Below are 57335 nucleotides of genomic sequence, written 5' to 3' on the forward strand. Positions count from 1 at the left end.
CCGGCGAACATTGATCCTCCTGGATGGCGATCATGTTTGATCAGTTTCAGATCGTGACCGATCCCGTTGGGGACTCCGTCGCGGTTTCCGCGATCTTCGCGGTGCTGCCCCTGCTCACCCTGTTCGTGCTGCTCGGCGCCGTACGCATGCGGGCCTGGCTGGCCGGGGTGATCTCCCTGATCGTGGCCCTCGTCGTCGCCGTGGCCGTCTATGCGATGCCGGTCGGCCAGGCCCTGCTGTCGGCCTCCGAGGGTGCCGCGTTCGGCTTCTTCCCGATCCTGTGGATCGTCATCAACGCGATCTGGGTCTACAACCTGACCGTCGTCAGCGGCCACTTCGACGTGCTGCGCCGCTCGATGGAACGCGTCAGCCCGGACATGCGCATCCAGGCCGTGATCGTGGCCTTCTGCTTCGGCGCCCTGCTCGAGGCCCTGGCCGGTTTCGGCACGCCGGTCGCCGTGACCGTGGTGATGCTGATGGCGCTGGGCTTCCGGCCCATCCAGGCCGCCGCCGTGGCGCTGATCGCCAACACCGCCCCGGTCGCGTTCGGCGCGCTGGCCACCCCGATCACCACGCTGGGCACGGTGACCTCGGGCGCGGCCGACGACCCGCGGCTGAACGCGGACACGCTGGGCGCGATGGTCGGGCGGCAGACCCCGGTGCTGGCCGTCGTCGTGCCGCTCGTGCTGGTGGCGGTGATCGACGGCAAACGCGGCGTGCGGCAGACCTGGCCGGTCGCGCTGGTGGCCGGCGTCGTCTTCGCGGGCGCGCAGTTCGTCGCGTCCAACTTCATCTCGGTGCCGCTGACCGACATCATCGCGGCCCTGCTGGCCGCCGCGGCCGTCATGCTGCTGCTCCGCTTCTGGCGCCCGGCCGAGTCGCCCGATTTGTCCGCGCGCGAAGAACGCGACCGGCACGCGCGAGAAGAACCGGCTCCGGGGTCGCCCAGCCAGGGAATGTCCGCGGTCCGCGTGGCCGAGGCTCCCCGGGACACCGCGGCCGACGTGGCCCGGGCCTACGCGCCCTACCTGATCATCATCGTGATCTTCTCGATCGCCAACCTCGGCCCGATCAAGTCGGCGCTGGCCCGGGAACCGTGGACGACCGCGTTTGCCTGGCCCGGCCTCGACATCCTCGGCGCCAGTGGCAAGCCCCTGGCCTCCACCACCTTCACGCTCGGCTGGCTGCCCGCCGCCGGCACCCTGATGATCCTGGCCGGCCTCCTCACCGCCGTGATCCTGCGGGTCGGCCCGGCCCAGGCGATCAGAGCCTACGGCCGGACGTACGTCGAACTGCGCCACGCGATCGTCACGGTGATGGCCGTCCTGGCCCTCGCGTACGTGCTCAACCAGTCGGGCCAGACCAACACGCTGGGCGAGTTCCTGGCCCAGGCCGGCGGCTTCTTCGTGTTCCTCTCCTCGATCCTGGGCTGGATCGGGGTGGCCGTGACCGGCTCCGACACGTCGGCCAACGCGCTCTTCGGCGCCCTGCAGGTGCAGACCGCGGCCGACGCCGGGCTCGACCCCGTGCTGCTGGCCGCGGCCAACTCCTCGGGCGGGGTGCTCGGCAAGATGATCAGCCCGCAGAACCTGGCCATCGCGGCCTCGGCGGTGGGCATGGCCGGCAAGGAGGGCGACATCTTCCGCCGGGTGGTCGGCTGGAGCGTCGCCTTGCTGCTGGTCATGTGCGTTCTGGTGACGCTGCAGGGGACCCCGGTGCTCGACTGGATGGTCCCGACAACGCCCTGAGCCGTTCCAGCAGCCGCGCCGCGTCGGCGGTCAGATCGCCGCCGGAGCCCGGGAAGTAGCCGTGCCCGGTCGTCCACCAGCGCAGGTAGCGGCCGAACTGGCGGATCGTGGAGTCGACCGGGAACGGGTCGTCGGCCGGCCACTGCGCCCGCGTGCGCACCACCAGCTCGGCCAGCTGTTCCTCGGCCTCGTCGAGGGTCCGGGTGCGACCGGCGAACGGCGCCAGCAGCAGCAGTTCGGCCAGCGATCCGGGCGCCCAGGCGTCGTCGTCGGCCTCGGCCGCCTCGCGGGCGGCGTACCACTGGCCGACCCGCTCGATGCGGCCGGTCAGTGCCGCCTCCAGCGACAGTGCCTGCACGCCGTGCCAGTGCTGGGACAGGTTGCCGGTGAAGCCCTGCAGATACCACCGCCGGGCCTCGGCCAGCCCTTGGCGGGCCACGACCTCCCAGCCGCCGGTCTCGCCCAGCCGGGCCCGCTGGAACGCCAGCTCGGCGAACCTCTTTTGCGCGCTGCCGAGGATGCCGAGATTTTCCAGCCGGGCCGCCTCGGCCGGCGCGGCCACCGTGCCCTCGACGTAGCCCTGCAGCGACGCGATGCGCGAGCCCAGCTGCTCGGCGACCGTGTCGTACGCCGCCGGATCGGTGATGCCCTCGTTGACCAGGCGGTCCGACCACAATTGAGCCGTACGCAACGACGCCATCCCGGCTTGCATGGCGACCTCGTAGAGCCGGTCCTGATAGTCCTCGGGCAGTTGCACGTACGCCACCAGGCCGGCCCAGTCGTGCGCGGTGTCGCCGCCCTCGCGATGCAGCCGGACGCGCGCCTCGTGCAGCGCCTGGCGCACGTCGGCCCCGCTCAGCAGCAGGTCGTAGAAGCTGCGCGCGAAGGTGTTGGACCCGGCGAAGGTCAGCGGGAACTGCGAGGCCAGCACGACCGGCACACCCGAGACGTGCAGCGCGTGGGCGAGGCTGCCGCCGCCGGTGACGCTGTTCGACTCGTTGCCGCCGTCGCAGACCGCGAGCGTCACGACGACCGGGCCCGGCTCGACCGACTGCAGGACGTCGCGCAGCATGTCCGGCGTGACCTGCGCCATCGTACGGTCGTCGTCGTCGAACAGCGCGACGCCGAACGCGGGCTCGAAGCGGTCCCCGACGTCGCAGCCGTGGGCGAGGACGTGCAGGTGGGTGTAGGGCCGTCCCTCGGCCGCGGCGGCCCGGGCGGTGTCCCGGATGCGGCTCAGACTGGCCCGGTCGATCGTGGTGAGCATGCGGCGGCTGTCGCGCACCGCGTCGGCCAGCCCGGGGATCGGCAGCGGCTCGCTCCACGGTTTGAGCGCGTCGCGCAGGGCCGCCCGGTGCGCCTCGAGCGGCACCGGCCGGCCCGCGCCGACCGGGGAGGCGGCGGCGAGCAGCACCCGGGGCTTCGACCACCAGATCGGGCGTTCGCCGTGGATGCCGGTGCGCACCCGGCGGGTCAGCACGAGCGGCGGGTCCGAGGTGGCGAAGACGGGCCGGCCGTGCCCGTCCACGGCCAGCTCGAACGGCAGCGCGCTCAGCTCGGCCGCGTTGGTGACCAGGTCGATCTGCACCGGCTCGTCGCCGGCCTCGCAGCGGCCCAGCACCTCGCTGACCGCGCGGGACAGCTCCTTCAATGCTTCGTCGCGGCGGCCCTCGTCGTGTTCGACGGCGTAGCGCAGGTGGTCGAGCCGGCGCAGGAACTCGCCGTGGCCGATCGGGATGCGCACCTCGGTGACCGGCTCGTTGCCCCGGGCCCGCAGGAACCGGTCGCCCCGGCGCAGCATGCCCGAGTCCTGGTCGTCGAAGCGGAAGAACTCGATCAGCTCGGAGCGCATCTCAGACGTCGTCCTCCAGCTCGTCGCCGGTCTCGAACTCCACCTGCTCGTCCGCGTCGCCCGCACGCAGCACGTCGGTGCCGCCGGTGAACATCCGTAGCTTGAACAGCCGCAGCCCGACCACCCCGGACGCGCCGATCACCTCGAGTCCGGCCGCCCGCTCGCCCGAGAGCGTGATGCCGCCCTGTGCCTGGCCCAGCTCGAGCAGGTGCAGCACGTCGGCCGTGGCGCTCAGCTCGAACGCGGAGTTCGCCTCGCGCGACGAGATGATCGTGCAGCCCTGAGCGGCGTACGTCGAGAACACCACCCGGTATTTACGGCGCCAACCCTCGGCATTTCGAAGCGCCGCACCGACTTTGGCAACGTCCTCGATGGACTTGACGGCCAGCACGGGCGCGTCGATGTAGAACGAGTCCTTTGTGGAGAACTCGATGCGGATCGACGCCTCGAGGTCGACCATCGGGATGTTCGGCACCTCGGCGCCGGCCACGAATCGAGTGACGCGCGTGCCGTCGGAACGGAAGCGCAGCTTGGCCGGCGCCCCCGCCGCGGGCACGAACGAGACACCGTATTCGGCGATGTTGCCCATCTTGACGAAGACGCCGTCGCTGACCGCGCCGTAGTCGCCCAGCGCAAAGGTGTTGGTCACCGGCATCCAGGCCGCGTGCACGTCGAGCTCGGAGTGCAGGACCTTGCTGAACTTCCGGGCCGTGCCCATGATCGCGCTCCCCGCCTCGGCCGATGGAAGGGTCCATCGTGGCCCGTCCGGCCCGGCCGCACAACAGACCGTAGGTATGACCCCAATGTTATTGATTGACATCAATTTTTAGCGGTGCGAGGGTACGGGCGTCGTCAGGTACCAGAAGGGACAACCCCATGCGCGTACGACGGTTCCTCGTCACCGCCGCCGCCGCGATCGCCGGCATCACCGGCCTCGTGGCAGCACCGGCCCAGGCGGTCGCCGCCACCACCCTCGCCAACACCATCGCGCTGAGCAACTGCTCGGCCTCGCTGGTGCGCTACCCGTCCTCGGTGAGCAGCGATCGAGCCATGATGCTGACCAACGGCCACTGCTACGAGGGCGGCTTCCTGAGCGCCGGGCAGGTGCTGCAGAACCGCACCTCGTCCCGCTCGGGCACGCTGCTCAACAGCACCGGCGGGTCGCTCGGAACCGTCCGCGCCGACCGCGTGCTCTACGCCACGATGACCGGCACGGACGTCGCGCTCTACCGCCTGACCAGCACCTTTGCCACGCTGCAGAGCCGGTACGGCGCGACCGCGCTGACCATCGCGAGCAGCCGCCCGGCCGCCGGCGCCGCCATCGCGATCCCGTCGAGCTACTGGAAGCGGATCTGGAACTGCAAGATCGACGCCTTCGTCCCGCAGCTGCGTGAGGGGGAGTGGACCTGGCGCGACTCGATCCGGTACGACACCGCCTGCGACACCATCCACGGCACGTCGGGCTCGCCCATCGTCAGCGCCTCGAGCGGTCAGATCGTCGGGATCAACAACACCGGCAACGACGACGGCGAGCGCTGCACGGTCAACAACCCCTGTGAGGTGGCCGCTGACGGCACAATCACGGTTTCCCAGGGGCAGAGCTACGGCGAGCAGACCTATTGGTTCACAACGTGTCTGAGCGCCACCCGCACGATCGACCTGAACAAGTCGGGCTGCCTGCTCACCCGGCCCTGACCCCGGGCGGCCTCAGGCGACGCAGAACTCGTTGCCCTCGGGGTCGAGCATGAGCACGTGTCCCAGCTGGTCGCCGTAGTGCTCGGTGCGGATCTCGCTCGCGCCCGCGGCGACCAGCTCGGCCACCTTGGCGCGGATCAGGCGGGCGCGGTCGCCGGCATCCCACGGAGGCTCGCCGGCCACCCGGATGTCGATGTGCACCCGATTCTTCGTGGTCTTGACCTCGGGCACCCGCAGGAAACTGATCGCCGGGCCGCGGCCCTCGGGGTCGACGATCGAGGCGCCGTCGGGCTCGTCGTAACCCTCCTCGGGCACGTAGCCCAGGGCCTGCGCCCAGAAGGCGGCCAGCCGATGCGGATCGGAGGCGTCCCCGCCGAGCGTCCAGTGCGTGGCCATAAGCGGCACCCTAGTGCCAGATCGCCGCCACCGCTGGCTCGCTCGCGGCCGCGGTGATCGACATGCGCGCCGGCACCTGGCGGCGCAGCTCGGCGGCCCGGCCGGCCGCGATCCAGGACTCCTGCCGCAGGCTGTCGCTGGTCCGGCGGGCCAGCGTGGCGTCGTGCCGGGCGGTGGCCTCGGCCGCGACGGCCCGCTCGTAGCGGTCCCGCAGGTGGCCGGCCGCGGCCCGGAAGACCACCAGCTCCTGCTCCAGCGGGTGCAGCCGGGCGTCCCACCCGGCCCGGCCGGCCAGCGCGTCGGCGACCGCGGCGGCCGGCAGCCAGCCGTTGTCGGCCGCGGTGCGCACCGCCTTGTGCAGGAAGCGCTCGCGGGCCGCGTACTCGGTCGGGGTCTGCGCGCTCCACGGCGTGCCGAAGACCGCCGCCGCCCGCCGCACCCGCAGCCGGGCGTCCGCGTCGAGCCAGGCCTGCCAGGCCTCGGTCACCTCGTCGGTGGCCGTCTCCCACCGCTCGTGCCACCGCTCGGCGGCCAGCGCGGCCCGGTCGGCGGCGACCCGCACCTCCTCGGCGAACTGGGTGGCGGCCAGCGCCTCGAGGGCGGTCTCGCGGATCCGCTCGCCCCGGCCGCCCGGCAGCCGCAGGAACCGGGCCAGCGACCGCAGCGCCTGGCCCGGGTTGCGCATCGCCTCGGGGCTGGCCAGCACCAGCACGGCGGGCAGGGTGAGGATCCACAGGGTGGCCCAGATGGCGGCCGGGGCCGGGGTGGTCAGCAGCATTTCCGCAACAACGTTCATCGCCAGGTCGTCCTGTCCGCGTCGAAATGAAGGTGCGCGCGGTCCATCTCAGCGGGACGGCGCGAGCGGCGACCACGGGCGGCCGGACGGCCGTCAGCGCGTGATCAGGCGAGAACGAACGGCGGGGCGCGGGAGCCGGTGACTCCGGCGGCGCGCTGCGCGGTGAGGGCCCGGGTGCGGTCGGCGACGGCGCCCGGCGTACGGGAAACGGCCGGCTCGGCCTCTTCGACGTGAGTGTCGGCTGTGGAATCCGGTGTGGCGGAGGCGCTGTGGCCCACGCCCGCGGACGAAAGCACCTGTGATGTCGTCTGCGGCGCGGTCAGGCCCAGCGTCAGCAGCAGGAGCAGAGGCAACGCCCGCAGCAGAACGCCGCGGAGTGAGTTCGTTGCCATGTCGTTAATGTACGGATTTGGGGGCAAAAACCCGATTCGCCACTCCGAAGATCATTGCGGAACCTTCTTGAGCAGCTCCCGGCATTCGTCGGTGGTGAGACAGCCGACGACGGCGTCCTGGACGCCCGGCAGGTTCTTGATGTTGGCCATGTCGGTGCCGTCGCGCACCGCGCGCACCGCGTCGACCGAGCGCATGTGCACCCGATACGACTCGGGCAGCGAATCCTCGGTCACCGACTCGACGAACTCCGGGTCGTCGGACCAGAGATCCAGGAAGCGCTTGTACGCCTCGGCGCGGGTCTCGAACTGCAGTTCCTTGAGGTCCGCCAGCCCGCCCAGGTAGCTCTCGATGTTCGTCTTCTGCGCGGCGGTGACGTCGTGGCGGAGGAACACCGAGAACACCGGGTCCTCGCCCAGCAGCTTCTCGATCTTCTTGTCCTTCTTGTCCTCCTCGCCGTCGAACAGGCCGCAGCCGGTCAGGCCGAGCAGCGCGAAAACGGCGAGGAAGGTGATCAGCAGGCGGCGCACGGGCCGGACTCTAACAAGCAGAAGTCCGGCCCGGCGCATCGACTGACGTCAGGCCGTACGGCAGGAAAGCGACGGCCACGTCCAGTTGCCGCCGTGCTGGATGGTGAGACCGAACGTGTTGCCGCTGCCGTTGGGTCGCGCGGTCATCACCAGGCCGGTGCTGTCGTAGCTCACCGACGCGTTCCAGGTCGCGATGACGCGCTGCGGCGAGCGCAGGGTGACGGTGACGACCCAGTTGCTCGCGCCGCTCACCGCGATCGAGCCGTTGAAGCGGTCCGACCACTGCTGCCCGGCGGTGTACGTGGTGGTGCAGGACCCGCCACCGGTCGGCGGGGGAGTGGTCGGCGGGGGTGTGGTCGGGCCGGAACCGCCCGAGGGCGCGACGGCCCGGCCGGTGGACGACGAGATCATGCCGGCGCACAGGCCGCGCTGGGCCAGGCCGGACGCGATCTGCGGGATCGCCGCGATGGTGGTCGCGTAGTTGTCGTGCATCAGGATCAGCTGCCCGTTGGTCAGCCTCGACGCCGCCTGCACGATCTGCGCGGTGCTGGCGCCGTTCCAGTCCTGCGAATCGACGTCCCAGGTCACCGTGCGCAGCCCGAGCGCCGAGGCGGCCGACTGCAGGGTCCCGTTGGTTTCCCCGTACGGAGGCCGGAAGATCGTCGGGGTGCCGCCGCCCCCGTTGCGGATCGCCGTCTGGGTGCGCGACAGCTCGGAGGACATGTCGGCCTGGCTCAGATTGAGCATGTGCGGGTGGGTGTAGCTGTGGTTGCCGACCCACATGCCCGCCGAGACCTGGGCCGCGACGAGGCCGGGATTGGCCGCCGCGTTCTGCCCGGTGTTGAACATCGTGGCCCGCAATCCGTTGCTGCGCAACGTGTTCAGCAGCTGCGTGGTGGTGCTCGGATTGGGCCCGTCGTCGTAGGTCAGGCCGACGTAGCCGTTCTGGCAACTGGCCGCCTGGGCCGGCGGGGCGGCCAAAGCGACCGCGCCCACGCCGGCCAGCAGCGCGGCCGCGGTGGTGAGGAGCAGGGATCGAGGACGGATCCATCTGGTCACGGGGATTCACCTTCGTCGTGGTCGGGGGAGCGCGGCGCCGGTGGCGGCACTACGCGATCGACGTACGTCGTTGTGACCCCCATTCTTGGGAGCACGTCCAGGGTGAGTCAACCGTGTACTTCCGGAAAGTTTCGCCTTATCAGAAGGCATTTGAAGAATGCATCGCCCGTAACTTTCGGTCATCTAACGGAAAGTACCGCGGTCAAGTTGTCGGCCCGGGCCCGGCCCAGCAGCGAGCCGGACGCCGTGTCGAGCCAGACCACCTCGTCGTCGCCGCCGGCGTAGAGCCGGGCCCCGTCCCGGCTCAGGCGCAGACCGCGGGCCGCGGCCGGCAGGGTCCACGAGCCCACCGGACGGTCGCCCTCGAGCACCCGCACGGTCGCGCCGTCGGCCGCGAAGAGCCGGGCCCCGAAGGCCAGGCTCGCCGCGCCCCGGCCTGCCGGGATCCGGGCGACCCGGTCGATGGCCAGCGTCTCGGCGCCGGCCAGCGCGATCGACCCGGAAGCGGTGTCCAGCACGGCGATCCGCTGCGCGTCGACGGCCAGCGCGTGCCCCTCGGCCGGCCCCCGCCCGAACGGATCGGGCAGATCCAGGCAGTACGCCCACCGCTCGGCGAGCTGCAGCACGTGGACGAACGCGTGCACGTGGCTGCGGGTGCCGTTGAGCAGGTTGCGGGTGTGCTGGTGCCCGGGCTGGTGGGTGTAGAGCGTGTAGAGCGTCTGCCGGGCGGCCGAATACACCGCCTGCCGGCCCCGGCCGCGCATCTGCTCCTCGGCGCCCTCGGGAACGGGCCGCTTGTCCCGCGTGAGCAGCGGACCGACCCGGCCGTCGTGAAGGTCCAGCAGCCGTACGCGGTAGTGGTCGGGCTTCGCGGCCGGAAGCCAGTCGAGCACGAAGAGACCCTGGCCGTCGGTCGTGAAGGCGTCCGGCTCGACACAGCCGGGCAGGGTGAACTTTCGCGGCCCGCCCGGATCGACGACCAGCAGCGGTGACGTCGCGCGGCCGGCGGGCGGGTCGGCCGAGGCGGTGGGGGCCAGCACACACGCGTTGCCGGACTCGGCGACCACCCGGGGCACCCATCCACCCCCGATCGACTCCTTTTGGAGGGGTGCCCCGGTCGCCGCGTCCACCCGGGTCAGGCCGGCGCCGTCGGCGACGTAGGCGATCGCGCCGTCCCGGCTCAGCACCGACCGGGCGCCGAGAGGCCGCATCTCCGCGCCCGCAAGCCGCAGGATGCCGTTGCGGCTTCCGGCCAGCAGCACGTCCGGGACCGTCGAGGTCACGGCGGCGGCGGCCCGGGGCTCGCGGCAACCGGCCAGGGCCGAGGCGGCGAGCACGCCACCGGACAGGGTGAGGAACGAGCGGCGTGTGGTCATGCCTGGGAGACACCACGAATCCGCGACAGGTTCCGGGAACCCTTTTCCCGCGGCCGGTGTCAGTGCAGTGTCGGTGCGACCACAGGAGCTCAGGCTGAGAGACACCATCGAAATCGACGACGCCACGGCGGTGAGCCGGGCACGGGCAGGCGATCTGGGGGCGTACGAGGTCCTCGTCGCCCGCTACACCGTGGCCGCGCACCGGGCCGCGGTGCTGCTCGGCGCGGGCGACGACGCCGACGATGTGGTGCAGGAGGCGCTGGTGAAGGCGTACCGGCAGTTGTCGCGCTACCGCGGCGAATCCGGCTTCCGCCCGTGGCTGCTGGCCATCGTGGCCAACGAGACCCGCAACCTGCACCGGTCGCGCCGCCGCCGGGACGGGCTGGCCCTGCGCGCGGCCACCGCCTCCGAGCCGCGGCCCGACGAGCCCGACCCGGCCGACACCGTGATGGCCCGCGAGCGCCGCGAACGCCTCGTCGACCGGCTTCGGCTGCTCGGCCCGCGCGACCGCGACGTGCTGGTCTGCCGCTACCTGCTCGACCTCAGCGAACAGGAGACGGCGGCGGCGCTGGGCGTGCCCAAGGGAACCGTGAAGTCGCGTACCGCGCGGGCCCTGACCCGGCTGCGCGAGCACCTGCGCGAGGAGGTGCCCGGTGCCTGACCACCACGACGACCTGATCGCCGAACTGCGCGACCTCGACCCCTTCCTGGCCGTGCCCGAGGCGGCCGACCAGCGCGCCGCCGTGCGTTCCCGGCTCTCCGTTCCCGTACGCGGACGGCGGTGGCGGATCTATCTGGCCTCGGCGCTGGCCGCCCTGGCCGTGACCGTGACCGCCGTCGAACCCGCGCGCGCCGCGGTCGTCGACGCGGTCGTCCAGGTGCTCCAGGTGGCCGGCATCGAGGTGCGCCGCTCGGCCCAGCCCGCGCCGCCCGCCCCGGCGCCGAGCCCGTTGCCCTCGTCCGGCGCGGTCACGCTGGAGCAGGCCCGGCAGCGGGCGCCGTTCACCGTCAAGTTGCCGTCCGCGCTCGGCCCGCCCGAACGCGTCGAACTGGCCGACCCCGACGACAACGGCGTGCCCCGGGTGGTCAGCGCCGTCTATCGGGGCGGCGCCGTGCGCTTCGACCAGTTCGCGGGCTCGGCCGGCGTGTTCTTCAAGCAGGCGCCGCAGGCCGAGTGGACCGACGTGAACGGGGACATGGCCATCTGGCTGGCCCAGCCGCACACGCTGACCTACGTCGACCGGACCGGCACGGACCGCACCGCCACCGCCCGGCTCGCCACGCCCACGCTGATCTGGGAGAAGGAACTGGTGACGTACCGGCTGGAGGGCTTCACCACGCTCGAGGAGGCGAAGGCAACAGCCCGGACACTCGGCTGAAATCGACGGCTGTCCACATCGCGCCATGTCGCCTCTGCGGCACGGCGAACATCTCCCGGCCGCACATCGACCGACTTCAGAATGCGTTCACCGCGAACGTGAGGGAGTCGGCCTTGAGACCATCGAAACGCCTGACCGGGGCTCTGGCGGCCGGACTCCTGATCGGAGCCGGCAGCGTCGCCGTGACCCCGCCAGGTCCCGCCGCCGCGGCCACCCCGGCCGCACCGAAGACCGCCCAGGCGATCACGCTGATCACCGGCGATGTCGTCCAGCTCGTGCCTTCGGGCGACGGGCGGGTGGCGGCGTCGGTGCGGCCGGGACCCGGACGCGAGCGCATGTCGTTCTCGACCGTCGAAACCAAGGACGGCGTACGGGTCGTGCCGGCCGACGCCGTGCCGCTGCTGGCCGCCGGGCGCGTCGACGCCGAGCTCTTCGACGTCCAGCGGCTGATCGACCAGGGCTACGGCGATGCCGCCCGCGACACGCTTCCGCTGATCGTCAAGTCGGCTCAGGGCAACACCGCGGCCCGTACGCTCGGCGCCTCGTCCGGCACCGCGCTGCCCAGCCTCGGGGCCGTGGCCGTGCGTGCCGGCAAGGATTCGCTCGCGGGCTTCTGGCGTACGCAAGCCGCGGCGGGAAGCGGAGCACGGACCGCGACCACCGACCGGATCTGGCTCGACGGCCGGGTCAAGCCGGCGCTCGACCGCAGCACCGCGCAGATCGGCGCGCCCGCGGCCTGGAAGGCTGGGCTGGACGGCCGCGGCGTGACGGTGGCCGTGCTCGACACCGGCGCCGACCAGAACCACCCCGACCTGGCCGGGCGCATCGCCGAGGCCCGCGACTTCAGCGGCAGCCCCGACACCGCCGACCACTTCGGGCACGGCACCCACGTGGCGGCCACGGTCGCCGGCTCGGGCGCGGGTTCGAACGGCACCCGCAAGGGCGTCGCCCCGGGCGCGAAACTGCTGATCGGCAAGGTGCTCGACGACAGCGGCTCCGGCTACGAGTCCGGGATCATCTCGGGCATGGAGTGGGCCACGAGCTCCGGGGCCAAGGTCGTCAACATGAGCCTGGGCGGCGGCGCGACCGACGGCACCGACCCGATGAGCGCCGCGGTCGACGAGCTCAGCGCCTCCACCGGCGCGCTGTTCGTGGTGGCCGCGGGCAACGAGGGCGCCGACTACAGCGTGGGCACGCCCGGCGCGGCCCCGAGCGCCCTGACCGTCGGCGCGGTCGACCGCGACAATCGGATGGCCGACTTCTCCAGCCGCGGCCCGCGCCTCGGCGACGAGGGGCTCAAACCCGAGATCACCGCGCCCGGCGTCGGCATCGTGGCCGCCCGGGCCGCCGGCACCACGATGGGCGATCCGGTCGACGAGCTCTACACCGCCGCGTCCGGCACCTCGATGGCCACGCCGCACGTGGCCGGGGCGGCCGCGATCGTGGCCCAGCAGCACCCGGGCTGGACCGGCTCCCAGATCAAGGACGAGCTGGTCAGCACGGCCGTGACGACGGCGAACACGCCGGTCTATGCGCAGGGCGCGGGCCGGGTCGACCTCGCGCGGGCCGTCGGGTCGGACCTCTCGGGCACGGGGGTGGCCGACTTCGGGCTGCACGCGCTCGGCGATCCGGCCGTGACCCGCACGGTGACCTACACCAACACGGGCCCGGCGCCGGTGACGCTGACCCTGCGGTCCTCGCTGCCGCAGATCACCGCCTCGGCCGCGACGCTGACCGTGCCCGCCGGTGGCCGCGCCGGCGTCACCCTCACCTGGGATCTGCCGCACGTCGAACCCGGACAGCTCAGCGGCTGGCTGACCGCGACCGGGCCCGGCGGGGTGCTGGTGACGACCGCGCTCGGCGGCACGCTCGACCGCGAGCGGCACCTCGTGACGTTCAAGGCCGTCGACCGGTCCGGCCGGCCCGCGAGCGTGCCCGCGCTGCAGGTGTTCGGCGACGACCGCCGGTTCGACGTGCTCGACTTCCTGATGACCGGCGAGACCAAGACGTTCCAGCTGGCCGAGGGCGACTATCTGGTCGACGCCACGATCCCGGACGGCGCGCCCCTGGACGAGCAGGACACCCTGGTCACCATCCCCGAGCTGAAGGTCGACCGGGACCTGACCGTGCTGCTCGACGCCCGCACGGCCCGGCCGATCCGGATCGAGACGCCCAGGCCGGCCGAGCAGCGGACGGTGGAGAGCTACTACGTGCACCGGGTCACCGGCAGCGGCCGGGGGATCATCAACGGCTTCATGAACTTCAGCGCGGTCCAGAAGATCAACGTGACGCCGACCGCGAAGCTGCGCAAGGGCCGCTACGAGTTCTCCTCGCGCTGGCAGCTCGTGGCCCCGCTGGTGCAGGCGGACATCCCGGGCGTGACCGGCGAGCTCGACATCAATCTGGTCGTCAACTCGCCGGCGTACGAGGGAACTCGCCGTTTTGATCTGGTCAGGGGCCTCGGCGGGAAGGTGCGCGGCAAGGCGGTGCTGATCGAGTCGGACAACCCGGACGAGGCTTCGCAGGCGGCGGCCGCGGCCGGAGCGGCGGTGGCCCTGGTCGTGCTGCCCGCCGACCGCAGTGCCTGGCAGCCCTGGGACCCGAGCAGCGAGGCGCGCACGCCGATTCCGACAGCGCTGGTGGCCTACGACGACGGGCAGCGGATCCTGACCCGCGCGGCCCGGCCCGGTGCGAGCATCTCGCTCACGCTGACGACCAACAGCCCCTACCTGTACGACGTCTTCCAGGTCTCCAAGGACCGGGTGCCGAGCGGGATCGTGCACAGGGTGACGGCGGCCAACTCGTACCGGATCAGCTCGCGGTACGCGGACAACGGCGGCTTCGACTGGATCCGCGAGCAGCGCTTCGGGTGGCGGCCGTATCAGGAGTACTCGTGGAACGACACGCAGCGCGACGTGCGTACGCCGACGGTCCGTGAGGAGTGGGTGTCGACCGGTGACACGGTGTGGCAGCACCAGGTTCACCACCAGTTCCCGTGGAGCAACCTGGGTGGCAGCTTGCAGGGTGGCATCGCCGAGGATCCGATCTCGTACGCCCGGGCCGGCTCGTCATCGGAGACCTGGTACGCGCCGGTCGTGCGGCCGGCCACGCCGTCGGGGCACGCCGGCACCCGCACCGGCAATACTCTGAAGCTGCGGATGGCCTCCTTCGTGGACAGCAGCGACCGGCACTATCTCGTCACGGACTCCGGGGCCCGGCTGTTCCGCAACGGCACGCTCGTGACCGAACTGCCGAACGGCTGGCAGGACGTGACAGTGCCGGCCGGCCCGGCCACCTATCGCCTCGACATGGCCACCACCCGCGGCGGCGACGACTGGCTCTACGGCACGTCGACGTCGACCTCGTGGACCTTCACGTCGCGCGCCGACGGGACGCTTCCGCTGCTCCAGGCCTCGTACGGGCTGGGACCGCTCCTGACCGTCAAGGTGCCCGGCGCCCGGCGGATCTCGGTCGCCACCTCGGCCGACGACGGGGTCACCTGGAAACCGGCCGCCATGATCGGCTCGACGGTCCTCGTGCCGCCCGGGCGCGGTCCGGTGTCGTTGCGGGTGACCGCCTCCGACAAGTCCGGCAACTCGGTCGAGCAGACCGTGATCCGGGCCTACGGCCGATCATGAGGCCGCTGACCGAAGACCGCTGGCCCGCCTACAGCCAGCCTCGTCGTCCCGCCTGGAACGCCAGACCGGCCCGGGTGTCGACGCCGGCCGCCTCCATCAGCCGGTCGAGGCGGCGCTGGACGGTCCGGCGGCTCACCCCGAGCTGGGTCGCGATGGACTTGTCGGGCAGCCCGGCGACGAACAGCGACAGCAGCAGCTTGTCGGGCTCCTCCTCGCTGCCGTCGGGCAGCAGCGGGGTGGCGCGTTCCCAATAGCTCTCGAACAGGGCGACCAGGGCGTCGAGGAGCTCGCTGGGGCGGATCAGCGCCGCGGTGGGCTCCCCGACGCCGCGGGCCGCGTCGGGGACGAGCGGGCAGATCGCCAGGTTCCGATCGGCGACGGCCAGGCGTACGGGAAGGACCGGAAGCGTGCGGGAGAGCTCCCCGAGCTTCATCGCGTCGACGATGCTGTCCAGCTCCCCGGGCTTCTCGAGCAGCTCTCGCTCGTAGATCGCGCGGTAATGCACGCCGCGTTCGAGGGCCGAGGACTCCTCGGTGTTCTCCGGGCCCTGCATCGCGATCGGATTGGCCCGGCAGAACCAGAGGATCTCCTCGCGGGCCGAGTCCTGCATCTCCCGCAGCCGGTCGCGCAGGGCGGATGCGCCGACCACGATCTCGACCAGGTGGTCGGGGCTGCGGCGGCGGGTGTTGGTGCGGTAGTCCTCGCTCAGCGACGCGACCAGCCGGCGGGCCGACTCGAGAGACTGCTGCTCGCGCAGCAGGGCGTCGCCCAGCGCGACGTCGGCCGGCAGGGCGTGAAAGGTCGGGCCGGCCGTGGCCAGCCCCTTGCGGTGCAACGCCTCGAGCAGGGCGCCGGCCTCGTCGGCGGGCAGGCCGGCCTGCTCGGCGAGATCGGCCGGGGCGGCGCCGGTCATGCGGACGAGCAGGCGGTAGGCGTGCTGCTCCGAGGCGGAGAGCATGTCGAACACGGCGCCAACAGTAATGATGTTGGCAAATCTTTCGTTCCGTCGTCCTTCTTGTCACAGTCGGATAACCACGGAAAGCATCGACGGAAGTACGCTGTGTGCAACCGCAAGCCCGTCACTCTTATCGCAAGCCCGTCACGCTCATCGAGCCCGTCACGCTCACCGAGATCGTTGCCCCGTCACCGATGAGGACACGAAGCCATGACAGTGACCGCAGATGCACAACAGTTCCTGCAGGCCGGCCTGGATCAGACCCCCTGCCTGGTGATCGACATCGACGTCGCCCGCACGCAGTACGAACAGATCGCCACCGCGTTCGCCGGAGCCGGCATCCACTACGCCGTGAAGGCCAATCCCGAACTGCCGCTACTCAGAGCGCTGGTCGCTGCGGGATGCAAGTTCGACGTGGCCAGCCGGGCCGAGATCGACCTCTGCCTCGCGGCGGGCGCGTCCCCCGGCGACCTGAGTTACGGGCATCCGATCAAGAAGAGCGAGGACATCGCGTACGCGTACGCCCGTGGGGTTCGCCTCTTCACCTTCGACAGCGAGGGCGAACTCGACAAGATCGTTACGCATGCGCCGGGGTCCTCGGTGCTGTGCCGGGTCCTCGCGTCGAGCGACGGCGCCCGGTGGCCACTCTCCCGCAAGTTCGGATGCGTGCCCGAGATGGCGGCCGAGCTGATGAAGGTGGCCGCGCTGCGCGGGCTCGACCCGGCGGGCGTCGCCTTCCACGTGGGTTCCCAGCAGCTGCATCCGGACCGGTGGGAGCCGTCGATCGCCACCGCGGCCTGGATCTTCAAGGTGCTCGAGCAGTCGGGCATCACGCTGCGGATCCTGAACGCGGGCGGGGGCTTCCCGGTCGCGTACCGCACCCCGGTCGCGCCGATCGGCGCCTTCGCCTCCTCGATCGAGACCGCGATCCGCCGGCACTTCGGCCACCGGGCGCCGTCGCTCATGATCGAGCCGGGCCGCTACATCGCGGCGCCCGCCGGTGTGCTGCACACCCAGGTCGTGCTGGTGGCCCGCAAGTCCTACGACGACGAGCCGCGCTGGGTCTACCTCGACGTGGGCCGGTTCGGCGGCCTGGCCGAAACCGAGGACGAGGCCATCCAGTACGAACTGGCCACCGCGCGCGGCGGCCCGAGCGGCCCGGTGATCCTGGCCGGCCCCACCTGCGACAGCGTCGACATCCTCTATCAGCACGCGCCCTACGATCTCCCGCTGGACCTGGCGGCCGGCGAGGTGATCCGGATTCTCGGAACAGGCGCGTACACGGCAACCTATTCGGCGGTCGGCTTCAACGGCCTGCCCCCGCTACGAACCATCGTTTCTCCTTGAGTAGGCCCTGACCCGGCCGATTGCCGGTGCATGCGTCTGCTTTCCGTCGCGGCCCTGGCCGTCGCCGTGCTCCTGCCCGGCACGGCCCAGGCCGCGACGCCCGCACGGGCCGGGTCGTCGGTGACCCGCGCCTATGCCGCGTCCTCGGAGGTCATCGCCAACCCGGGACGGGGCTTCTTCACCTACAGCGAGACCCATCTCGGCCCGTCCTTCGAGCCCCTGAACGCGGCCGATCTCGCCCGGGCCCGCACCGGCTCGGCGCGAAGCCTCGTCTACCGGCACTACTACCTCGACCGTTTCACTTCGGTTGATCGACTCCCGTCGGCCGATCTGACCCTGATCGCCGCCGACTTCACCGCCGTACGGGCCGCCGGCGTCAAGCTCGTCCTCCGCTTCTCGTACAGCGAATCCTCCCCGGCCGACGCCCCAGTGGCCCGCGTCCTCGGGCACATCGCCCAGCTCGGCCCGCTGCTCAAGGCCAACGCCGACGTGATCGCGGCCTTGCAGGCAGGCTTCATCGGCCAGTGGGGCGAGTGGTACTACAGCGACAACTTCTCGCAGTCCCCGGGCGTGCTGACCGACCGGAACCGGGCCGACCGCCGGTCCGTGCTGTCCGCCCTGCTCGCCGCGACCGCCTCCACCACCCAGATCCAGGTGCGCACCCCCGCCTACAAACGCACCCTGTTCCCCGCGACCGCCCGCCTCGGCATTCACAACGACTGTTTCCTGGCCGGCCACGACGACTACGGAACGTTCACCGCCCCCGACGACCAAGCGTGGCTGTCCTCGTCGACGACCACTCTCGTGGGCGGCGAGACGTGTGACGTGTCGTCACGATCGTCGTGGCCCAACGCCGGCGCGGAGATGGCCCGCTTTCACTGGACGTACCTGAACCCGTCCTTCAACCTCTCGGTGCTCGACTCGTGGGGCGATTCCGGCCGCGCGGAAGCCGCCCGCCGCCTGGGCTACCGCCTGCGCCTGGTCAAGGCCTCACTTCCGGCCACCGCGCGCCGGGCCGCCACACTCACCGCTCAGCTGACCCTGACCAACGACGGCTACGCCGCCCCCATCGGCAACCGCCCGCTCAACCTGCTCCTGACCACGGGCGCCAAGACATCCGCGATCCGCATCCCGGCCGACCTGCGTTCCGTGCTCCCCGGCAAAGCAGTGACCGTGCGCGTGACCTTCCCGGCCCCTGCCGCCGGCTCCTACCGCCTGTCCCTGTCCCTGCCCGACCCCTCCCCACGCCTGGCCACCACCCCCGCGTACGCGATCCGCCTGGCCAACCCGGGCATGTGGGACACCATCACCGGCCGCAACAACCTCGGGGTCACCCTCAAGGTCAGCTGAGCGGCCGGGGCGTCGACTTGTTGATCGGCCTGGGCGGGCGGTAGAGAAGGCTGGTGTCTTCCGTCGGTGAGCTGACCCTGCTGGTGCGCGAATTCGCCCGGGCCCGCGAGTGGGAGCGGTTTCACACGCCCAAGAACCTGGCCATGGCGCTGGCCGGGGAGGTAGGGGAGTTGCTGGCCGAACTGCAGTGGCTCACCCCGGAGCAGTCCGGCGCGGTGATGAGTGATCCCGAGATCGGGCCCCGGGTGCGGGCCGAGATCGGGGACGTGACGATCTATCTCGTCCGGCTGGCCGACGTGCTCGGCATCGATCTGATCGACGCGGCCGTCGACAAGCTCGAGGAGGCCGGGCGGCGGTACACGGTGGAGGCGGCTCGCGGCTCGGCCGGAAAGATCGCGGCCGGCGACGACGTGGTTGCGGACTGAGGCAGGCGGGCCTGCTGCCCTGCCATCGGGCCGTCACGTGGGGGACGGCATCTCGTCCCCGCGGCGACACCCTTCATTGAAAGGGTGCTGCCGTGCTCAGAGATCACGCCGTGCCGGCGCGCGTCACGGGGTTCGCCGGATCCTGTCTGGTCGCGCTCGGTGGGTTCGGCGCCGGGGCGCTGCCGGTCGGGATTCCGTTCTTCGCCGGGCTCAAGCATGCGCGGATCGGGCTGGTCGGCGTCTACAGCGGTCTCGCGCTGCTGCTGCTCGCCTGGTGGTGGTACGGCCGGGTCACCCGCAACGACGGCGAGGCGGACCGCGGCACCTGGCGGACCCTCGCCCTGTGGGCCGGTCCGCTGCTGGTCGCGCCGCCGATGTTCAGCCGGGACGTGTACAGCTACATCGCCCAGGGCGTGATGCTCGGTGACGGCTACGACGTCTATCGGTCCGGGCCGTCGGCGCTCGGGGGTTTCCTGGCCGAGCAGGTGCCCGCGATCTGGCAGCACACCCCCAGCCCGTACGGGCCGGTCTTCCTCTTTCTGGCCGATCGGCTGACCGCCCCGATCGGCGAACACCTGCTCACCGGCGTGATCCTGATGCGGCTCCTGGCCGTGGCCGGTCTGGCGCTCCTCGCGTACGTGCTGCCGATCCTGGCCCGGCAGGCGGGGATCAGGCCTGCGTCGGCGCTGTGGCTGGCCGTGCTCAACCCGCTCGTGCTGATCCACTTCGTCGGGGGTGCGCACAACGACGCCCTGATGGTCGGGCTGCTCGCCGCCGGGCTGGCCGCGGCGGTCCGCCACCGGCCGATCGTCGCCACCGTGCTCGTCGTGGCGGCGGCGCTGGTCAAGGCGCCGGCCGCGCTCGGGCTGGTGGCGGTCGCGGTGATCTGGGCTTCGCATCGGCCCGGCCGGCTGGCCCGGCTGCGCGCCTCGGCCGCGGTCGGTGCGACGGCGACCGCCGCGACCGCGGTGTTCACGCTGATCGCGGGCACCGGGTACGGCTGGATCTCGGCCCTCGACACCCCGATCTCGCCCGGGAACCTGTCGCTGACCGGCGTGCTCGGCCGATGGACGGCGGACATCCTGCGCGACGACGGCGTCGGCGACGACTTCGTCATGAACCTGTGGCGCTGGCTGGGCGTGCTCGCCACCCTGATCGTCGCCGGTCTCGTGTGGACCGGCCTGGGGCGGCTCGGCCCGCTCTACGGCCTCGGGATCGTGCTGGTCGCGGTGGTCGCGTTCGGCCCGGCGCTGCGCCCCTGGTACGTGATCTGGGGTCTGGTGCCGCTGGCCGCCGCGGCCGGGCACCGCTGGGTCCGCCACCTGCTGGCCGGCGCGTGCGCGGTGCTGGTGCTGGTGGTGCTGCCCGACGGGTTCGCCGCCGACGCCGAACGGTTCCTGCTGGCGACGCTGGGTGCGCTCCTGGGCCTTGCCGCCTTCGCCGGGGTACGCCTGGCCACCTCGCCCGCCGTCTATCGGCCGGCCGCACGATGAGGCGACCCCTGGGCCCGTACGGGCAAGCCTTGATCGTGGTTGTCGCGGCGATCGCCGTCGGCGTGTTCCTGGTGACGGTGCCGACGTTCCGCGAGTTCTTCGACCTGGGCGTCTATCGCGGGGCGGTGCGCTACTGGCTGCTCGACGGCGGCGACCTCTACGACTTCCTCTACAACGACACCGAGTACGGCTTCACCTATCCGCCGTTCGCCGCGCTCGTCTTCAGCCCGCTCGCGCTGACCAACTGGCCGGTCGCCGTCGCCTGCAGCCTCGTCGTCAACGCCGCCGCCGTGATCCTGCTGCTGCGCTGGTTCGTGGCCCCGGTGGTGCGCCGCCAGGTCTGGCCGCTGTGGATGACCTGCTCGCTGGCGTTCCTGGCGGTGCTCGTCTTCGAACCCGCCCGCGACACATTCAGCTTCGGCCAGGTCAACCTGGCGCTGCTCCTGCTCGTCGTCCTCGACCTGCGCGCGCTCACCGAGGGCCGGCGCTGGGCCGGCGTCTTCATCGGCGTGGCCTCCGCGATCAAGCTGACGCCGGCCGTGTTCATCGGCTACCTGATCGTCACCCGCCAGTTCCGGGCCGCGGCGGTCGCCTCCGGCACCGCGGCCGCCGCCACCCTGCTGGCCGTCCTGATCGCCCCGACGACGTCGGCCCAGTTCTGGCTCGGCGCCCTATGGGACACCGGCCGCGTCGGCCGCCTCGAATACGTCTCGAACCAGTCGCTGCGCGGCGTCATGGCCCGCCTCGAACTGCCTTCGGTGTGGTGGCTGGCCGCGGTCGCACTGGTGCTGGCCATCTGGTTCCTCCGCGTCCAGAGGATCGACCACGGGGCCGGTTTCGCGGTCACCGGCATCGTCGCCTGCCTGATCAGCCCGGTCACCTGGGTGCACCACCTGGTGTGGCTGCTGCCGGCCCTGTTCCTGCTGACCGACGACGCCCTCCGCGCCGGCTCCCGTCGCCGCTTGGCCGCCCTGGCCACTGTCTACGTCGTCCTGAGCAGCAGCGTGGTGTGGCTCTGGTGGGCGGGCGCAACCGGCTTCGCGGCGGCGATCGGAAGCAACGCGTACGTCTGGATCAGCCTGGGCCTGCTGCTGGCCGTCCCGTTCGGGACCCGGGAGCGCGAACTCACCACGAGTAGCCCGTCATCCTGAAGGCCCCCCACGACCACACGCCGTACGCGCGCTGGCCCTGCACATGTCGGCGCCACCGCGGATATTCGCGGTCGAGCAGCTCGGCCGCGCCGGCCACGGCGGGATCGTCGGCCGGCAGCGTGCCGCGCAGCAGGTCACACGCCTGCCGATAGGCCCGGGCCGGGCCGGCGCCCGCGGCCAGCGCCGAGTGGAGGGCCGTCGCGAACACCATGGCGATGACGTCGTTGACCTCCCACAGCGTGGAGATCACGACCCGGGCGCCCCGGGCCAGCAGGGCGGCGTCGAAACCGCGCGGAGTCTGAACGAGCGGACCGCGCGCACGGTGCGCGCCGCTGTGGCAGGCGTTCAGCACCGCCACCTCGACCCCGCGCAGGTCTCCCTCGGCGAGCACGTCGGCCACCGTGAGCACCTCGGAGCCGGCCAGCGCGATGCCGTTGGCCCACCGGTCGTCCGCGACGTAGCCGTGACACGCGATGTGCAGGACACTCGCCCGCCGGCCGTCCGTCATGACCGCGGCCGCGGTCGCCTTCGCGCCCTCCAGAGTGCGCGCCTGCGGATAGACCTGCCGGAGCAGCCGCATCTCGGCCTGGGCGGCCGGGAGTTCCGCATCGCCGGGCATCACCAGCAGCGGGACGGAGTGTCCGGTCCGGCGTAGCCGGGTCGCGGCGGCGACCACGCGAAGCGACGGCGCATAGAGCACTTCGTCGAAGACATCAGCCAGGGCCGGAGAACCGGGTGAGGTGCCGGTCGGGGCGGCGTGCAGCGGCGCGAGATCCAGCGGCGGAACGGGGCTGACGATCAGCCGCCGCACCCCCAACGGCTCGAACGTCTGCCGTAGCGGGCGGGCTATGTCGGCCAGAGCTTCGCAGAGCGCGGACACCAGCGCGGTCCGGTCCCCGGGGGAGCGGTCCGAGGCGCCGAGCTCGCGGATGATCTGTTCCATCTCCCGCGTCCTGATCTTGCCCAGGTCGATCCGCCCGCTCCGCAATCCGTCCGAGGTGCGGGCGAACCAGACGGCGGCCAGCATTCCGGGGGCGGCCTCGGCGGTGCCCAGCGCCGGATAGATGTGAACGAAGGCGGTGTCCTCCGGCAGCGCATCCGTCTCCGGTCCGGCCGAGCGCTGCTCTGGACCCCGGGCCCGGCTGCGGGCCGCCGCGACCCGATCCCGGGCCGCCTCCAGTTCGGCCGGTCCGGCCGCCCGGGCCCGCAGCCGGGCCAGGTCACGGCCGGCCTCCTGGAAATCGCGCCACTTGTCGACCGGGACGCCGGCCGGGGCTCGGCATGCATCTCGTCCAGCAATTCCTCGCCCCGCGCGGTCTCGCAGGCCATAAAGATCGAGGAGGTCATCTCGTCCGGGCCGGAAACGAAGAGCCAGGGCAGGCGGTCGACGTCGGGCCCAACCCGGGCGCGGAGCACCGCCATCGCGACGTCGGACAGCATCTCCTTCAGCTCTTCCGGCAGCCGCACCGTAGCCACGCCCGATACAACCAGATCCTCGCGGTCGCGGAGGCGCACCACGATCAGACGCAGCACACCGGTGGTCGCCAGCAGAAGCAGATTCCAGGCGTTGATGATGTGGCGCAGATCGAACAGGAACGGCGCAACGAGAGCGTCCGACTTGTCGCCGAACCACAGATCGACGTGCTGCCGGTCGTCGTCGCCGTGCACACCGAAGCGGCCGCCGCCGGCCAGATCACTCAGGATCAGACGCTCCTCCTCGTCGGTCCGCGCGGTCGCCAGCCACACCACCTGCGGCCCGGTCCGGCCGTGCCAGAAGTCGCCGCCGCCATCGACGAGCTGCTCGTTGATCCAGCCCGGGACCGGTGTGCCGGACGGCGTCTCCAGGTCGGGCAGCGCGTCCCGTCCCCAGATGTCATAGGTGTGGTGCCGGCGGCCTGCTTCGAGGCACCGATCGCGATAGTCCAGGTTGTCGGTCCGGCCGAGCAGCAGTTCGGTCTCCCAGCCGGTGAGGCCGCCGATGAAACCTGAGAATCCCCGCTTCCATACGGCGACGTCGCGGGCGAGGTCGTCGGCCAGTCCCGCGGCCGCCTGGTCGCCGGTGCGGCCCCGCAGCTGGGTGATCCACTGGTCTATCCGGCGAACCTGAGAGACCCGGCGGCGCACCTCGGTCAGGTCGGGTCGCCCGGCGTCGACCGGCGGATCTTCCCGGTTCCGGAGCAGCGCGGTGGCTTTCCCGGTGGCCGACGCCTCGTCGAGGGCGGCCGGAAGAACCGAGTACGGCGTCGAGGACCATGTCGAGATGTTCGCCGCTTGCCCCGGGCCACAGGCGTGACATCTCCCGGCGTACGGCAGCGGGGTCGCTCTCGCTGAGTCGGTGGGCCACCCAGAACTCGATGACCATCGTGCTCCACCCGGCGACGTCCCACCAGCGGGGCTCCGGCATTCCCGTCGATCGCGCCGTGGCGACGACCGGCTCGACGAGCCGCTTCACGACGTCGTCGATCGACGCGTCGGCCACCAGCCCGGCCGACCGGAGTTCACGGGCGATCATCGGGGCCGACAGGCTGTCCAGATCGGACGCCGCGGTGTACGTCGCCGTCAGGGCGCGGCGCAAATCGGTGAGCTCACCCGCGTCGGCCACGACGACGTCGGCGCCGGGCGGCCACAGATGGTTCACCACCCGGCCGACCATGTCGTCGATCCACCCCTGGCGGACGAGGGCAAGCTCTTCGGTCCGCATGGGAGAACGGTATGCCGTACGGCTACAGCGTTGTCACCCGCTGCGCCCGGGCCGGGGGCGGGTTCAGCCACTCGTGGGCGGCCAGCTGGACCAGCGTGGGCAGCAGGTCGGTCGAGCGGCGCAGCAGCCGGCCCGGCGGGCGAATAACGGCCTACGGTCGCGGGCTACCGTCGCCGCATGACTCTTGGTGACTTCTGGACCCGGCTGCCGACGAAGCTGGTCGGCGCGGGCGCGCTCCTCACCGACGACGCCGGCCGGTTCCTGGTCGTCGAGCCCACCTACAAGGACGAGTGGGAGATCCCCGGCGGCGTGGTCGAGGCCGGTGAGTCCCCGCGTACGGGCGTTCGGCGCGAGCTGCTGGAGGAACTGGGTCTCGCGCTGACCGTCAACGAACTGCTGGTGATCGACTGGGTTTCGCCGCGCCCCGACCAGCCGGGTCGGCCCGACGGTCTGATGCTGGTGTTCGACGGCGGTGACCTGACCGCCGGCCAGATCGATCGGATCGTGCTGCGGGCCGACGAGTTGCGCAGCTACCGCTGGTGCACCGAGGAGCAGGCGGCCGGCCTGTTGAGCCCGCACCTGGCCCGCCGCATGTCGGCCGCCGTCAAGGCGAGGGCGGCCGGGATGCCCCGCTATTTGGAGGACGGTTTGTAGGCGACCGGCCGGTTCCACCACAGGCTCAGACCCACCGCGGTGACGACAAGCAGCGAGGCGGCCAGCACGAACCAGAACGTGATCTCGACGTCCTGCTTGCGCAGGTTGAACTCGCGGGGCAGGTCGGTCAGGACCTCCACCAGCTGGTCGGCGTCCTCGGCCCGGAAGTAGCGCCCGCCGGTCGTGTCGGCCACCTGGGTCAGCGCCTGCTCGTCGATCTCCTGGTTGCGCCCGCCGCCGCGTCCGCCGCCCCAGCCGCGGCCGCCGAACGGGGAGTCGCCGCCGATCTGGTCGGCCGTGCAGACCATCGGCGCCGGCTCGGTGGTGCCGAAACCGATTGTGTAGACCCGTATCCGCCGGGCCGCCGCCTGCTCGGCCGCGGTCACCGGGTCGACGCCCGTGGTGTTGGAGCCGTCGGTGAGCACGACGATCGTGTCGGGTTCGTAGTCGCCCAGCTGCCCGGGCGTGCCCAGGTCGACTCCGGTCTTGGCCACCCTCGGGTTGCTCTCCGCGATCGCGTCGATCGACGTGAGGATCGCCTGCCCGATGGCCGTACCGCGGGCGGTCCGGAGAGTGTCGATCGCGTCGAGCAGCGAGTCCTTGTCGGTCGTCGGGGCGACCAGCAGGCCGGCGATGCCGGAGAACGCGACCAGCCCGATCCGGGTCCCGTCCTGCTGCTCGCGGACGAACTTGCGGGCGGCGTCGGTGGCGACGGTGAACCGGTTGGGCTGCACGTCGGTCGAGCACATCGAGCCCGACACGTCGATCGCCAGCAGCACCGACGTGCTGTTCGACGGCATCGACACCGAGGCCTGGGGCCGGGCCGGCGCGAACCCGAGCGACAGCAGCCCGGCCAGGAACAGGAAGACCGGGATGCGCCGGCGCCACGACGTGCGCCCGGGCAGCGCGGCCCGGATCAGGGCGACGCTCGACACCGTGATCGCCGAACGCTTGCGGCGCCGGTTGAGCCACCAGCGGATCGCCAGCAGCAGCGGCACCGCGAGCAGGGCGGTCAGGGCCCACGGCCAGCTGAACGACATCAGACGATCCTTCCGTGCCAGCGGGTGCCGAGCACGGCACCGAGCATGAGCAGCAGCAGGGCGGCGCCGGCGAACGGCGCGGTCAGTTCGAGCGGCTCCTTCTTGGCGGTCAGCCGCAGGTCGATCGACTTGGTGGTGTCGTTCAACGTGTCGGCGTCCCCGGCCGGCAGATACTCCCCGCCGGTCGTCTTCGCGACCGCCGTCAGCAGCGACTCGTCGAGCGCCGTGCCCAGCTGGAACCCGTCCACCTCGACGGTTCCGCCGCGCTCGGTTCCCACCCCCACGGCCTGGATCCGTACGCCCGCGGCCGCGGCCAGCTCGGCGGCGGCCTCGACGTCGGGCCCGCCCGTCTCCTGCCCGTCCGAAAAGATCACGATCGTTGCCGACGGCCAGTAGCCGAGATCGGGTGCGGGCACGCCGTCCTCGGGCAGCGTGACCGGCTTGCCGGTGATCGTGCCCAGCCCGACCAGGATGGCCTGCCCGAGCGAGGTGCCGCCGCTGGCCGACAGCCGGCTGATCGCGGCCAGCGCGGCGGCGTGGTCGTCGGTCGGGGCCTGAGTGAGCAGCGCCTGGTCACCGAAGACGAGCACGCCCACATCGACCGTCGCGGGCTGCTCCTCGACGAACTGCTTGGCCGCCGTCTGGGCCGCGGCCAGCCGGGACGGGGTCACGTCCTCGGCGCGCATGCTGTTCGACACGTCGAACGCGAGCAGCACGGTCCCCGACACCCGCGGCACGCTGACCTCCGCCTGCGGCCGGGCCAGACCGACGAGCAGGATCGGAAGGGCGAGCAGGATCAGCCCGTACGGGAGATGCCGCCTGATCGTCGCTGTCCGGCTCGGCGCGGGCGCGAACCCGGCCGCGGTGAGCGCGGCCGTCCGTCGTTTCTGCAGTTTCCCGTACGCCGCCACGGCCGCGACCGTGACGAGCGCGGCCACCGCCAGCAGGGCCGGATAGAGGAAGCTCACTCATCGCCTCCGGCCCGAGCGGCCGACCAGGTCGACCAGCGCCGCCAGCAGATCCTGATCGGTGGTGACGCGCTGGGCGCTGACCCCGGCCCGGCGCATGCCGGCGGCCAGCTCGTCCTCGCGGGCCCCGGCCTGTTCGGCCAGCCGGCCGCGCAGCAGCGGATCACTGGTGTCGACCAGCAGCTGCTCGCCGGTCTCGGCGTCCTCGACCAGGATCACGCCGAGGTCGGGCAGCTCGACCTCGGCCGGGTCGACCACGCGGATCACCACGACCTCGTGCCGGTGGGTGAGCCGGGCCAGCGGCCGGTCCCAGCCCGGGTCGCCGATGAAGTCGCTCATCACGAAGACCAGGCTGCGCCGTCTGCTCGTGGTGGCCGCGGCCAGTCGCAGCATCGCACTGAGGTCCGTCGTCCGGCCCGGTTTACCCCTGGCGGCGGGCCGCAGCAGCTCGCGGGTGATCCGCAGAACCTGGTCGCGGCCGCCGCGGGGCGGGATCACCTGGTGGCTGAGGTTGTCGAAGAGGATCGCCCCGACCCGGTTGCCGCCCCGCGAGATCAGCCGCGCGATGCTGACCGCGAGCTCGGTCGCCGTGGACTCCTTGCCGGCGCCCTGGCCGAACCGCATCGACGCCGACCGGTCGATCACCAGCCACGCGGTGAGCTCACGGTCCTCGGTGTACTGACGCACGTACGGCTCGTCAAGCCGCGCGGTGACGTTCCAGTCGATGTGCCGGACGTCGTCCTCGGCCGAATACAGCCGCAGGTCGGTGAAGTCGATACCGGCGCCGTGCCACACCGTGCGGTAGTTGCCCTGCAGCCGCCCGTCGAGGCGCCGGCCGAGCCGCCATTCCAGGCGTCGCAGCAGCCGGTCGGAAGCCGAGGCCATGTCAACGGCCCCGGCCGGCCGGCTCCGGGATCGACACGTTGGCCAGAACTTTCTGCAGGATGACGTCGGCGGTCACGTCGTCCGAGAGCGCCTCGTACGACAGCACCAGCCGATGCCGCATCACATCGAGCACCAGATCGGTCAAATCTTCCGGTACGACGTATTCGCGCCCCCGGATGAACGCGAGCGCCCGGGCCGCGAGCACGAGGCTGATCGACGACCGGGGGCTGGCCCCGAAGGTCACGTACCGGGCCAGGTCGCTGAGGCCGAGGCGGGCCGGATCGCGGGTGGCGTGCGCGAGCTGCACCGCGAACTCGATCAGCGACGGGTCGACGTACACCCGATCGGCCTGTTGTTGCAGCCCGACCAGCGTCTCCGGGTCGATGATGCGCTGGATGACCGCGGCCGGGGCGAGCGCCCGCTCGACGACGACGAACTCCTCGGTGACGCTCGGATAGCCGACGATCACCTTCATCATGAACCGGTCGGTCTGCGCCTCGGGCAGCGGATAGGTGCCCTCGGTCTCGATCGGGTTCTGGGTGGCCATCACGAGGAACGGGTTGGGCACCTTGTGGGTCTCGCGCCCGATCGTGACCTGCCGTTCCTGCATCACCTCGAGCAGCGCCGACTGCACCTTGGCCGGGGCCCGGTTGATCTCGTCGGCCAGCAGCAGGTTGGTGAAGACCGGGCCGAGCTGCACCTGGAACTCGCCGGTCGGCTGGTGATAGACGCGGGTGCCGACGATGTCGGCCGGCACCAGGTCGGGCGTGAACTGCACGCGGTGGAAGTCGCCGCCGATCGCCTCGGCCAGCGACTTCACGGCCAGGGTCTTGGCCAGGCCGGGCACGCCCTCGACCAGGATGTGCCCGCGGGCGAGCAGCGCCACGAGTAGCCGCTCGAGCAGCATGTCCTGGCCCACGATGGTTTTCTTGACCTCGTAGAGCACCTTTTCGATCGGACCGGCTGAGGCCGGCGGGGCGTCGGTCCAGTTGTAGGCGCCGCGTGCCGGCATGTTCATGCGTCCCGTCCCTCTGTGCTCTCGGTGCCCGTTACAGCGGTGGGTTGCGGCCGTCGCCCTCACCGGCGCCGAGCGCGGCCCCGATCGGGACGGCGAAGCCGATGCCGATGAAGGTGCCGGCGTCGGTCGGGTTGGCCAGCGCGACCACGACCCCGATCACCTGGCCCTGGTCGTTGATGAGCGGCCCGCCGGAACTGCCCGGGTTGACCGCCGCGTCGAACTGGATGAGCCCCGTGATGTCGCCGCCCTTGTCGCGGCTCAGTGTCCGTTCGAGCCCCGAGACGACACCGCTGGTGGTGGTCGCGGTCAGCCCGAGCGGGTTCCCGATGGCCACCACGTCGTCGCCGATCCCGGCGCCGCCACCGAGCACCGCGGGCACCAGCGTCTCGGGCAGCTTCTCGGGGGTCAGGGTGGCGATGTCCCGCGCCGCGCTCTGCGACGCGACCGCCGCCGGCGACTCGGTGCCGTCGGCGTACGAGATGGTGATCGTCTTGGCCCCCTCGACGACGTGGAAGGCCGTGAGAATGGTGCCGTCGGCATTGACGACCACACCCGTGCCGGTGTCGGCACCCTGACCGCTGCCGGTCGCCTTGATGAGCACCACCGAGGGCCGCAGCGCCTGATAGACCTGCGGCACCGTGAGCGGCGCGTCCGACGAGGCAGCGGCGGAGGGTAGCGCCCGGGGCGGCGTCCCGGCCTCGCCCCCGTCACGGAGCAGCACCACGGCCGTGATCGCCACGGCCCACACCGCAACCGCGCCGACGAGAAGCTTGCGGCGCAGATCAGCCTTTTTCCACCACTTCGGCGGGGGCTCCTCGGCCCTGGGTGGTGCCTGCTCCCGGCCCGCGGGCCGGAGCACCTCCATCTCCATCCATCGACTGTAGGAGCGTTTCCTCAAAACTCCATCAACGAGTGCGCTTTGTGCCCGTCTGCGAAGCCCGTTTCACGTGGCCGCCGACGGGCATTTGTCAGAGATGAACCAAGCCACGCTGCACCTGGGTTCGCCGCCGCGTCGTCATCGCTGGCTCGCGCTGGCCGGGTTCGGCGTCGCGGTGTTCGTGGCGGCCGCGATCGGCGGGCTCGGGGTGGCCGGCACCAGCGCTGAATACAACGGGCTCGAGCAGCCCGCCTGGGCGCCGCCCTCGTGGCTGTTCGGCCCGGTCTGGACCGTGCTCTACGTGATGATCGCCTTTGCCGGGTGGCTCGCCTGGCAGCGCGCGGGCTTCACGTTGCCGCTCTGGCTCTTCTCGGCCCAGCTCGTGCTCAACGCGATCTGGACGCCGCTGTTCTTCGGCGCCGGGCAGTACGGCCTGGCCTTCGCCGACATCGTGGTGCTCTGGCTGCTGATCGGGGCCACGGTCGTCTCGTTCTGGCGGGTTCGCCGGGCCGCCGCCCTGCTCCTGCTGCCGTACTGGGCCTGGGTCAGCTATGCCACGGCGCTCAACCTGGCGATTTGGCAGCTCAACAACTGAAGATGCCAAATTCGTTCCGCGTCTTCCCTTGAGGACACTCGTCACCGCATGATGATCGCGGGGACACTATGAGTGAAACTGGGCTACCGCAGAGCGTGTTGACCGAGATCGGCAGTCCGATCCGGGAGTCCCGGCTGGCCGGGGTCGAAGGGCTGGCCCGGCTGACCTGGGGCGCCGATCTGGCCATGGCCGCTGCCGCACGGCAGGCCCTGCAGCAGATGACCGACGACGACAGCCGCGCGGTGTCGGCCGCGGCCGCTGCCGCGCTGGAGCGCAGCGCCGTCCGCCTCGATCCCGAACGCCTCGACTTCGGCACGGTCGCCGCCGAGACGCCGCGCCTGGTCGCCGACGTGCGGGTCGAGGGGCCGCCGCTCGCCGTCGCCGGCGCCACCGTCACCGTTTCCGGTCCGGGGCTGCGCGCGATGCTCAACGACCGGACGCTGCGGATCATGTGGCTGCCCCGCTCCGACTGGCTGGACGGCTCGGTGACCGTACGCGGCCCGGCCGGCTGGGCCGACGTACGGGTGACCGGTCAGGTCGGCGGGGCCGGTGCGCCGTTCGCGGCCGTGAGCGCGCCGCCCGCCCGGGGAGCCGTCGACTACGGCACCTCCCGCGGCGGCGAACCCGAGGGCCTGCGGACGTACGACGGAGGGATGGTCGCCGGCGGCTACGGCCCGGCCCGCGTCACCGTCCTGCCCGCGCCGCCCGCACCGGCCCGGCGCCAGATCGGCACCACGGTTCTGGTCGCGATCCTCACCACGCTGGTCGTGCTGGGCGGGGCCGGGGTCGCGATGACCCTGCTCGACGACCGCCGCCCCGCGGACACCCCGCTCGTGGCCGCGCCGCAGGCCAGCGCCCAGGTAAAGGCCGAGATCGAGGAGACACCGGCGCCCGCGCTCACGAAGGTGCCGCTGGCCGCCGCCCGGGTCCGGAGCGTGGCCAAGCCCCTGGTGATCGGCACGATCCGGGTCGGCACCGAGCCCGAGGGCGTGGTCGTCTCGCCCGACGGCCGGACGATCTACGTCGCCAACCAGAACAGCCGGATCCTGTCGATCGTGGACGCCGCCACCCGCAAGGTCGCCCCGGTGGTGTTGCGCAACAAACCGCGCTTCGTCGCCGTGTCCCGCGACGGCCGCACGGTGTTCGTCTCGATGTACGAGGACGACAAGCACACCGGCAGCGGCGTGGCGGTCGTCGACGCGGGCAGCCGCAAGGTCATCCGCTATCTCGACACCGGGCACATGCCGTACACGCTCTCCGTGGCCCCCGACAACAAGCTCTGGGTGCCGATCCACAGCGACGGCCGGCTCGAGATCTTCAGCCCGGGCACGCTGCGCATGGAGTCGGAACTGCCGGTGCGGCCCAACCCGCACGCGGTCGGGTTCTCCGGCGACCAGATGCGCGCGTTCACGGCCAACCACGAGTCCAACGCGGTCTCGGTGATCGACATGCGGACCAACACGGTGATCCGCAACATCGGGGTGTCGCGGGCGCCGCACAGCATCGCGGTCGCGCCGGACGGGCGGATGGCGCTGGTCGCCGGGTACGAGGCGGACACCGCCGACCTGATCGACACGGTAACCCTCAAGCGCACCGGCCCGTTCAAGGTGGGCCGGGATCCGCAGAACGTCGCGTTCTCGGCCGACAGCCGGTACGGCTACGTGGTGAACGAGTTCGACGGCACGGTGTCGGTGATCAACGGCCGTACGGGCACGGTCACGGCGACGATCAAGGTGGGCAAGAGCCCGCGCACGATCGGGGTGTCGCCCGACGGCCGCCTGGCCTACGTGTCCAACGGCGGCGACAACACGATCTCCGTCCTGCGGGTGGGGGAGTGAGCCGACGCGACCGGACCGCCGGTGAGGTGCTCGTCCGGCGGCTCTTCGCCGAGCACGGTGCGGCCCTGGTGGCGTACGCGACCCGGCTGAGCGGCGACCGCGCACGGGCCGAGCGGATCGTGCGCGAGACCCTGCTGCGCGCCTGGTCGTCCCCCGCCGCCCTGAGCGAGGACCGGGGTGCCGTACGGGCGCATCTCTTCCCGATCCTGTGTGCCGTGGCGGCCGAGCAGGGCGTGCCCGCGGCGCCGGCCGGGCCGATGGAGATGCTCACCGCCGTGGGCACGCTTCCGCCCGAGCAGCGGGAGGTATTGAACCAGTTGTACTTCCAGGGGCGTGACGTCAAAGAGGCGGCGGCGTCGCTCGGTCTTCCGGCCGAGACGGTGAAGTCCCGCAGCTACGAGGCGTTGCGCCGGTTGCGGGAGGCGCTGCGGGCCGCCCAACCGACGGGAGTTCCATGAACGGCCACCAGAACGAGCAGCTCGGGGCGTACGCCCTGGGTGTTCTCGACGACGACGAGTGGGCGGCCGTGCACGCCCACGTCGAGGACTGCCCGCAGTGCCGGCGCGAGGTGGGCGACCTGCGCGAGATGGAGGAGCGGCTCGGCGAGATCCCGCCCGAGGCGTTCCTGGAGGGCCCGCCCCTCGACGGCGACCTGCTTCTGCACAAGACCCTGCGGCAGGTACGCGACGAGGGCCGTGGCCACGACCGGCGGCGCGGGGCATTGTGGACGCTGGCCGGGGTCGCCGCCGCCGTGATCGCGCTGGCCGGCGGCCTGTACGCGGGCCGTTCCACCGCGCCCGCGGCCGACGACGCGCAGATCGTGGCGGCGGCGAGCGCGGCCGCGCCCCGGGTGCTGACCGCGCTCGACCGGACGACCGGCACGGCGGTGAACGTGACCATGACCCCGGCCGCGGGCTGGGTGCGGCTGAGCGCCACGGTGGCCGGGGTGCCGGCCGGCTCACAGTGCCGCCTGTTCGTGGTGGCGAACGACGGCCGTCGCGAGTTCGCCGGAAGCTGGCTGGTCAGCGAGTCCGGCGCGAGCGAAGGCACCAAGGTCGACGGCAGCGCGCTGGTGGCGCCGGCCGACGTGGCGGCGGTCCAGGTGGAGACGTACGCGGGGCAGGTTCTGGCCACGGCCACTATCTAGAACCCGCCCACGCGCATATCATCAGATCGTGGTTGCTCGATCGACTCAGCGTCACGAGATCTGGTCCCGGCAATGACCGGCGCCGGATGGGTCGCGTTGTCGATCGTCATCTTCGGCTCGCTCTGTTACGCGACCGCCTCGATCCTGCAGGCCCTCGGCGCCCGTCGCAGCCGCGGCACGGCCCAGACCATGGCCCACCCGCTCTATCTGGCCGGCATCTTCTTCGACATCCTGGCCTGGGTCGGCGCCATCGTCGCCCTGCAACAGCTCGCGGTCTACGTCGTCGAGTCCATTCTGGCCGGCTCGCTCGCCCTGACCGTGCTCGGCGCGCGCGTCTGGCTCGGTTCCCGGCTGCGGCGCCGCGACTCGGCGGCCATCCTCGTCACGATCGTCTCGCTGACCTTCCTGGCCTTCTCGGCCGCCCCGCAGCACGAGGTGCACACGCCCGGCGAGCTGCGTTTCGCGCTGTGCGGCGCGGCGGCCGCCATGGTGCTGGTCGGCTATGGCGCGGTCAAGGTCGACGCGCCCGGCGGGGTCATCGCCGCCTCCGCCGGCCTTTCGCTCGGTGGCGCGGCCCTGGTCGGCCGCTCGCTGCCGGTGCCCGAGGGCGCGGGCGCCGGCGAGACCGCGATGGCCCTGCTCACCGACCCCCTCACGGCCGCCCTGCTGGTCTTCGCGGGCACCGGCATGACCCTGTACGCCCACGCGTTGCAGCACGGCGATGTCGGCCCGGTCACCGCGATCCACTGGACGGCCGAGGTGATGGCGCCGTCCGTCGTGGCCGTCGTCTTCCTCGGCGACACGGTCCGCGACGGCTGGCTGCTTCCGGCCGGCATCGCCTGCGCCCTCACCGTCGGCGCGGCGATCGTGCTGGCCACCGCCCCCGCCACGCACGCCACCCACGTCGAGGCGGCCCCCACCGAGGAACCCGTTCCGGCCCTGCCGCCGCAGGCGCCCCGCCACGCGCTGGCCGCACCCCCGCTGCCGGTGCTGGCTCAGCCGACCGGCGAACGCGTCATCTGGTGGGGCCCGCCCCCGATCTGGCGCCCGCCGGACCGGGGCCGCCCGGTCGAACCGACGTACCGCGCCCTGGCCCTGCCGGCCGCCGCGCCCCGGTTCGTCTGGGCCGCCCCGCCCCGCCGCCGCTAGACCGTCAGCACTTCCACACCCGCGGCTGGGACGACCCGTTGCCGTCCGGCGTCTGGATGTTGCCGACGATCAGGCCCGTGTTCGACACACTTCGCGCGAAGGCGACCCGGTCCTTCGGCGCGGCAAGCTCGATCGGTTTGCCGTCGCGGAAAGCCTGGCCCGACGCCACCACCCACGCGTCGCGGTTGACCGACTCGCCCGGCCCGTCGCCCTCGAGCTGGGTGAGCGCGCCGGTCCGCAGGTTCCACAGCGCCGGCTTCCCGTCCCCGTCGCCGGGCCACAGGCCGCCGGTGGCCCAGTCGCCCTCCACCGCGTGCGCGATCGCCCTGGTGTCCTTGGGGGCGGCCAGCTTGCGGCCCTTGCCGGTGCGGTCCCAGGCGTACGCGTCCTCGCCCTGCCCGTTCACGAAGGTGCCGCCGACAATGGTGCCGTCGTCGGCGATGTCGTAGACGTTGGCTTCGGTGGGCAGCGGCAGCTTGACCGCCGTGGACGAGCCCGCCGCCCAGAACAGCGCGATGCTGTCCTTGCCCTCGATGTTCCCCTTGGGCTCCGCGTTGATGACGATGTCGCCGGTCGCGTTCATCAGCGGCCACGGATAGAGCGTCCACCGGCCGGCCGGGGTCTTCATGCGGACGTAGCGGCCGTTCTCGTAACGGAAGACGTAGTCCTCGTTGCCCTCGGTCGCCAGGCCGGCCACCACCCCCCGCGCGTTCACGGTGGTCAGCTGCACCGACTCCTCGATCTGAGGCAGCCGCCGCGGCACGCCGTCCGTCCACAGGATCGGCCGGAAGTCCTGGCCCCCGACGTCGTGACCGAGGACGTAGCGTCCCGAGACGTCGACGACCTCGGCCGTGGCCCCCTTCGAGTCCTTGGGCAGCCGCAACACGCTGCCCTGGCATTTCTCCGGGGCGGCGGCCACGACCGGAGCCGGCCGAACCGGCGGCGGCGTGCCGGGGTCCTTCATGACGGTGGGCACTGCCACCACGACCCCGGTCGCGAGCGCCACCCCGCCCGCCGCCTGCCACGATCGGCGGCGAAAAGTCCGGCGCCGGCCCGCCTCGAGCAGCGTCTCCGCCTCGAGACGACTGGGCGGCGCTGTCAGGGCCTCGAGTTGGTCCCGCAATTGCTGTTCGTCGTCGTTCACGACCGCTCCCTTTCGGCCACCCGGGCCATGGTTCCGCGGAGAGTGGCCAGCCCGCGCGCGCACTGGCTCTTGACGTTGCCCGTCGAACACCCCAGCGCCTCGGCCGTCTGCTCGACGGTCAGGTCCCCGAAGTAGCGCAGGACCACCACGGCCCGTTGCCCCTTCGGCAGGGTCCGCAGGGCGGCCGTCAGCGTGTCCCGATCGCCGAACCCGGCGTCGGCCCCCGGCGCCGCCTCGGCCGCCTCGGGCACCTGGTCGCCCAGCAGCACCCGCGACCACCGGCGGCGGCGCTCGTCCAGATAGCGCCGCACCATGATCCGGTGGACGTACCCGTCGAGGTTGTCGGCCGCCGCGGCCCGGCGCCAGTGCACATAGAGCGCCGTCAGCGTGGCCTGCACGATGTCGTCCGCCTGGTGCGCGTCCGAGCACAGCATGTACGCCATCCGATGCAGGCGCGGCAACCGCACCCGCACATATTCGACGTACTCCCGGTCCTCTTCGGCCCGCATCCGCGTCCTCCCCGTCCTGTCGCCTCTATGTCGGCGGCGGGGGCGTCAAAGGTTGCAGACTATTTGAATCCGTAGGTCACGTCGGCGATCTCGGCCTGGCCCCGGACGTTGGGGTGGAAGTAGTCGACCTGGTTGACCAGATCGAGGCTGAAGCCGGCCTCGTACACGTCGTCGTCCCACCGGCAGCGCTTGCCGTACTTCTCGCACGCGGCGGCCAGCTCGTCGTTGTAGTCGTTGATCCGCGTCCGCACCAGCCGGCGGCGCGCATCGTCGCTCTCGTCGGTCGAGGCCGGATCGGCCAGCATCGACCGGCACGTGCCGAACCGCTGCCACGCCCGTACGGCCCGGGCGTCGTCGCGCCCCAGCTGCCACAGCCGGTAGAGATCGGGTACGCCCGCCACCACGACGTTGGCCTTGGGCAGCCCCTTCTTGAGCCGGTTGAGCCCGCGGTCGATCTCGCGGCGGAACGTCGACACCGACGTCATGCCCGCGGTCGTGCCCGCGCAGGCGTCGTTGGCCCCGATCAGGATCGTCACGTACTGCGCCTTCATGTCCACGGCCTGCGCCACCTGGGTCGCCAGATCCCGGGCGTGCGCCCCCGGCCGCGCGAAGTTGCGGGCCTTGTTCTTGATCCGCGGGTTCTTGGCCAGAATGCGCGCATAGTGGCTGTCGACCGCGTCGGCCGTCCCCGTGGCCCACGAGTTGCGCCCGCACACCACGAACGCCCCGCAACTGCCGAACCCCGCCGTGATCGAATCCCCGAGCGCCGCCATCGACGAGGGATAGCCTTTCACCGGTGTTCCCGACGGCTCGGACCCTCCGCCCGCGCCTCCCGCTCCCTCGCAGGCCAGCGCGAAAACCGCCAGCACCGCGAACGCCCCCACATGCCAGCGGCGAACCATCAACCCTCCAGAGTGACGGGATGCAACCACTCCGGCACGATATGTCATCAACGCGGCCCGCGGAGTGCCACCTTTCGCCCAGACCACCCCTGAAACCCAGAAATTCCCCTACGTACGCCTCGCCGGCTCACCCGAAAGCACCAGGGCCGTTCGCGCGGCGCCTCGCGGCCCGGGTGCCACACCGGGCCGCAGCGCGCGCTCCGGCCGTGGCGACCGCTCACCCGGGCCGCGCTCAAGCGGTGCCGTCAGGCTCGGGCGAGTTCGTCCCTCGTGACGTTCAGGGTCACCGTGGCCGGTTCGCCCTCGACCGACCCGGCGATCTGGTCGCCCGCGGCGTAGACGTCGTTGGAGAGCAGCCCGGTGCCGTCGATGCGCAGGTAGCCGGCGGCCATCAGGCGCTCGGCCACCCCGGCGGCCACGTCGGGGCGTACGTCGGTTCCGGGCATCTGGACGGCCGTCACCGTCCCGACCTCTTCGCCGGCCGAGTCGGCGACGGACATGCCCACGTTCACGCGGGCGATCGGCAGCGGCTGCGTCGGAGTGTCAGGCATGATCCCCGGATTCCCCGGCCGGGCCGGTAAAAACCTGGGCCGGCAACCGCCATGGGCGGGCCGGGGCCGGGAACATCCGCCGGCAGAGCAGCACGATGACGACCAGGTGCAGCAGGTCGCCGCCGTAGTACATCAGCTGGGCGGCCTGCTCGGCCTCGAGCGCGGGCACGCCGGGCGGCGGGTGGCCGTAGAGACGCTTGGCCAGGATGCCGTGCGCGGCGATGAAGGCGACCAGCACGACCGCGCGGGCGCGGACGCCCGGCCGGTGCGGTGCCGGGTCGCGGCCGATGATCGCGGCGGTGAACAGGTAGCCGGCCAGCAGCATGTGCACCTGCAGGAGGGCGCCGCCCGAATGCAGGCCGGTGGTGTAGACGACCCAGAGGCCGCCGGCGTCGAGGAGCCCGGCCGTGACCGGGTGGGTCAGCACCGCCACCGGACGGCTGCGCAGAACTCGGGACAGCCGGCGCGCCGGTCGTACGGGCAGGGCGCGCAGCGCCAGGGTCACGGGCCGGCCGAGCACGAGCAGGATCGGCGCGCCCATGCCGAGCACGAGGTGGCCGAACATGTGGTCACGGAAGTCGTGCTGGTGTCCGGAGACGGCGGCGACCGCGGCGGCGATGCCGAGATACCAGGCCAGGGACCGCCCGGCCGGCCAGCCGATTCCCCGACGGCTCAGACGGGCGGCCGCGGCCGAATAGGCGACGGCGCCGGCGAGCAGCGCGACGGTCACCATCGTCAAGCGGTCTCCACGGCCGCCCGGGAGCGGACCAGCAGGGTCACACCGGCGACGATCAGCGCGGCGGCGATGATGTTCCAGGTCCAGTCGTACGCGGTCAGGTCCACCCCGTAGCGGATCTGGTGCAGCCGCATCAGCTTGTGCTGGATGGTTCCGTCGTAGAGCTGGAAGACGCCGGCCGCGGTGAGCAGGGCGCCCCACCAGGGCCGGGAGTCGAACGTGCCGGTCCGGCGCAGCGAGGCCAGCATGAACAGCGAGGCCACGGCGGCGAAGAAGCTGACGGCGTGGAAGATGCCGTCGGACACCAGGCCGGCGGACGGGGTCGACTTGTCATAGAAGTGGTGCCAGTGCAGGAGCTGGTGGAACACGGTCTCGTCGACGAAGGCCGCGATCCCCAGCCCCAGCAGTGCCCCCGAGAGGATGTTATTTCTTCTCGTCACGGTCGTCCTCGTCGCGGGCCCCGGTCTCTTCGGACGGAGGGCGCCGGCTCGCCTCGACCTCGGTCGGTGTGACCGGGGTGTCGGAAGCGTCCTCGGCGGCGCCACGCTCGATTCCGTGTTCGTTCATCGCGGTCCCGTCCCTCCATGCATCGTGGACGGCGCGGGTACCCCGGGAACCGGACGGCAAACGGCCGGTCGCCGGGGGCCACGGCAGCCGGTGGCCGCGCTGGGGCCCGGTGGATCGCTCAGGCCGCGAGGCGCAGCGGGTCCGGCCTTGGTGCGGTTGTCGTGGTCGACGAGGCGTACGTCTGCGGTGTGATCTGGTCTTGGCGGTGTCCCCGCACAATTGGCCGGGGACACCGCCAAGCCCGCTAGCTGCCGGTGATGGTGAATTGCGAACCGGGCTGGATGACGATGTTGCCGTCGGCCGAATTGGTGATGGTGACGTTGCTGAGAATCGCGTTTCCGCGGGCGCCGCTCATGGCCAGGATGCCGGCGCCGTTGTTGGACTTGTCGATTTTCACGTTGGTGATGGCGACGTTCGGCATGTTGCCGCCGCCCGTCTTGAACTGGATGCCGTCGTAGGTCGAGTCGATGATCTCGGTGTCCCGGATCGTCACGCCGGGGATGTCCTTGCCCTGCGGGAACAGGGTGATCGCACCGAACTCCTGGTCCTCGTTCCAGAACACGCCACCGGCCCGGTAGAGGCCGTTGTTGGCGAGCAATGTCGTCCCGCCGAACGGCAGCGGATCGTGGTCGGTGGCCAGCATGATGCCGGGGTAGTTCATCGTGTCGTAGACGAGGTTGTTCTCGGCCGAATTGTTCGACCCGCCGTAGATGGCGATGCCGTTCGCCCGCCACGGCAACTGCACGGTGTTGTTGACGAAGTGGTTGTTGGAAGCGACATCGACGGAGGTGTCCTTGACGCGCGGGTTGGCCCAGACGGCCAGCGAATCGTCACCGGTGGTGCGGAACGTCGAGTTGAAGACCCGTGAGTTGCGCGTTCCGTTGCTGAAGTTGATGCCGTCCGCGTACGTGTCCCGGATGCGCATGCCGCTGAATTCGAGCCCGTCGCCCGGATTCCAGTAGGCGGGCGTGTCGGAATAGTCGCGGCCGACCCAGGCGCCGACGTTGACGTGCTCGATCCACACGTTGCTGATCTTCGTGTTCTTGCCGAGCCGGCCGTTGATGCCGTGGCCGCGGTTCGCCCGGTTCGTCGTCATGCCAAAGATGGCCAGGTCGGAGATCTGCGTGTTGTCGTCGATATCGAACCCGACGTTGCCCTCATGCGGGTGGTTGATGTTGCCGACCACGTTCTGCGGCTCGGTGTTCGTATAGAGCTGCGTGTGCCACATGCCGGCGCCACGAATGACGACGTTGCGCAGGCCCTTCTGGTTGTACTGGCCGCGGTTCGGGTCCGGCGACAGGATTTTCTGCTCCTGACGCCATTGCCCGGCCGGGATCCAGACACAGGGGATCACGCCGTTCTCGTCGTCGGTCACCGCGCGCTGAATGGCGGCGGTGTCGTCGATGCCGTCGTTCGGCACCGCGCCGTAAGTCGTGATCGACACGCAGCCGGCGGGCTGGGTGAGGGCCGGGGCCACCTGCTCGAGGTCGACCATGTCGATGACGTAGAACGACGCCGAGTCGGCCGCGTCGCGCTGCAGCTTGAATCGGGTGCCGGCCGGATACGACTGGGACAGCAGCGCGTGCGACTCGTCGAACAGCCGGCGCGCATTGGCCGACGGCGTGTTCGACAGCGACTCGGTGTCATCGGTCGTTCCGTACAGCCAGCTGTTGCGTGACGAGAGCGTCAGCCTCTGCACGAACTGGTCGTTGGCGTACAGGCTGATCGTCGCATTCTGCCCGCCGCCGTTCGGGGCGTCCGGGATCGAATTGCGGACGACGATCGAATTGGCCGCGTTGACCGACGTGAACTCGACGAACTGGCCCGTGCTGTTCAAACGCACCGACTTGCGGCCCGACGATTCGGTGCCGAAGTTGGTGTGCCCGAACGTCCGCAGCGGATCGGCCTCGACCAGGGTGCCCGAATAGCGCGCGGCCTCGGCCTCGTACGACACGTAAGGCGTGGCCGCTCCTCGCCCGACCACGATCGACTGCGTACGCGCGTTGTTGTTCTCGTTGGTCTCGGCGACGACATTGGTCGCGTCGGCCGTCGCTGTGACGGTCGCCCCGCCACTGGTCGCCGTCCAGGGCCCGGCGTTGACCGTGACCGTGGCGCCGGCCGCGATCGCACCGGTGGCCGCGCTCAGGGTGGTGCTGCCCGCGGTGACGCGCGTGGTGCTGGCCGCGGCCTGAATCGTGCCCCGGTTGTTGACCTGCACCGCGAAGGTGACCGCGGAACCGGCCGCCGGGTTGGACGGATTCGGCGTGACGCTCAGAACCTGCAGGTCCGGACCCGCGGCCTGGGCCACGACGAGCTGCGCCGGCGCCGTGTAGGTGTTGTTCGAGTTGTCCGTCTCGGCCACGGTGTTCGCCGGGTCCACGACGGCGGACACCTGATAGCTGCCCTGCCCCCGCCGTCCGGCGCTGACCGCGACGGTGGTCGAAGCCCCGGCCGCGAGCGCTCCCACGTTGGCGCTGCCGATGACGTTGCCGTTCAGCCGCACGTCGACGGTGGTCGCGGTCGAGGCGACGGTTCCGGCGTTGCGTACGGTGGCCGACACGTTGATGGCCGAGGACTCGTCCGGCGTCGAAGGAGTCCAGGTCAGACCGGTCACGACGAGGTCAGCGGCCGGCGCCCACGAGCCGAGCACCTGCATCTCGGCGACCTGCCCGCCGGGAGCGCCCGTGTTGCTGAAGAACTGCAGCTGCAGGTCGGCGACCCGGCCCGTGACCGGGATGCTGACCGTGTTGCCGCTGCCGAACGCGTAGTCGGCCCGCGCCTTGAGCGAGGTGAACGACGACGCGCCCTGCGCACGGCCGAGCACCTGGATGTTCTGGGTGCGCGGACCCCACGACGAGTCGGGGTTGAGCTTGACGACCACGCCGGTGACGTTGGCGTCCGAGCCGAGCTTGGCGGTCAGCGTGGCCGGGAAGCCGCTCGACTCCCAGTAGGAGGCGAGGTTGTTGTCGTTGGCGTTGGCCGCGACGAAGTTGAAGACGCTGTTGGACGCCTCCATCGTCTTGCCCGCCGCGAGGTTGGTGCCGGTCGGCGGGTCCGGGTCGGGATCCGGGTCCTGCCCGGCCACCCCGTAGACCTCGAGTTCCGACAACTGACCCGCGGGCCAGCCGGTGTTGCCGGTGATGGTGACGCGGACATATCGCACACTGGCCGCCGCGAAGTCGACCGTGACAGCGTTGCCGCTGCCCGGATTGAACGTGCGGCCCGCACTGGCCGACAGCGTGCTCCACGCCGAGTTGTTCGTGCTGCCCTGCACGCTGAGCGTCTGCGTACGCGTGGCCCAGTCGGCCGGCGGCGGCAGCTTCAGCTTGACCTGATCGACGTTGACGGCGCTGCCCAGGTCGACCTGCACCCACTGCGGAAACGCGTTGTTCGGGCTCTCCCAGTAGGAGTTCGCATTGCCGTCGGTGACATTGCCGGCCCCGTACGGGCCGTTGACGCCGCTCGCCGTGGCGGTCTTGCCCTGAGCCAGGTTCGGCCCACCGGCGGCGTGTGCGGGGGTAGCGGAAATCCCGGCGGTGACCAGGGCGGTCGCCAGGATGCCGGTGACGAGTCTTCGTCCTCTCATGAATCCCTCTTAGGTGTGCGCACGTGGTCGCCGGGGTTCGGGGTCCCGGCGACCACCGGGGACGGGGGACTTCTGCCACAATCTTTCAACTTGTTGCCAAGTTTTTTCGTGGGCAGGGATTCAAGGTTTCAGATATGTGACCAGAAAGTCAACGACCTGAGTCGATGGAGCTCGCTGGCTACCGTGTGGAACGTCCATCGAGGAGAGGCCGGGCTCACCGTGAACGACATCGACGCCGCCGAGGAGTGGCTGGACTCGTGGGTCGCCAATGTGAACACGCAGGCCGAGCGGAGCGTCGAGCTCTCTCGCCGGGTGGCCGCGCTGAACGGCTCGGCCGAAGGGCGGGACGGCGCGATCCGGGTGACGGTCGGCTCCTCCGGCGAGGTGAGCCACCTCGACCTGGACGATCGCGTGCACGACCTACGAGGCCCGCAACTCGCGCGAGAGATCATGTCGGTGATGCGGCGGGCCCAGGCCGACCTGGCGCGCCGGGTCGGTGAAGAGGTGCGCGAGACGGTCGGCGAAGACACCGAGACCGGCCGCGCGGTACTGCACTCCTTCGATGTCAGGTTCCCGATGCCGGATGACGAGGTGGGCCGGTGAGTGCGGAAGTGGAGTTCCCGGCCGAATCGGTGCTCCGTCATGTGGCAGCGGTGGACGATGCCTCCAGTCAGATGGCGCAGGCGAAGGCCGCGATCCACGAGGTCACCATGGACAGTCAGGCCTACGGGCAGCTCTGCCAATTTCTGCCCGGTTTGCTGAGTCCGGTCTTCGGAAGTGCCGCGGAAGTCATGAACGACGCGGTCGATGCGTTGGGTGAGACGGCGCTCAAACTGCGGGAGACCGTGAGCACCATGGATTCGGCGGATACCGGCAGTGCCCAGCGGCTGAAAGATGCGGCGGGCCCGGGGCTCGTGCTGCCGCTATGAGTAGCAACCCGCTGGTCGCCGAGGCGCAAAGCTCGACCACGTGGTACACCGGCCTCGGGCTTGTCGAGGACGCGGCGCAGATCAGCAGCGGTATCCGCGACAACAGTTGGGTCGACGGGACGCTCGGTACGGTCGGCGGTGGTCTCGACATGCTGGGCATGGCGATCGACCCGCTCGGTTCGCTGGCGGCCTGGGGCGTGAGCTGGCTGATGGAGCACGTGCGGCCCTTGAAGGAGGCGCTCGACTGGCTCGCGGGCAACCCCGACGAGGTTGCGGCGCACGCAACCACCTGGCAGAACGTCTCCGCCGCGACGGCCGGCACGCATCAGCAGTACGCGGATGCCGTCCGTGCGCAGGTTGCGGGATGGACGGGTGCTTCGGGCGACGCCTATCGGAATCATGCCGCCCAGCAACTCGATGCCCTCGGCGGAATTGCCACGGCGAGCCAGGCCATTTCGTACGCCGTCGAAGGTGCCGGTCTGGTGGTCGGCCTGGTCCGAGGCATTGTTCGCGATCTGATCGCCCAGTTCGTGGGAACCCTGGCCGCCCGCTTGCCTCAGTGGCTGGCTGAGGCCGGGCTGACGTTGGGCGTGGCCACCCCGGTCGTCATCGGGCAGGTCGCTGCGCTGGTGGCCAAGTGGGTCAACAAGATCCAGCACTTCATCCGCGGGCTCCTCAACAGCTTGCGGAGCCTCAACGGCAAGCTGGGCGACCTGACCGGCGTCCTGGAGGCGCTCAAGCAGGCCCTCCGCCGGCTCGGTCGCGCCGACCCGGCGAAAAGCGGATCCGGGTCACCCGACTTCTTCAGCAAGAGCCCGGCCCGCAGCAACCGGGACGTCCTCGAGAACGGCCCGGGAACACCGATGACCTTGGACAACGTCCACGACGTCGCCGACCGGATGGACATCGATCTTCAAGATGTCGATGTCGTGATCATCAGTGATCCGGAGGAGATCAGATATCTCGACCACATGGACGCCGGCGCCTACACACCTTCCGAGCTGAACGGCGCGCAGATCCGCTTGGGTCCGGCCAGCTTCGCCGACGACGAATCCCTGGCGGCTACCATCGCCCACGAACACACCCACGTCCAGCAGCAGCGCGCCGGAGAGCATCTCGAGCGCCCGTTGAAGGAACTCGAGGACGAGGCGTACGGCAGCGAGACCCCAGCCCTTGATCGGTTTAGGAACGGCCCGTCATGACAGCAGTCCAATTTCAGGTCAACGAGGTTTTCGACATTCCGGCGCGGGGCGGGCTGATCGCCGTCGGCTCGACGCGCAACGGCGAGTTCGTCGGGATCCCGCGGATCCGGGATGAGGCGAGCGGGCACCCGATCCATGTGCTCGGGGTGGATCATCCGACCCCGCGGACGCAGCGCACCGGCGAGACGATCCTGGTGGTCGACCGCGCCGACGCCGAGTACGTGGCGATCGGGCGAATCTGGACAGCCGACCAGAGCTGAGAGGTCCGCGGCGGTGCCGGCCCGCGTACGTCTGGCCAGTGACCGGCCTTCGATGACATGATCCGCCCGTGAACTGGGAGTCGGCGCGGCTGCACGAAGGCGACTACATCTACGTCTACGGCACCGAGTTCGCGCCCGGCCGGATGACGTTCGCGCACGTGGCCCGGGTCAGCGCGGCCAACCCCGACGGCGCCTGGCGGTACTGGACGGGCGCCACGTGGTCGGCCGACCCGGCCGCGTCGGCCCGTCTGCTCAGCGGGGTCGGCCCCGCCTACGCGGTCCGGAAACTGGATGCCCTGTACGTGCTGTTCACGCGCGAGAACAATCTGCCGTTCGACAGCCAGTTGGTGGCCTACACCGCGTTGTCGCCGACCGGGCCGTTCGACGGGCCACACCATCACGGAACCGTGCCCGAAGCCCTCACCGTGCACGAGGAACTGGACCGCGGCAAGCTGGTCATCTCGTACGGCGGCCGGGCCGAAGCCGGCTGGCCGTTCTGGCCACGGTCCACCACCCCGCCCGCACCGGAGCACCTGACCGTCACCGCCACGGACGATCACGCGTACCTGTCGTGGGGCATGGTAAATCGGGCCACGGCGTACCGCGTCTATCAAAGGGACGTCACCGGCGGGCAGACCCATTTCGCCCGGCTGCCCGATGCCCCTTCCGCCAGCATGTTCCGGGCCAGGCACCTCATCCCCGGCCACGAGTACGAGTTCCGGGTCGCGACCCTGACCGGAAACACCGAGGGACCGCTGAGCGCGACCGTCGCCGCGACCCCGCACAGCACCCGGCGGGCCACCGACGTCATCCGGTTCGCCGGAACGCCGGAAGCCATCGAGGGCACTTACCTGATCAGTCTGCGCGAGAGCGCCGTCCCGGAGGAAAACCTCGAGCCCTTCCTCCACCAACTGCTGGCCCAGTACGGCGCCACGATGACCACTGTTCTCGGTGTGCTGCACGGCTGCGGCGCCGAGATGACGGAAGCCCAGGCGCTCGACCTGGCCGCCCATCCCGACGTGGACGACGTCGAGCAGAACTCGCACGTGACGCTGGACTAGGTCCCGTAGCGAGGGCCGGACGTAGGATGCGACGCGTGCTGACGCTCGGCGTTGACCTGGCCTCGGCCGATGAGCGAACCGCCATGGCGCGGGTCGAGTGGGTGGCGGGTGCGGCGACCGTACGGGATCTGCGGAAGGGTGTCTCCGACGGCGAACTGCTGGAGGCCATCCGTGGGGTCGACAAGGCCGGCGTGGACTGCCCGCTCGGGTGGCCGTCCGCGTTTGTCGACTTCGTGGTGTCTCAGCGGTCCGGCGCTGTCCCGGTCGTGGCCGATGCCGAGTGGCGGCGCACCCTTGCCTATCGGGTCACCGACCAGGTCGTACGGGCTCAGACCGGGATCAACCCGTTGAGTGTCTCGGCCGACCGGATCGCGTACGTGGCCTTCCGCGGCGCCAACTTGCTGGCCCACTTGGGGATCGAGGACCGCAGCGGCGCCGGCGTCGTGGTCGAGGTCTATCCGGCCGCGACCCTGCGCCGCTGGGGGCTGACCCATCGCGGCTACAAGACCGAGGGCCACGGCGCGCTGCTCGACGAGCTGCTCGCCGCGGCTCCGTGGCTCGACCTCGGCCCGTACGGCGAACTGTGCCGCACCAGCCACGACGCGTTCGACGCGGTGATCGCCGCGCTGGCCGCCCGCGCCGCGGCTCTGGGCCGATATCTGCGCCCGGCCGCCGCCCAGCACGACGCCGCCCGCCTCGAAGGCTGGATCGCGCTGCCGGACGGCGGGATCAGAGACCTGGTCGAGGCCCGCTGACGTCGCGGATGGCGGACTCGATCGCGCGGACCCGGTCGGCCAGCAGGCCCACCGCGCCGACCGCTCGGACCATCGGGTCGTCGTCGGCGCCGCCCAGGGCCTGTTCGCGGCGGTATGCGGCCTTGACGTCCTCCCACCGCGCGGCCTGTTCCGGGGTCAGCCGGTCGCGCAGCGAGGCCAGCTTGAGCAGGTTGGCCTCGGCCCCGCCGGCCAGGGTCTGGGCCTCGCCCAGGTAGTGGTCGTCGATCACCGTCTCGAGCTCGTCGTCGTTCATCGCCGGGACGATGCGTTCGGCCAGCTTGTTCATGTTGCGGTAGGAGCCCTGCAAGCGGAACGGGGGCTCGATGCGGGCCGCCTCCGACTGGGCCGCCGAGGCGATGTACGCCTGGTTGTTGCGCAGCACCACCCGCTGGGCCCGTTTCATCTTGCGCAGCACCGACAGCACCTGCTCCAGCTCGGCCGCCGAATACGGGTAGGACAACCGGTCCGCCCGTACGGAGTCGTCGCCCTCGGCCAGGCGCAGCAGCAGCGGCAGGTCGGCCCGGTCGCGACCGGCCAGCGGGGCCAGGGTGGTGTTCGAGGTGAGCGCGTTCTCCAGGTAGGACAGCTCGAACAGGTCCTCGCGACCGGCCAGCACGTCGCCCAGGTTCCACACGTCGGCCCGGTTGGCCAGCATGTCGGGCACCCGGAAACGGCGTCCGGTCTCGGTGTACGGGTTGCCGGCCATGCACACCGCGAAACGCTTGCCCCGCAGGTCGTACGTGCGGGTCCGCCCGTCCCAGACGCCCTCCATCCGGCGCTGGGCGTCGCAGAGCGAGATGAACTTCTGCAGCAGCTCCGGGTTGGTGTGCTGGATGTCGTCCAGGTAGAGCAGCACGTTGTTGCCCATCTGCAGGGCGAACGAGATCTTCTCCACCTCCTGCCGGGCGGTCGCGTCGGGCGCCTCGGCCGGGTCGAGCGACGTCACGCCGTGGCCCAGCGCCGGCCCGTTGACCTTGACGAAGATCAGGCCGAGCCGGTCGGCGACGTACTCCATCAGCGTGGTCTTGCCGTAGCCGGGCGGCGAGATCAGCAGCAGCAGGCCGGACTGGTCGGTGCGTTTGCTGTCGCCGGTGGCGCCGAGCTGCCGGGCCAGGTTGTCGCCGATGAGCGGCAGGTACACCTCGTCGAGCAGGCGGTTGCGGACGAACGCGGTCATCACCCGCGGCTTGAACTCGTCCAGGCGCAGCCGGTCCCGTTCGGCGGCGGCCAGGGCGGCCCGCTGCTTCTGATAGGCGCGATAGGCGGGCATCCGCTGCTCACGCAGCTGCCGGGTCCGGGTCAAAAGATCGTCCAGCCGTACGGTCAACGTGCCGTCGCTGATCCGCGGGTGCACGCCGAGCAGCCCGGTGACGGTCTCGCTGAGCGACGCCGACGCGTCGTAGCGGGTGAGGCTCGTCAGCTCGACCGCCACCGCCTCGACAACGTCCGCGGGGTCTCCGGCGTCCGGTTTGGCGTCGCGGAAGGCGCTCAGCCACGCGTGCACCAGCTGCCGCCGCGCGTCCAGGTCGTCCTCGAGCGCGCGCAGGTCGGCCGCGTACTGCCGGCCGGCCGGGGACTGCGGGCCGCCCAGTTCGCGATGGAACCGGTCGAGCAGGGTGCGGGCCCCGGCGCTGGTGGCGAACCCGTCCGGCGCGGCGGCCAGCTCCTCGGCCAGGTATTCGCCCACGGCCGGGTCGTCGCCGGCGGAAAGCTCCGCGCACAGCTCGTCCAGGGCGGACCCGGCGGATCCGAACATCGTGCGCAGCCGGATCAGTGACGCCGCCCGCAACGTCCACTGCGTACGCTGCTCGGGGGTGGTGCCGAAGGCCCAGAAGATCTGCGCGGCGGCCCGCACCCGCGGCTCGTAACGCAGCAGCCCGGCCCCGGCGTTCAGGCGCACCAGCGCGGCCAGGATCAGCGCCGCGTCGGCGTCGTGCACGCCCCGCTCGTACCCCTCGTCGTATCGGTCCTCGGCGCCCCGGCGGACGAGCTCGCGCAGGGTGTCGTCGGTCAGGGCCGCGGCCGCCGCGGCCGGATCGGCCGCGAAGACCGCCGCGGCCAGGTGCTCGGCCCGAGAGACCTGCGCGTCCTCGGAGACCAGGGGCTGGTCCCAGAAGGCGCGGGTGGCCAGGAAGGCGTCGTCGCGGATCGGCCCGCGGTAGTCGGTGCCGGTGACCGCGAAGGCCAGCTCGCCGGCGTGCGGCACCAGGGTGAGGTCGATGGCGCTGGTGTTGACGGCGAACGAGTGCCGGCCGAGCCGGATCGTGCGGCCGCCGTCGTCGTAGAGGTCCTGCCGGTCGCGCAGGGACCGGCCGGCGTCCTGCCGGGCGGCCTTGAGCTGCCCGTCCAGTTCCTCGGCGCGTACGGTGTCGCCGGAGGTCCGCAGGTCGGCGGTGATCGAGCGCAGCTTGGCCACCATCGGGTCGGTGGCGAAATACGTGTTGACGTGGTCGGTGTCGGTCAGGGTGCCGACCCGGCGGCGCACGGTGTCCAGGATGCGGCGGGCCGAGCCGGCCAGCCGGTCGGCCCGGCGGGCCTGCTCGTCCAGCAGGGACTGGCGGCGGCCGGAGACGGCCTCGTAGACCTCGGTGCGCTTGGCCCCGAGCTGCTCGGCGAAGTCGGCGAACTCGCCGAACCGCGTCTCCAGCGTCTCGATCTGCGCCATCAGCCGGGCCAGGTGCTCGTCGCAGCGTTCCGGCGTGTCGGCCGCGGCCAGTGCGCCGCTGACCGCCTGCCCGAACAGGGCGAACTCGGCCGCGAACTCGGCCCGGCCCTCCTGGGCGGACAGCTCGCGGCGGCGGCCCTCGACGGTGGCCCGGGCCCGGTTGAGCCCGCCCATCACCGTGCCGAGGCGTTCCAGAATTCCCACCCGGACGGTGGCGTCGGCGATGTCCAGGCCACCGATCACCTCGGTGACCGCTTGCAGGCCGTCGAACTGCTCGGCGATGCGGGCGGTGACCGGCTCGGCCTCGGCCGTGGTGGCGATCGCCCCGGCCGCGGTGACCAGGTCTTCCACGGTGGACTCGTAGTCGGCGAACGCGTCCGGCCGTTCCAGATGCTCGACCGCGCGGCGGGCGGTCTCGTCGACCGCGGTGGCCAGGTTGGCGTCCACGGCGTCGATCCGCGCGACGTCGGCGTAGCGCATCTCGCGCAGCCCGGCCAGCCGTCCCTGCTCCTGGCGCAGACCTCCGAGCTGGGCCACCCAGCCGCCGGTGGTGGTCGGGTTCTCGGCGCGGGCCTTGCCGATCAGCGAGGTGGCGCCGGCCTCGGCCGCGGTGACCGCGTCGGCCGCCTGCGCGGTCAGCACCTGCACCGACTCGAACTCGTCGAGCACCTGCTCGGCGGTGGCCCGCACCTCGGCCAGCGGCTCGCCCAGGTTTTCCAGCTCCGCGTCGGCCAGCCAGTGGTAGCTGTCGGCGACCCGGCCGCACGCCGCGATGATGGCCTCGAACACCGGTCCGGACGGGCTCATCTCGTCGACCATGCGGGTCACCGCGAGCGCGTCGGCGATGCCCCGGACCAGGTCGGCGTTGCCGATCCGGTCCAGCGGTCCGGTGCCGGCCGGTCGGGTGGCCGCGTGCGTGTCCGACTCGTACGGCGTCTGCCAGACCTGCATCGGGTGGACCCGGGCCGGCTCGTCCGTGGTCGTGCGGAAGACCACCAGGGTGCCGTCGTCGAACAGCGAGTAGCCGTGGCCGACGATCGGGGTGGCGACCTCCTTGCGGATCACGTTGTAGGGCAGCAGCAGATATCGGCCGGACTCGCGGGCGTGGAAGACGTACAGCACGTCCTCGCCGTTGACCGAGTGGAGGGCGCGTTCGTACTCGAGGTCGGTGGTGTCCGCGTCGAACGTCTTGGCGGCGCCGGTGGCCAGGTAGTAACCGCCGGGGAAGATGACGCCCTGGTCGTCCGGCAGCCGGCGGCAGGCCTGGCCGATGCCGTCGAGGCGGCGGACGTCCTTGGTGCGGGTGTTGAAGACCAGAAAGCGATAGACCGTTTCCTGGTACGGCAGCACGCGCAACAGAATCAGCGGGCCGACCCGGGCGTACGAGATCTCGGCGTCGGCCAGGCTCTGCAGCGGTTCGTCGACCGGCTCGGCGAAGATGCCCTCGCCGTCCTCGGTGTTGTTCTCGACCTTGACGGTGAGCGAGCCGCCGACCGTCTCGACGAACACCTCGTCCTCGATCGAGACGTGCGGGTGCCGGCCCAGCACGTGCTGCTCGCGGCCGCTGACGGTCCACTCGAAGTCGTGCTGCGGCGGGAAGACGTGGTCTCGTTCGCCCCGGTTGTCCAGGTAGGACACGGATCCGTCGAGGCCGACCCGCCAGCGCAGCACCTTGAGGTCGTCGCCGCGCGCGCCGGTCTGGAAGACGGCCAGCAGCAGGCCCTCGACCCGGCGCAGCTGCAGCAGCTTCGTCTGCTTGTAGTACCGGTACAGCTCGGCGAAGTCCCGTTCGAAGCCGGGATCGTCGAGCAGCCCGGGCAGGGCGGCCGGCTCGAACGTCCGGCCGTTGAACCGGTGCACCGCGAACACGTCGGCCACCGACGTCTCGGTCTTCAACCCGATGAAGACGTTGTAGCCGAACAGCATGACGCCGCCGACCTGCGCGATGTCCCGCGGCACACAGTTGTTCTCGGTCCGCACCCGGTCGGTGTGCAGCAGCGTCGTCTGCTGCCCGCCGAACGTGTCGATCCGCCGGGTGTTCAGGGCCTCCGCGCGGCCGGCCAGTTCGCGCGCACGCGCACCGAGCCGGCCGCGCAGCACCTCGTAGGTGCCGGCGTCGATAGTCTCCGCGGTCACCTGTTCGCCGGCACCTTGCCGTCGGCGATACCCATCTCCTGCGCGGCGGCCAGCAGCTCACGCAGCTTGCCGGCGTCCTGGCCGCCGTTCTTGATCTGCTGAGTCAGGAACGCGGCCAGGCTGACGTTGGCCACGTCGGCCGTGGACACCGAGCCGACCACCCGGCCCAGGTCGTCGGCGAAGTTGGCCGTGCCGTCCAGGTAGCGCGCGCCGAGGCCCTGGGCCACCGACGAGTGCTCGACGAAGCCGTCCACGCTCTTGCCCAGCGTGATCGAGCCGATCAGCTTGTCGAAGAACATCGAGTCGCCGCCGACGATGTCGATGTCGGCCTTCTCCAGCCCGGCCGACAGGACCATCGCCTGCGCCTCGGCGATCTCGCGGTGCACGTTGATGCCGGCCAGCCGGATCTCCTTCTCCATCTCCAGCCGCAAGCGGTACTCCTCGTGCTCGCGCGTGGCGTCGTCCAGCGCGGCCATCGCGCCCGCCTTCTCCTGCAGACCTTCGGCCTCGCCCTTGAGCTTCTCGCGGATCGCCTCGGCCACGACCAGCGCCTTGGCCCGCTCCACGGCGGCCTCGGCGCGGCCGGTCTTCTCGATCACCTCGGCGTTGCGCTCGCGCACCTGCACGTCGGCCAGGCCGGGCGCGGCCGCCTCGGCCTGCGTGCCCTCGGCCAGGCGGATCTTCGACCGGGCGTCCAGTTCGGCCGCCTGCTGGCGGGCCTCGGCCAGGAGCACTTCCTCGCGGGCCTTGAACTTGGCCGCGGCCTCGGCCGCCTCGGCCGCCTTGATGTCCTTGACCAGCGACTCCTGCGCCTCGGCCTCGGCCTGGATGACGACGGCCTGGCGGGTGCGCTCGGCTTCCTCGACCATACGCAGGCGCTTGATGTTCTCTTCCTGCTCGGCCACCGTCTTCTCGACCGCGATCCGCTCGCGGATGACCTCGGCCATCAGCCGCTTCTCGCCCTCGACTTCCTTGTCCTTGGAGATCGTGGACAGTTCGGTCTCGCGGTCGCGGCCGATCACCTCGAGCATCCGGTCCTTCTCGATGCGCTCGGTCTCGATCGCGATGACCCGCTCGCGGTTCTTCTCGGCCACGGCGATCTCGCGGCGCTTGTTCTCCTCTTGCACGCCGAGCTGCTGGTCGGTCTTGAGCCGGGCGCCCTCGGCCCGCAGCCGCTCCTCGGCGTGGGCCAGGGCGATCTCGGCCTCCTCGCGGGCCCGCATCGTCTCGATCTCGCGGTGCTGCTTGATCTCCGCGTCCTTCTGCCGGCGTTCCAGTTCGAGGATGGCCTCCCGCGCGTCCACGTTCTGGCGGGTGATCTCCTTCTCCTCGTTGCGGCGGAAGTCGTTCGTGCGGACCGCCTCGATCGCGGTCAGCTCGGTGATCTTGCGGATGCCCTGCGCGTCCAGGATGTTCTTCGGGTCCATCGAGCTCAGCGGCGTCTGCTCGAGGAAGTCGATCGCCGCGTCCTCCAGGCTGTAGCCGTTGAGGTCGGTGCCGATCACCTCGATGATCTGGTCGCGGAAGTCGTTGCGCCGGGTGTAGAGGTCGACGAAGTCGAGCTGCTTGCCGACCGTCTTGAGCGCCTCGGAGAACTTCGCGTTGAACAGCTCCTGCAGCGTCGACTCGCTGCTGGCGCGGTCGGTGCCGATGGCCTGGGCCACCTTGATGACGTCCTCGGTGGTCTTGTTGACCCGCACGAAGAACGTGATCCGGATGTCCGCCCGGATGTTGTCCTTGCAGATCAGACCCTCACGCCCGGTCCGGGTGATCTCGATGGTCTTGACCGAGATGTCCATGATCTCGGCCTTGTGCAGCACGGGCAGCACCACGGCGCCGGTGAACGTCACGTCGACGCGGCGCACCTTCGACACGATCAGCGCCTTGCCCTGCTCGACCTTGCGGAACATGCGGCTGACGAAGAACAGCACACCGATGGCCACGAGCAGCACCACGGCTGCGAGCACACCGAACCCGGTGGAGACAACGTCCATCAATGACCCCTTGTTGCGATATCGGTGGGAACGACCCAGAAGAACTCGCCGTCCGGGTCGAAGTCGTAGAGAAGCGCCTCGGATCCGGCGCGCAGGTCGTCCTGGCCGGCCTGCCGCACCTGGACGATCGCCGACGATCCGTCCGGCGCGTGCACCTCGGCCTGACCGAACGTGCCGGTCACCTTTCCGGTGCGGATGACACAGGTGAGGCCGACGAAGTCGGCGCGGGAGGCGTCCGGGCCGGACGGCAGCATCCGGCGGAGCGGGATCACCAGGATGCGGGTGAGCACCCAGGCGACGGCGAGTGCGGCGATGAGCACGACCCAGAGCGGAACCGGGCCGTGGAACTCGCCGCCGGCCAGGCTGGCGAACCAGGCGAACGCGATCAGCAGGGACAACGTGATCGGGGCGGGCACACCACCCAGCCCGGCGAAGTCGAACGGACCGGCGTCGTTGGCCTCCGACCCCGCATCGGGGTCGGCGCCGCCCACGATGACCACGAGCCAGAAACCGACGACCACGACGAGGAGCGGGGTGAAGAGTACGGTCGGAAAACTCAGCGCAGCGTCGACAAACCCCATGCCCCGGACCGTCCCCCGTCCCGTGATCGTGAATCCATGGTGACAGCCCGTGTCCACACCATGATCGCTCGGACATTCTGGGGGTTGACCGGCCCGGTGAGGGACCCTCCGATCAGCTTTTTCGCAGAACCGTCATACGGCGCAACGGCGGGTCATCGGCGGGCCGGGCGATCCGGCAGCAGCCGTTCCTCGTGGTCGAGTTCGCGTTCCAGCACGCGGAGGCTCTCGTCCGGGAGCCGGCCGGCGTCGCGCCACCGGACCAGTTCGTCGCGCTGGGCGTCGATCGTCACCCGGCGCACGTGCAAGGCGGCCTCGTATCGCGGCGACACCGGCAGAACGGTCGAGTCGGCGTCCCGCAGCAGGTCGATGCGTCCCTGATAGCGCCGGAGACGGGCCCGCAACTGGGCTCGCATCGTCTCGACGACGGGCGCCTCGTTGTCGTCGTGTTCCCGCTCCTCCAGCTCGTCGAGGGCTTCGAGGGCGGCTCGCACCGACGCAGCCCGGGCCTCGTTGCGAAGGCGGGCCCGGTCGGTCTCGTCGGCGTGCAGACCGAGCCGGCGCACGAGCGGCGCGAAGGTCACTCCCTGCCCCACGAGGGTGACCAGGACGACGACGAAGGTGCAGAACAGCAGCAGGTCGCGGTCGGGGAACGGCGCGCCGCTCTCGGTGACCAGCGGCAGGGTGAAGATCGCGGCGAGGCTGATCACCCCGCGGGTGCCCGACCAGCTCAGCGCGATGACTTCGCGGCCACTCAGCCGCTCGTCCTGCGCACCCTCGTTGCCCAGCCACGTGTGCAGCGAACGGGGCAGCGACTGGGTGACGATCAACCAGAGAGGGCGCAGGAACAGCACCGTGCCGACCGAGATCGCCAGGGCGATGACGATGGTCGAGGTCTCGTATTTGGCGAGCCCGCGTACGACCGCGGGCAGTTGCTGCCCGATCAGCAGGAACACCAGGCCTTCGAGCAGGAAGTCGACCAGCCGCCAGACCGCGCTCGTCTGCAGCCGGCTCGCACCGGACCCCGACCGCGGGGAGTGGTGCCCGACGATGAGCCCGGCCACCACGACGGCGAGCACGCCCGAGACGTGGATCCGCTCGGCCAGCAGATAGGCCGCGAACGGGGTGGCCAGCGAGATGGCGTTGGCGATCAGCGGGTCGCCCCCGGCCGGGCGGGACAGCAGGCGTACGGCCGCCGCCACCAGCGCCCCGACGGCGATGCCGCCGGTCGCCGCGAGCAGGAAACTGCCGACCGCGGACGGGACCGAGAAGCCGTCGCCGGTCGCCGCGGCCACCGCCACACTGAGAAGCGTCAGCGCGGTGGCGTCGTTGAGCAGACCTTCGCCCTGGATCAGCGTGATCAGGCGGGGTGGCAGCCCGACCCGGCGGCCGACCGCCAGCGCCGCGACCGGGTCGGGCGGCGCGACCGCGGCGCCGACCGCGACCCCGGCGGCCAGGGTGGCGCCGGTCACGAACCAGGAGAAGCCGAATCCGATGACCATCGCGGTGAACAGGACCAGCACGACGGACAGGCTGACCACCGTACGCAGGTTGCGACGGATGGCCAGCAGCGAGGAATGCAGCGCGGCGCTGTAGAGCAGCGGCGGCAGCACGAGGGTCAGGACGACGTGCGGGTCGAGGGTGACGTTCGGACCGGGCAGCAGCGCGTACCCGATCCCGATGAGCGGGAGCAGAGCGGCCGCGGGTAGCCCGGTCCGATTGGCGATCCACTGCACCACCACGACGACTGCGACGGCGGCCAGGACGAACAGCAGAATCGCTTCGACACTCACCTCAGCGGGGCGCCGACCTCGTGGAGATGCCGGAGGGCCTGCCGGTAGGACTCGATCAGCCCGGTTTCCGCGTACGCCACGCCGACCTCGGCGCAGTGCCGCTGCACGATCGGCTGGGCCTTGCGCAGGTTCGGGGTGGGCATGCCCGGGAACAGGTGGTGCTCGATCTGATAGTTCAGGCCGCCCAGCGCCATGTCGGTCAGCCAGCCACCGCGTACGTTGCGGGAGGTCAGCACCTGCTTGCGCAGGTAGTCCTCGGTGCCGTCCGGGTGCGGCATGCCCTTGTGGTTGGGCGCGAACGTCATGCCCAGATAGATGCCGAACAGTCCCTGGTGCACCACGAGGAACGCGATGGCCTGCAGCGGCGAGAGCACGAGGAAGACCGCGGAAAGGTACGCGACGGCATGAACCACCAGCAGGGCCGACTCGAGCACGGGCCGCTTGACCACGCCGGCCCGTAGCGCCTTGAGGCTGGACACCTTCAGGTCGGTGCTCAACAGCGTCAGCAGCGGGAAGAACAGCCCGGCCTGGTGGCGGGTGATGAAGGCGGCCAGACCGCGCCGGCCGAGCGCCGACTTGGTCGCCCAGATCAGCACCTCGGGGGCGACGTCCGGGTCGAGATCGTCATGGTTGGGGTTGTTGTGGTGGCGGGTGTGCTTGTCCATCCACCAGCCGTAACTCATCCCCACGCCGAGGTTGGCGGCGATCCGGCCGGTGATCTCGCTGGGCCGTTTGGTCCGGAAGACCTGCCGGTGCGCCAGGTCGTGCGCGAGCAGCCCCAGCTGGGTGAACGCCACCGCGAGGAAGGCGGCCACCAGCAGCGTCCACCAGGACGAGCCGATCAGGAAGAAGGCCGCCCAGCCGCCGGCGACCATCGCGGTGACGATGGCGATGCGCAGGGCGTAGTAGGCGGGCTGACGTTCCAGCAGCCCGGCCGCGTCGACCTGTTTCTTCAACGCCGAGAAGTCGCTCGCCCGTGGTCGCACCGTGGTTGCCGTCATCGCTTCAGTCTCGATCACCAGAGGGTGCCCGGTCAGGAGTGTGAGGCCCCACCCCACGGGGGGTGCTAACACCCCCAGGAAGGTCGCGCATGATGGAGCCATGACGATCCGGGGCCGGGTGCTCACCGGCCTGAGCGCGACCGCGGACGGATTGTTCGCGATAGGCCTCGCCGTGCTCAACCCCGGGGTGCTGGCGCTGTGGCTGGCCGGGCTGGTGCTCAGCCCCATCCCGGTGCTCGGCTCCGAGCTTCTCGGGGTGGCCACCACCGTGGTCCGGTGGCGCGCCAACCTCGAACGGCGCCTCGGCACCCGGGGCGGCGTACCGATGCGGCGCCCGTACGATCCTCGCCCCGATCCGGCCGAGGTGGGTGACCGGCGCTGGCTGAGGTGGCTTCTCACCGACCCGGCCACCTGGCGTGACGCCGCCTGGCTCCTGCCCGGCGCGCTCGTGTCGGCCGCGCTGGGCCTGCTGATCGTGGTGATCATGGCGTAC

52 protein-coding genes (1 of these 52 cut by a window edge) are annotated in these 57335 nt (G+C 71.2%); 23 read left to right on the forward strand and 29 right to left on the reverse strand.

Going from position 1 to position 57335, the window contains the following annotated elements; genetic code table 11:
* Nucleotides 1-23: 23 nt before the first annotated feature.
* Nucleotides 24-1748, forward strand: coding sequence for an L-lactate permease (locus ACZ3I4_RS35275; RefSeq protein ID WP_465386421.1), 1725 nt, complete (start codon nt 24-26; stop codon nt 1746-1748).
* Here ACZ3I4_RS35275 and ACZ3I4_RS35280 read toward each other — a convergent pair.
* Nucleotides 1681-3600: a CHAT domain-containing protein gene (locus tag ACZ3I4_RS35280; protein WP_465386422.1), complete on the reverse strand. Its 1920-nt coding sequence runs from the start codon at nt 3598-3600 to the stop codon at nt 1681-1683. The genes ACZ3I4_RS35275 and ACZ3I4_RS35280 overlap by 68 nt on opposite strands.
* 1 nt (nt 3601) lies before the next feature.
* Nucleotides 3602-4318 carry a hypothetical protein gene (locus ACZ3I4_RS35285; RefSeq protein WP_465386423.1) on the reverse strand — a complete coding sequence of 239 codons (717 nt, stop codon included), beginning with the start codon at nt 4316-4318 and terminating at the stop codon, nt 3602-3604.
* A gap of 158 nt (nt 4319-4476) precedes the next feature.
* On the opposite strand from ACZ3I4_RS35285, the gene ACZ3I4_RS35290 reads away from it, so the two are divergent.
* Nucleotides 4477-5295, forward strand: coding sequence for a S1 family peptidase (locus tag ACZ3I4_RS35290; protein ID WP_465386424.1), 819 nt, complete (start codon nt 4477-4479; stop codon nt 5293-5295).
* Between the two features lie 12 nt (nt 5296-5307).
* Here the strand turns inward: ACZ3I4_RS35290 and ACZ3I4_RS35295 are convergent, their stop codons facing one another.
* The 6 genes from ACZ3I4_RS35295 to ACZ3I4_RS35320 form a co-directional block, all read right to left on the reverse strand.
* The gene (locus tag ACZ3I4_RS35295; protein WP_465386425.1) at nt 5308-5691 is read right to left on the reverse strand and encodes a VOC family protein; all 384 of its coding nucleotides are present in this window, start codon (nt 5689-5691) and stop codon (nt 5308-5310) included.
* 10 nt (nt 5692-5701) lie between these two features.
* On the reverse strand, nt 5702-6487 hold the full coding sequence (locus ACZ3I4_RS35300) for a hypothetical protein (protein ID WP_465386426.1): 786 nt from the start codon (nt 6485-6487) through the stop codon (nt 5702-5704).
* Between the two features lie 104 nt (nt 6488-6591).
* The gene (locus tag ACZ3I4_RS35305; RefSeq protein WP_465386427.1) at nt 6592-6879 is read right to left on the reverse strand and encodes a hypothetical protein; all 288 of its coding nucleotides are present in this window, start codon (nt 6877-6879) and stop codon (nt 6592-6594) included.
* Nucleotides 6880-6930: 51 nt separating this feature from the next.
* Entirely contained in the window at nt 6931-7407 is a 477-nt protein-coding gene (locus ACZ3I4_RS35310; protein ID WP_465386428.1) for a permease-like cell division protein FtsX, read from the reverse strand.
* A 48-nt stretch (nt 7408-7455) separates the two neighbouring features.
* Entirely contained in the window at nt 7456-8466 is a 1011-nt protein-coding gene (locus ACZ3I4_RS35315; RefSeq protein ID WP_465386429.1) for a polysaccharide deacetylase family protein, read from the reverse strand.
* Nucleotides 8467-8645: 179 nt separating this feature from the next.
* Nucleotides 8646-9842, reverse strand: a complete 1197-nt coding sequence (locus ACZ3I4_RS35320; RefSeq protein WP_465386430.1) for a YncE family protein — start codon at nt 9840-9842, stop codon at nt 8646-8648.
* A 73-nt stretch (nt 9843-9915) separates the two neighbouring features.
* Here ACZ3I4_RS35320 and ACZ3I4_RS35325 point away from each other — a divergent pair, with 73 nt between their 5' ends.
* The 3 genes from ACZ3I4_RS35325 (at nt 9916) to ACZ3I4_RS35335 (ending at nt 14859) form a co-directional block, all read left to right on the forward strand.
* On the forward strand, nt 9916-10503 hold the full coding sequence (locus ACZ3I4_RS35325; RefSeq protein WP_465386431.1) for an RNA polymerase sigma factor: 588 nt from the start codon (nt 9916-9918) through the stop codon (nt 10501-10503).
* Nucleotides 10496-11221 (forward strand): hypothetical protein, encoded by a 726-nt coding sequence (locus ACZ3I4_RS35330; protein WP_465386432.1) that lies wholly within the window; start codon nt 10496-10498, stop codon nt 11219-11221. The genes ACZ3I4_RS35325 and ACZ3I4_RS35330 overlap by 8 nt, the downstream gene beginning before the upstream one ends.
* Nucleotides 11222-11334: 113 nt before the next feature.
* Nucleotides 11335-14859, forward strand: a complete 3525-nt coding sequence (locus ACZ3I4_RS35335) for a S8 family peptidase (protein ID WP_465386433.1) — start codon at nt 11335-11337, stop codon at nt 14857-14859.
* A 28-nt stretch (nt 14860-14887) separates the two neighbouring features.
* Here the strand turns inward: ACZ3I4_RS35335 and ACZ3I4_RS35340 are convergent, their stop codons facing one another.
* Nucleotides 14888-15817, reverse strand: a complete 930-nt coding sequence (locus ACZ3I4_RS35340) for a helix-turn-helix domain-containing protein (RefSeq protein ID WP_465386605.1) — start codon at nt 15815-15817, stop codon at nt 14888-14890.
* A gap of 213 nt (nt 15818-16030) precedes the next feature.
* Between ACZ3I4_RS35340 and ACZ3I4_RS35345 the strand changes: the two genes are divergently transcribed.
* The 5 genes from ACZ3I4_RS35345 to ACZ3I4_RS35365 all read left to right on the forward strand — a co-directional run bounded on the left by ACZ3I4_RS35345 (nt 16031) and on the right by ACZ3I4_RS35365 (nt 21580).
* Entirely contained in the window at nt 16031-17161 is a 1131-nt protein-coding gene (locus tag ACZ3I4_RS35345) for a type III PLP-dependent enzyme (RefSeq protein ID WP_465386434.1), read from the forward strand.
* A gap of 30 nt (nt 17162-17191) precedes the next feature.
* Nucleotides 17192-18511 (forward strand): DUF4832 domain-containing protein, encoded by a 1320-nt coding sequence (locus tag ACZ3I4_RS35350; RefSeq protein WP_465386435.1) that lies wholly within the window; start codon nt 17192-17194, stop codon nt 18509-18511.
* 53 nt (nt 18512-18564) lie between these two features.
* A complete protein-coding gene (locus tag ACZ3I4_RS35355) occupies nt 18565-18936 on the forward strand; it encodes a nucleotide pyrophosphohydrolase (protein ID WP_465386436.1) in 372 nt (123 codons plus the stop codon).
* Between the two features lie 92 nt (nt 18937-19028).
* Complete coding sequence (mptB, locus tag ACZ3I4_RS35360) at nt 19029-20429, forward strand: polyprenol phosphomannose-dependent alpha 1,6 mannosyltransferase MptB (protein WP_465386437.1); 1401 nt, start codon at nt 19029-19031, stop codon at nt 20427-20429.
* Nucleotides 20426-21580: a glycosyltransferase 87 family protein gene (locus ACZ3I4_RS35365; protein ID WP_465386438.1), complete on the forward strand. Its 1155-nt coding sequence runs from the start codon at nt 20426-20428 to the stop codon at nt 21578-21580. Before mptB ends, ACZ3I4_RS35365 begins: the two co-directional genes overlap by 4 nt.
* Here ACZ3I4_RS35365 and ACZ3I4_RS35370 read toward each other — a convergent pair.
* Nucleotides 21555-22523 carry a CHAT domain-containing protein gene (locus ACZ3I4_RS35370; protein WP_465386439.1) on the reverse strand — a complete coding sequence of 323 codons (969 nt, stop codon included), beginning with the start codon at nt 22521-22523 and terminating at the stop codon, nt 21555-21557. The two genes, ACZ3I4_RS35365 and ACZ3I4_RS35370, sit on opposite strands and share 26 nt — an antisense overlap.
* The gene (locus tag ACZ3I4_RS35375) at nt 22427-23704 is read right to left on the reverse strand and encodes a hypothetical protein (RefSeq protein ID WP_465386440.1); all 1278 of its coding nucleotides are present in this window, start codon (nt 23702-23704) and stop codon (nt 22427-22429) included. Before ACZ3I4_RS35375 ends, ACZ3I4_RS35370 begins: the two co-directional genes overlap by 97 nt.
* Nucleotides 23705-24458: 754 nt before the next feature.
* On the opposite strand from ACZ3I4_RS35375, the gene ACZ3I4_RS35380 reads away from it, so the two are divergent.
* Nucleotides 24459-24935 carry an NUDIX domain-containing protein gene (locus ACZ3I4_RS35380; RefSeq protein ID WP_465386441.1) on the forward strand — a complete coding sequence of 159 codons (477 nt, stop codon included), beginning with the start codon at nt 24459-24461 and terminating at the stop codon, nt 24933-24935.
* On the opposite strand, the gene ACZ3I4_RS35385 is transcribed toward ACZ3I4_RS35380, so the two are convergent.
* The 5 genes from ACZ3I4_RS35385 to ACZ3I4_RS35405 are packed head-to-tail and all read right to left on the reverse strand — an operon-like array spanning nt 24914 to nt 29717.
* On the reverse strand, nt 24914-25975 hold the full coding sequence (locus ACZ3I4_RS35385; protein ID WP_465386442.1) for a VWA domain-containing protein: 1062 nt from the start codon (nt 25973-25975) through the stop codon (nt 24914-24916). The two genes, ACZ3I4_RS35380 and ACZ3I4_RS35385, sit on opposite strands and share 22 nt — an antisense overlap.
* On the reverse strand, nt 25975-26943 hold the full coding sequence (locus ACZ3I4_RS35390) for a VWA domain-containing protein (protein WP_465386443.1): 969 nt from the start codon (nt 26941-26943) through the stop codon (nt 25975-25977). The genes ACZ3I4_RS35385 and ACZ3I4_RS35390 overlap by 1 nt, the downstream gene beginning before the upstream one ends.
* Nucleotides 26944-27828, reverse strand: coding sequence for a DUF58 domain-containing protein (locus ACZ3I4_RS35395; protein ID WP_465386444.1), 885 nt, complete (start codon nt 27826-27828; stop codon nt 26944-26946).
* 1 nt (nt 27829) lies between these two features.
* Nucleotides 27830-28840: an AAA family ATPase gene (locus ACZ3I4_RS35400; protein WP_465386606.1), complete on the reverse strand. Its 1011-nt coding sequence runs from the start codon at nt 28838-28840 to the stop codon at nt 27830-27832.
* 37 nt (nt 28841-28877) lie between these two features.
* On the reverse strand, nt 28878-29717 hold the full coding sequence (locus ACZ3I4_RS35405; RefSeq protein ID WP_465386445.1) for a S1C family serine protease: 840 nt from the start codon (nt 29715-29717) through the stop codon (nt 28878-28880).
* A gap of 103 nt (nt 29718-29820) precedes the next feature.
* On the opposite strand from ACZ3I4_RS35405, the gene ACZ3I4_RS35410 reads away from it, so the two are divergent.
* The 5 genes from ACZ3I4_RS35410 to ACZ3I4_RS35430 all read left to right on the forward strand — a co-directional run bounded on the left by ACZ3I4_RS35410 (nt 29821) and on the right by ACZ3I4_RS35430 (nt 34452).
* On the forward strand, nt 29821-30318 hold the full coding sequence (locus ACZ3I4_RS35410) for a TspO/MBR family protein (protein WP_465386446.1): 498 nt from the start codon (nt 29821-29823) through the stop codon (nt 30316-30318).
* A gap of 95 nt (nt 30319-30413) precedes the next feature.
* Nucleotides 30414-32156 carry a beta-propeller fold lactonase family protein gene (locus ACZ3I4_RS35415; protein WP_465386447.1) on the forward strand — a complete coding sequence of 581 codons (1743 nt, stop codon included), beginning with the start codon at nt 30414-30416 and terminating at the stop codon, nt 32154-32156.
* The gene (locus ACZ3I4_RS35420; RefSeq protein ID WP_465386448.1) at nt 32153-32614 is read left to right on the forward strand and encodes a sigma factor-like helix-turn-helix DNA-binding protein; all 462 of its coding nucleotides are present in this window, start codon (nt 32153-32155) and stop codon (nt 32612-32614) included. Before ACZ3I4_RS35415 ends, ACZ3I4_RS35420 begins: the two co-directional genes overlap by 4 nt.
* Nucleotides 32611-33303, forward strand: coding sequence for a zf-HC2 domain-containing protein (locus ACZ3I4_RS35425; protein WP_465386449.1), 693 nt, complete (start codon nt 32611-32613; stop codon nt 33301-33303). Before ACZ3I4_RS35420 ends, ACZ3I4_RS35425 begins: the two co-directional genes overlap by 4 nt.
* A 72-nt stretch (nt 33304-33375) precedes the next feature.
* Nucleotides 33376-34452: a hypothetical protein gene (locus ACZ3I4_RS35430; protein WP_465386450.1), complete on the forward strand. Its 1077-nt coding sequence runs from the start codon at nt 33376-33378 to the stop codon at nt 34450-34452.
* 4 nt (nt 34453-34456) lie between these two features.
* On the opposite strand, the gene ACZ3I4_RS35435 is transcribed toward ACZ3I4_RS35430, so the two are convergent.
* The 8 genes from ACZ3I4_RS35435 to ACZ3I4_RS35470 form a co-directional block, all read right to left on the reverse strand.
* Nucleotides 34457-35596, reverse strand: a complete 1140-nt coding sequence (locus ACZ3I4_RS35435) for a hypothetical protein (protein ID WP_465386451.1) — start codon at nt 35594-35596, stop codon at nt 34457-34459.
* Nucleotides 35593-36105, reverse strand: coding sequence for a SigE family RNA polymerase sigma factor (locus ACZ3I4_RS35440; RefSeq protein ID WP_465386452.1), 513 nt, complete (start codon nt 36103-36105; stop codon nt 35593-35595). Before ACZ3I4_RS35440 ends, ACZ3I4_RS35435 begins: the two co-directional genes overlap by 4 nt.
* A 59-nt stretch (nt 36106-36164) precedes the next feature.
* Nucleotides 36165-37007, reverse strand: coding sequence for an SGNH/GDSL hydrolase family protein (locus ACZ3I4_RS35445; protein ID WP_465386453.1), 843 nt, complete (start codon nt 37005-37007; stop codon nt 36165-36167).
* Between the two features lie 245 nt (nt 37008-37252).
* The gene (locus ACZ3I4_RS35450; RefSeq protein WP_465386454.1) at nt 37253-37558 is read right to left on the reverse strand and encodes a hypothetical protein; all 306 of its coding nucleotides are present in this window, start codon (nt 37556-37558) and stop codon (nt 37253-37255) included.
* A complete protein-coding gene (locus ACZ3I4_RS35455; protein ID WP_465386607.1) occupies nt 37551-38291 on the reverse strand; it encodes a cytochrome c oxidase assembly protein in 741 nt (246 codons plus the stop codon). The genes ACZ3I4_RS35450 and ACZ3I4_RS35455 overlap by 8 nt, the downstream gene beginning before the upstream one ends.
* A 2-nt stretch (nt 38292-38293) precedes the next feature.
* Nucleotides 38294-38734, reverse strand: a complete 441-nt coding sequence (locus ACZ3I4_RS35460; RefSeq protein WP_465386455.1) for a DUF2243 domain-containing protein — start codon at nt 38732-38734, stop codon at nt 38294-38296.
* Entirely contained in the window at nt 38718-38861 is a 144-nt protein-coding gene (locus ACZ3I4_RS35465) for a hypothetical protein (RefSeq protein WP_465386456.1), read from the reverse strand. Before ACZ3I4_RS35465 ends, ACZ3I4_RS35460 begins: the two co-directional genes overlap by 17 nt.
* A gap of 244 nt (nt 38862-39105) precedes the next feature.
* A complete protein-coding gene (locus tag ACZ3I4_RS35470) occupies nt 39106-42447 on the reverse strand; it encodes a CARDB domain-containing protein (RefSeq protein WP_465386457.1) in 3342 nt (1113 codons plus the stop codon).
* 219 nt (nt 42448-42666) lie between these two features.
* Here ACZ3I4_RS35470 and ACZ3I4_RS35475 point away from each other — a divergent pair, with 219 nt between their 5' ends.
* From ACZ3I4_RS35475 to ACZ3I4_RS35500, 6 genes are all read left to right on the forward strand, one after another.
* Nucleotides 42667-43050 (forward strand): YbaB/EbfC family nucleoid-associated protein, encoded by a 384-nt coding sequence (locus tag ACZ3I4_RS35475; protein ID WP_465386458.1) that lies wholly within the window; start codon nt 42667-42669, stop codon nt 43048-43050.
* Complete coding sequence (locus ACZ3I4_RS35480) at nt 43047-43376, forward strand: hypothetical protein (protein WP_465386459.1); 330 nt, start codon at nt 43047-43049, stop codon at nt 43374-43376. The genes ACZ3I4_RS35475 and ACZ3I4_RS35480 overlap by 4 nt, the downstream gene beginning before the upstream one ends.
* Nucleotides 43373-44578, forward strand: coding sequence for an eCIS core domain-containing protein (locus ACZ3I4_RS35485; protein ID WP_465386460.1), 1206 nt, complete (start codon nt 43373-43375; stop codon nt 44576-44578). The genes ACZ3I4_RS35480 and ACZ3I4_RS35485 overlap by 4 nt, the downstream gene beginning before the upstream one ends.
* Nucleotides 44575-44838 carry a hypothetical protein gene (locus ACZ3I4_RS35490; protein WP_465386461.1) on the forward strand — a complete coding sequence of 88 codons (264 nt, stop codon included), beginning with the start codon at nt 44575-44577 and terminating at the stop codon, nt 44836-44838. Before ACZ3I4_RS35485 ends, ACZ3I4_RS35490 begins: the two co-directional genes overlap by 4 nt.
* A gap of 68 nt (nt 44839-44906) precedes the next feature.
* The gene (locus ACZ3I4_RS35495; RefSeq protein ID WP_465386462.1) at nt 44907-45899 is read left to right on the forward strand and encodes a fibronectin type III domain-containing protein; all 993 of its coding nucleotides are present in this window, start codon (nt 44907-44909) and stop codon (nt 45897-45899) included.
* Between the two features lie 35 nt (nt 45900-45934).
* Nucleotides 45935-46654, forward strand: a complete 720-nt coding sequence (locus ACZ3I4_RS35500; RefSeq protein WP_465386463.1) for a DUF429 domain-containing protein — start codon at nt 45935-45937, stop codon at nt 46652-46654.
* On the opposite strand, the gene ACZ3I4_RS35505 is transcribed toward ACZ3I4_RS35500, so the two are convergent.
* From ACZ3I4_RS35505 to ACZ3I4_RS35525, 5 genes are all read right to left on the reverse strand, one after another.
* Nucleotides 46629-51476 (reverse strand): DNA repair ATPase, encoded by a 4848-nt coding sequence (locus tag ACZ3I4_RS35505; RefSeq protein ID WP_465386464.1) that lies wholly within the window; start codon nt 51474-51476, stop codon nt 46629-46631. The two genes, ACZ3I4_RS35500 and ACZ3I4_RS35505, sit on opposite strands and share 26 nt — an antisense overlap.
* Complete coding sequence (locus ACZ3I4_RS35510; RefSeq protein WP_465386465.1) at nt 51473-53470, reverse strand: flotillin family protein; 1998 nt, start codon at nt 53468-53470, stop codon at nt 51473-51475. Before ACZ3I4_RS35510 ends, ACZ3I4_RS35505 begins: the two co-directional genes overlap by 4 nt.
* Nucleotides 53470-54051, reverse strand: coding sequence for a hypothetical protein (locus ACZ3I4_RS35515; protein ID WP_465386466.1), 582 nt, complete (start codon nt 54049-54051; stop codon nt 53470-53472). Before ACZ3I4_RS35515 ends, ACZ3I4_RS35510 begins: the two co-directional genes overlap by 1 nt.
* A 152-nt stretch (nt 54052-54203) precedes the next feature.
* On the reverse strand, nt 54204-55841 hold the full coding sequence (locus ACZ3I4_RS35520) for a Na+/H+ antiporter (RefSeq protein ID WP_465386467.1): 1638 nt from the start codon (nt 55839-55841) through the stop codon (nt 54204-54206).
* Nucleotides 55838-56842, reverse strand: a complete 1005-nt coding sequence (locus ACZ3I4_RS35525; RefSeq protein ID WP_465386468.1) for a fatty acid desaturase family protein — start codon at nt 56840-56842, stop codon at nt 55838-55840. The genes ACZ3I4_RS35520 and ACZ3I4_RS35525 overlap by 4 nt, the downstream gene beginning before the upstream one ends.
* A 100-nt stretch (nt 56843-56942) precedes the next feature.
* Here ACZ3I4_RS35525 and ACZ3I4_RS35530 point away from each other — a divergent pair, with 100 nt between their 5' ends.
* Nucleotides 56943-57335, forward strand: the 5' end (the start) of a protein-coding gene (locus ACZ3I4_RS35530) for a sensor histidine kinase (protein WP_465386469.1). The gene runs 873 nt beyond the window's last position; the window shows 393 of its 1266 coding nt (coding positions 1-393); the start codon lies at nt 56943-56945; the stop codon falls past the right edge of the window.

The sequence above is a fragment of the Actinoplanes sp. NPDC021490 genome, assembly GCF_055562135.1.

Coding starts and splice junctions, on each gene's coding strand:
- ACZ3I4_RS35490 (WP_465386461.1), top strand. CDS start 44,575: ATGACAGCAGTCCAATTTCAGGTCAACGAGGTTTTCGACATTCCGGCG.
- ACZ3I4_RS35525 (WP_465386468.1), bottom strand. CDS start 56,842: ATGACGGCAACCACGGTGCGACCACGGGCGAGCGACTTCTCGGCGTTG.
- ACZ3I4_RS35365 (WP_465386438.1), top strand. CDS start 20,426: ATGAGGCGACCCCTGGGCCCGTACGGGCAAGCCTTGATCGTGGTTGTC.
- ACZ3I4_RS35450 (WP_465386454.1), bottom strand. CDS start 37,558: ATGCCTGACACTCCGACGCAGCCGCTGCCGATCGCCCGCGTGAACGTG.
- ACZ3I4_RS35370 (WP_465386439.1), bottom strand. CDS start 22,523: ATGGAACAGATCATCCGCGAGCTCGGCGCCTCGGACCGCTCCCCCGGG.
- ACZ3I4_RS35320 (WP_465386430.1), bottom strand. CDS start 9,842: ATGACCACACGCCGCTCGTTCCTCACCCTGTCCGGTGGCGTGCTCGCC.
- ACZ3I4_RS35380 (WP_465386441.1), top strand. CDS start 24,459: ATGACTCTTGGTGACTTCTGGACCCGGCTGCCGACGAAGCTGGTCGGC.
- ACZ3I4_RS35410 (WP_465386446.1), top strand. CDS start 29,821: ATGAACCAAGCCACGCTGCACCTGGGTTCGCCGCCGCGTCGTCATCGC.
- ACZ3I4_RS35340 (WP_465386605.1), bottom strand. CDS start 15,817: ATGCTCTCCGCCTCGGAGCAGCACGCCTACCGCCTGCTCGTCCGCATG.
- ACZ3I4_RS35465 (WP_465386456.1), bottom strand. CDS start 38,861: ATGAACGAACACGGAATCGAGCGTGGCGCCGCCGAGGACGCTTCCGAC.
- ACZ3I4_RS35470 (WP_465386457.1), bottom strand. CDS start 42,447: ATGAGAGGACGAAGACTCGTCACCGGCATCCTGGCGACCGCCCTGGTC.
- ACZ3I4_RS35300 (WP_465386426.1), bottom strand. CDS start 6,487: ATGAACGTTGTTGCGGAAATGCTGCTGACCACCCCGGCCCCGGCCGCC.
- ACZ3I4_RS35515 (WP_465386466.1), bottom strand. CDS start 54,051: ATGGGGTTTGTCGACGCTGCGCTGAGTTTTCCGACCGTACTCTTCACC.
- ACZ3I4_RS35305 (WP_465386427.1), bottom strand. CDS start 6,879: ATGGCAACGAACTCACTCCGCGGCGTTCTGCTGCGGGCGTTGCCTCTG.
- ACZ3I4_RS35385 (WP_465386442.1), bottom strand. CDS start 25,975: ATGTCGTTCAGCTGGCCGTGGGCCCTGACCGCCCTGCTCGCGGTGCCG.
- ACZ3I4_RS35425 (WP_465386449.1), top strand. CDS start 32,611: ATGAACGGCCACCAGAACGAGCAGCTCGGGGCGTACGCCCTGGGTGTT.
- ACZ3I4_RS35405 (WP_465386445.1), bottom strand. CDS start 29,717: ATGGAGATGGAGGTGCTCCGGCCCGCGGGCCGGGAGCAGGCACCACCC.
- ACZ3I4_RS35395 (WP_465386444.1), bottom strand. CDS start 27,828: ATGGCCTCGGCTTCCGACCGGCTGCTGCGACGCCTGGAATGGCGGCTC.
- ACZ3I4_RS35455 (WP_465386607.1), bottom strand. CDS start 38,291: ATGGTGACCGTCGCGCTGCTCGCCGGCGCCGTCGCCTATTCGGCCGCG.
- ACZ3I4_RS35275 (WP_465386421.1), top strand. CDS start 24: ATGGCGATCATGTTTGATCAGTTTCAGATCGTGACCGATCCCGTTGGG.
- ACZ3I4_RS35485 (WP_465386460.1), top strand. CDS start 43,373: ATGAGTAGCAACCCGCTGGTCGCCGAGGCGCAAAGCTCGACCACGTGG.
- ACZ3I4_RS35440 (WP_465386452.1), bottom strand. CDS start 36,105: ATGCGGGCCGAAGAGGACCGGGAGTACGTCGAATATGTGCGGGTGCGG.
- ACZ3I4_RS35445 (WP_465386453.1), bottom strand. CDS start 37,007: ATGGTTCGCCGCTGGCATGTGGGGGCGTTCGCGGTGCTGGCGGTTTTC.
- ACZ3I4_RS35295 (WP_465386425.1), bottom strand. CDS start 5,691: ATGGCCACGCACTGGACGCTCGGCGGGGACGCCTCCGATCCGCATCGG.
- ACZ3I4_RS35400 (WP_465386606.1), bottom strand. CDS start 28,840: ATGCCGGCACGCGGCGCCTACAACTGGACCGACGCCCCGCCGGCCTCA.
- ACZ3I4_RS35285 (WP_465386423.1), bottom strand. CDS start 4,318: ATGGGCACGGCCCGGAAGTTCAGCAAGGTCCTGCACTCCGAGCTCGAC.
- ACZ3I4_RS35350 (WP_465386435.1), top strand. CDS start 17,192: ATGCGTCTGCTTTCCGTCGCGGCCCTGGCCGTCGCCGTGCTCCTGCCC.
- ACZ3I4_RS35280 (WP_465386422.1), bottom strand. CDS start 3,600: ATGCGCTCCGAGCTGATCGAGTTCTTCCGCTTCGACGACCAGGACTCG.
- ACZ3I4_RS35430 (WP_465386450.1), top strand. CDS start 33,376: ATGACCGGCGCCGGATGGGTCGCGTTGTCGATCGTCATCTTCGGCTCG.
- ACZ3I4_RS35290 (WP_465386424.1), top strand. CDS start 4,477: ATGCGCGTACGACGGTTCCTCGTCACCGCCGCCGCCGCGATCGCCGGC.
- ACZ3I4_RS35510 (WP_465386465.1), bottom strand. CDS start 53,470: ATGGACGTTGTCTCCACCGGGTTCGGTGTGCTCGCAGCCGTGGTGCTG.